The organism is Mumia sp. zg.B21, assembly GCF_019550855.1.
Classification (GTDB): Bacteria; Actinomycetota; Actinomycetes; order Propionibacteriales; family Nocardioidaceae; genus Mumia.
On record NZ_JAHWCJ010000001.1, the window covers coordinates 499,966 to 557,122 of the forward strand.

General features: G+C 71.1%; 52 protein-coding genes (2 of these 52 running past the window's edge). 36 read left to right on the forward strand and 16 right to left on the reverse strand.

The genetic code is table 11. The annotated features are described in order from the left end of the window. The 3 genes from KV100_RS02540 to KV100_RS02550 all read left to right on the forward strand — a co-directional run. On the forward strand, positions 1 to 352 hold the 3' portion of the coding sequence (locus tag KV100_RS02540) for a phosphatidylserine/phosphatidylglycerophosphate/cardiolipin synthase family protein (RefSeq protein WP_220341332.1). Its footprint begins 884 nt before the window's first position; 352 of the gene's 1,236 nt are visible here — the last part of the coding sequence; its start codon lies beyond the left edge, outside the window; it ends in the stop codon at positions 350 to 352. An 86-nt stretch (positions 353 to 438) separates the two neighbouring features. Continuing rightward, complete coding sequence (locus KV100_RS02545; protein ID WP_308291321.1) at positions 439 to 1,395, forward strand: bifunctional riboflavin kinase/FAD synthetase; 957 nt, start codon at positions 439 to 441, stop codon at positions 1,393 to 1,395. 39 nt (positions 1,396 to 1,434) lie between these two features. Continuing rightward, positions 1,435 to 2,034, forward strand: coding sequence for a GNAT family N-acetyltransferase (locus KV100_RS02550; protein WP_220341333.1), 600 nt, complete (start codon positions 1,435 to 1,437; stop codon positions 2,032 to 2,034). A gap of 27 nt (positions 2,035 to 2,061) precedes the next feature. Here the strand turns inward: KV100_RS02550 and KV100_RS02555 are convergent, their stop codons facing one another. Both KV100_RS02555 and KV100_RS02560 read right to left on the reverse strand, forming a co-directional pair. Further along, a complete protein-coding gene (locus KV100_RS02555; protein ID WP_220341334.1) occupies positions 2,062 to 3,672 on the reverse strand; it encodes a multicopper oxidase family protein in 1,611 nt (536 codons plus the stop codon). A 98-nt stretch (positions 3,673 to 3,770) separates the two neighbouring features. Beyond that, positions 3,771 to 6,512 carry an AAA family ATPase gene (locus tag KV100_RS02560; RefSeq protein ID WP_308291391.1) on the reverse strand — a complete coding sequence of 914 codons (2,742 nt, stop codon included), beginning with the start codon at positions 6,510 to 6,512 and terminating at the stop codon, positions 3,771 to 3,773. Between the two features lie 213 nt (positions 6,513 to 6,725). Between KV100_RS02560 and KV100_RS02565 the strand changes: the two genes are divergently transcribed. From KV100_RS02565 to KV100_RS02585, 5 genes are read left to right on the forward strand one after another with little or no spacing between them, the layout of a single operon-like run. Continuing rightward, positions 6,726 to 7,655 carry an ABC transporter ATP-binding protein gene (locus KV100_RS02565; protein ID WP_220341336.1) on the forward strand — a complete coding sequence of 310 codons (930 nt, stop codon included), beginning with the start codon at positions 6,726 to 6,728 and terminating at the stop codon, positions 7,653 to 7,655. Then, positions 7,636 to 8,355, forward strand: coding sequence for an ABC transporter permease (locus KV100_RS02570; protein ID WP_220341337.1), 720 nt, complete (start codon positions 7,636 to 7,638; stop codon positions 8,353 to 8,355). Before KV100_RS02565 ends, KV100_RS02570 begins: the two co-directional genes overlap by 20 nt. Further along, on the forward strand, positions 8,352 to 9,329 hold the full coding sequence (locus KV100_RS02575) for a protein kinase (protein ID WP_220341338.1): 978 nt from the start codon (positions 8,352 to 8,354) through the stop codon (positions 9,327 to 9,329). The genes KV100_RS02570 and KV100_RS02575 overlap by 4 nt, the downstream gene beginning before the upstream one ends. Beyond that, on the forward strand, positions 9,224 to 10,063 hold the full coding sequence (locus KV100_RS02580) for an alpha/beta fold hydrolase (protein ID WP_220341339.1): 840 nt from the start codon (positions 9,224 to 9,226) through the stop codon (positions 10,061 to 10,063). Before KV100_RS02575 ends, KV100_RS02580 begins: the two co-directional genes overlap by 106 nt. A gap of 6 nt (positions 10,064 to 10,069) precedes the next feature. Continuing rightward, entirely contained in the window at positions 10,070 to 11,359 is a 1,290-nt protein-coding gene (locus tag KV100_RS02585; protein WP_220341340.1) for a glutaminase, read from the forward strand. A 9-nt stretch (positions 11,360 to 11,368) separates the two neighbouring features. On the opposite strand, the gene KV100_RS02590 is transcribed toward KV100_RS02585, so the two are convergent. Continuing rightward, positions 11,369 to 11,575 carry a hypothetical protein gene (locus KV100_RS02590; RefSeq protein ID WP_220341341.1) on the reverse strand — a complete coding sequence of 69 codons (207 nt, stop codon included), beginning with the start codon at positions 11,573 to 11,575 and terminating at the stop codon, positions 11,369 to 11,371. Positions 11,576 to 11,799: 224 nt separating this feature from the next. On the opposite strand from KV100_RS02590, the gene rpsO reads away from it, so the two are divergent. From rpsO to KV100_RS02605, 3 genes are all read left to right on the forward strand, one after another. Further along, the gene (gene rpsO / locus KV100_RS02595) at positions 11,800 to 12,063 is read left to right on the forward strand and encodes a 30S ribosomal protein S15 (protein ID WP_220342470.1); all 264 of its coding nucleotides are present in this window, start codon (positions 11,800 to 11,802) and stop codon (positions 12,061 to 12,063) included. 291 nt (positions 12,064 to 12,354) lie between these two features. After that, positions 12,355 to 14,598, forward strand: a complete 2,244-nt coding sequence (locus KV100_RS02600) for a polyribonucleotide nucleotidyltransferase (RefSeq protein WP_220341342.1) — start codon at positions 12,355 to 12,357, stop codon at positions 14,596 to 14,598. After that, positions 14,595 to 15,917, forward strand: coding sequence for a pitrilysin family protein (locus tag KV100_RS02605; RefSeq protein WP_220341343.1), 1,323 nt, complete (start codon positions 14,595 to 14,597; stop codon positions 15,915 to 15,917). The genes KV100_RS02600 and KV100_RS02605 overlap by 4 nt, the downstream gene beginning before the upstream one ends. Before the next feature lie 35 nt (positions 15,918 to 15,952). On the opposite strand, the gene KV100_RS02610 is transcribed toward KV100_RS02605, so the two are convergent. Continuing rightward, entirely contained in the window at positions 15,953 to 16,363 is a 411-nt protein-coding gene (locus KV100_RS02610) for a TIGR03667 family PPOX class F420-dependent oxidoreductase (RefSeq protein WP_220341344.1), read from the reverse strand. Between the two features lie 65 nt (positions 16,364 to 16,428). On the opposite strand from KV100_RS02610, the gene KV100_RS02615 reads away from it, so the two are divergent. The 3 genes from KV100_RS02615 to KV100_RS02625 all read left to right on the forward strand — a co-directional run bounded on the left by KV100_RS02615 (position 16,429) and on the right by KV100_RS02625 (position 20,767). Continuing rightward, a complete protein-coding gene (locus tag KV100_RS02615; RefSeq protein ID WP_220341345.1) occupies positions 16,429 to 19,137 on the forward strand; it encodes an HAD-IC family P-type ATPase in 2,709 nt (902 codons plus the stop codon). Further along, on the forward strand, positions 19,134 to 20,351 hold the full coding sequence (gene kynU / locus KV100_RS02620; RefSeq protein WP_220341346.1) for a kynureninase: 1,218 nt from the start codon (positions 19,134 to 19,136) through the stop codon (positions 20,349 to 20,351). The genes KV100_RS02615 and kynU overlap by 4 nt, the downstream gene beginning before the upstream one ends. A 98-nt stretch (positions 20,352 to 20,449) precedes the next feature. Further along, positions 20,450 to 20,767 (forward strand): hypothetical protein, encoded by a 318-nt coding sequence (locus KV100_RS02625; RefSeq protein WP_220341347.1) that lies wholly within the window; start codon positions 20,450 to 20,452, stop codon positions 20,765 to 20,767. A gap of 96 nt (positions 20,768 to 20,863) precedes the next feature. Here KV100_RS02625 and KV100_RS02630 read toward each other — a convergent pair whose 3' ends face one another. Then, complete coding sequence (locus KV100_RS02630; RefSeq protein ID WP_220341348.1) at positions 20,864 to 21,067, reverse strand: cold-shock protein; 204 nt, start codon at positions 21,065 to 21,067, stop codon at positions 20,864 to 20,866. 166 nt (positions 21,068 to 21,233) lie between these two features. Continuing rightward, a complete protein-coding gene (locus tag KV100_RS02635) occupies positions 21,234 to 22,265 on the reverse strand; it encodes an NYN domain-containing protein (protein WP_220341349.1) in 1,032 nt (343 codons plus the stop codon). An 87-nt stretch (positions 22,266 to 22,352) separates the two neighbouring features. Here KV100_RS02635 and dapB point away from each other — a divergent pair, with 87 nt between their 5' ends. Beyond that, a complete protein-coding gene (dapB, locus tag KV100_RS02640) occupies positions 22,353 to 23,105 on the forward strand; it encodes a 4-hydroxy-tetrahydrodipicolinate reductase (protein WP_220341350.1) in 753 nt (250 codons plus the stop codon). Positions 23,106 to 23,115: 10 nt separating this feature from the next. On the opposite strand, the gene KV100_RS02645 is transcribed toward dapB, so the two are convergent. The 4 genes from KV100_RS02645 to KV100_RS02660 are packed head-to-tail and all read right to left on the reverse strand — an operon-like array spanning position 23,116 to position 25,366. Then, positions 23,116 to 23,415 carry an AzlD domain-containing protein gene (locus tag KV100_RS02645; protein ID WP_220341351.1) on the reverse strand — a complete coding sequence of 100 codons (300 nt, stop codon included), beginning with the start codon at positions 23,413 to 23,415 and terminating at the stop codon, positions 23,116 to 23,118. Next, positions 23,412 to 24,185 carry an AzlC family ABC transporter permease gene (locus tag KV100_RS02650; protein ID WP_220341352.1) on the reverse strand — a complete coding sequence of 258 codons (774 nt, stop codon included), beginning with the start codon at positions 24,183 to 24,185 and terminating at the stop codon, positions 23,412 to 23,414. The genes KV100_RS02645 and KV100_RS02650 overlap by 4 nt, the downstream gene beginning before the upstream one ends. Continuing rightward, entirely contained in the window at positions 24,175 to 24,819 is a 645-nt protein-coding gene (locus KV100_RS02655) for a DUF2461 domain-containing protein (protein ID WP_220341353.1), read from the reverse strand. The genes KV100_RS02650 and KV100_RS02655 overlap by 11 nt, the downstream gene beginning before the upstream one ends. Further along, positions 24,812 to 25,366 carry a GNAT family N-acetyltransferase gene (locus KV100_RS02660; protein ID WP_220341354.1) on the reverse strand — a complete coding sequence of 185 codons (555 nt, stop codon included), beginning with the start codon at positions 25,364 to 25,366 and terminating at the stop codon, positions 24,812 to 24,814. Before KV100_RS02660 ends, KV100_RS02655 begins: the two co-directional genes overlap by 8 nt. 39 nt (positions 25,367 to 25,405) lie before the next feature. Here KV100_RS02660 and KV100_RS02665 point away from each other — a divergent pair, with 39 nt between their 5' ends. From KV100_RS02665 to KV100_RS02680, 4 genes are all read left to right on the forward strand, one after another. Continuing rightward, positions 25,406 to 26,218, forward strand: a complete 813-nt coding sequence (locus KV100_RS02665) for a thymidylate synthase (protein WP_220341355.1) — start codon at positions 25,406 to 25,408, stop codon at positions 26,216 to 26,218. Further along, positions 26,215 to 26,736 carry a dihydrofolate reductase gene (locus KV100_RS02670; protein ID WP_220341356.1) on the forward strand — a complete coding sequence of 174 codons (522 nt, stop codon included), beginning with the start codon at positions 26,215 to 26,217 and terminating at the stop codon, positions 26,734 to 26,736. The genes KV100_RS02665 and KV100_RS02670 overlap by 4 nt, the downstream gene beginning before the upstream one ends. A 201-nt stretch (positions 26,737 to 26,937) precedes the next feature. Further along, on the forward strand, positions 26,938 to 27,855 hold the full coding sequence (dapA, locus tag KV100_RS02675) for a 4-hydroxy-tetrahydrodipicolinate synthase (RefSeq protein WP_220341357.1): 918 nt from the start codon (positions 26,938 to 26,940) through the stop codon (positions 27,853 to 27,855). A 3-nt stretch (positions 27,856 to 27,858) separates the two neighbouring features. Beyond that, entirely contained in the window at positions 27,859 to 29,550 is a 1,692-nt protein-coding gene (locus KV100_RS02680; RefSeq protein WP_220341358.1) for a ribonuclease J, read from the forward strand. 142 nt (positions 29,551 to 29,692) lie between these two features. Here the strand turns inward: KV100_RS02680 and KV100_RS02685 are convergent, their stop codons facing one another. Further along, positions 29,693 to 31,300, reverse strand: coding sequence for a hypothetical protein (locus tag KV100_RS02685; RefSeq protein WP_220341359.1), 1,608 nt, complete (start codon positions 31,298 to 31,300; stop codon positions 29,693 to 29,695). A 96-nt stretch (positions 31,301 to 31,396) separates the two neighbouring features. Then, positions 31,397 to 31,696 (reverse strand): MerR family transcriptional regulator, encoded by a 300-nt coding sequence (locus KV100_RS02690; protein ID WP_220341360.1) that lies wholly within the window; start codon positions 31,694 to 31,696, stop codon positions 31,397 to 31,399. 104 nt (positions 31,697 to 31,800) lie between these two features. Here KV100_RS02690 and KV100_RS02695 point away from each other — a divergent pair, with 104 nt between their 5' ends. The 6 genes from KV100_RS02695 to KV100_RS02720 all read left to right on the forward strand — a co-directional run bounded on the left by KV100_RS02695 (position 31,801) and on the right by KV100_RS02720 (position 38,199). Beyond that, complete coding sequence (locus tag KV100_RS02695; RefSeq protein ID WP_220342471.1) at positions 31,801 to 32,223, forward strand: Hsp20/alpha crystallin family protein; 423 nt, start codon at positions 31,801 to 31,803, stop codon at positions 32,221 to 32,223. A gap of 139 nt (positions 32,224 to 32,362) precedes the next feature. Continuing rightward, positions 32,363 to 34,888 carry a DNA translocase FtsK gene (locus KV100_RS02700; RefSeq protein WP_220341361.1) on the forward strand — a complete coding sequence of 842 codons (2,526 nt, stop codon included), beginning with the start codon at positions 32,363 to 32,365 and terminating at the stop codon, positions 34,886 to 34,888. Between the two features lies 1 nt (position 34,889). Beyond that, positions 34,890 to 36,572, forward strand: coding sequence for a helix-turn-helix domain-containing protein (locus KV100_RS02705; protein WP_220341362.1), 1,683 nt, complete (start codon positions 34,890 to 34,892; stop codon positions 36,570 to 36,572). 85 nt (positions 36,573 to 36,657) lie between these two features. Further along, positions 36,658 to 37,296, forward strand: coding sequence for a CDP-diacylglycerol--glycerol-3-phosphate 3-phosphatidyltransferase (pgsA, locus tag KV100_RS02710; RefSeq protein WP_220341363.1), 639 nt, complete (start codon positions 36,658 to 36,660; stop codon positions 37,294 to 37,296). 7 nt (positions 37,297 to 37,303) lie between these two features. Next, entirely contained in the window at positions 37,304 to 37,783 is a 480-nt protein-coding gene (locus KV100_RS02715) for a CinA family protein (protein ID WP_220341364.1), read from the forward strand. A 119-nt stretch (positions 37,784 to 37,902) separates the two neighbouring features. After that, a complete protein-coding gene (locus KV100_RS02720) occupies positions 37,903 to 38,199 on the forward strand; it encodes a helix-turn-helix domain-containing protein (protein ID WP_220341365.1) in 297 nt (98 codons plus the stop codon). 12 nt (positions 38,200 to 38,211) lie between these two features. Here KV100_RS02720 and KV100_RS02725 read toward each other — a convergent pair whose 3' ends face one another. Beyond that, complete coding sequence (locus KV100_RS02725) at positions 38,212 to 39,030, reverse strand: DNA-formamidopyrimidine glycosylase family protein (RefSeq protein ID WP_220341366.1); 819 nt, start codon at positions 39,028 to 39,030, stop codon at positions 38,212 to 38,214. Positions 39,031 to 39,032: 2 nt separating this feature from the next. Then, complete coding sequence (locus KV100_RS02730) at positions 39,033 to 43,625, reverse strand: ATP-dependent helicase (protein ID WP_220341367.1); 4,593 nt, start codon at positions 43,623 to 43,625, stop codon at positions 39,033 to 39,035. Positions 43,626 to 43,730: 105 nt separating this feature from the next. On the opposite strand from KV100_RS02730, the gene KV100_RS02735 reads away from it, so the two are divergent. The 3 genes from KV100_RS02735 to KV100_RS02745 are packed head-to-tail and all read left to right on the forward strand — an operon-like array spanning position 43,731 to position 46,305. Further along, positions 43,731 to 44,645: an ABC transporter ATP-binding protein gene (locus KV100_RS02735; RefSeq protein WP_255559289.1), complete on the forward strand. Its 915-nt coding sequence runs from the start codon at positions 43,731 to 43,733 to the stop codon at positions 44,643 to 44,645. Beyond that, positions 44,642 to 45,496 (forward strand): ABC transporter permease, encoded by an 855-nt coding sequence (locus KV100_RS02740; RefSeq protein ID WP_220341369.1) that lies wholly within the window; start codon positions 44,642 to 44,644, stop codon positions 45,494 to 45,496. Before KV100_RS02735 ends, KV100_RS02740 begins: the two co-directional genes overlap by 4 nt. Then, the gene (locus tag KV100_RS02745) at positions 45,496 to 46,305 is read left to right on the forward strand and encodes an ABC transporter permease (protein ID WP_220341370.1); all 810 of its coding nucleotides are present in this window, start codon (positions 45,496 to 45,498) and stop codon (positions 46,303 to 46,305) included. The genes KV100_RS02740 and KV100_RS02745 overlap by 1 nt, the downstream gene beginning before the upstream one ends. Positions 46,306 to 46,308: 3 nt before the next feature. Here KV100_RS02745 and KV100_RS02750 read toward each other — a convergent pair whose 3' ends face one another. Then, a complete protein-coding gene (locus KV100_RS02750) occupies positions 46,309 to 47,130 on the reverse strand; it encodes a TetR/AcrR family transcriptional regulator (RefSeq protein ID WP_220341371.1) in 822 nt (273 codons plus the stop codon). 142 nt (positions 47,131 to 47,272) lie between these two features. Here KV100_RS02750 and KV100_RS02755 point away from each other — a divergent pair, with 142 nt between their 5' ends. The 4 genes from KV100_RS02755 to KV100_RS02770 are packed head-to-tail and all read left to right on the forward strand — an operon-like array spanning position 47,273 to position 51,546. Further along, positions 47,273 to 49,459: an MMPL family transporter gene (locus KV100_RS02755; protein WP_220341372.1), complete on the forward strand. Its 2,187-nt coding sequence runs from the start codon at positions 47,273 to 47,275 to the stop codon at positions 49,457 to 49,459. After that, a complete protein-coding gene (locus tag KV100_RS02760; protein WP_220341373.1) occupies positions 49,456 to 49,650 on the forward strand; it encodes a DUF3046 domain-containing protein in 195 nt (64 codons plus the stop codon). Before KV100_RS02755 ends, KV100_RS02760 begins: the two co-directional genes overlap by 4 nt. 22 nt (positions 49,651 to 49,672) lie before the next feature. Next, positions 49,673 to 50,506, forward strand: a complete 834-nt coding sequence (locus KV100_RS02765; RefSeq protein WP_308290356.1) for an S-methyl-5'-thioadenosine phosphorylase — start codon at positions 49,673 to 49,675, stop codon at positions 50,504 to 50,506. Further along, positions 50,503 to 51,546, forward strand: coding sequence for an NAD-dependent epimerase/dehydratase family protein (locus KV100_RS02770; protein ID WP_220341374.1), 1,044 nt, complete (start codon positions 50,503 to 50,505; stop codon positions 51,544 to 51,546). Before KV100_RS02765 ends, KV100_RS02770 begins: the two co-directional genes overlap by 4 nt. Positions 51,547 to 51,570: 24 nt before the next feature. Here the strand turns inward: KV100_RS02770 and KV100_RS02775 are convergent, their stop codons facing one another. Further along, a complete protein-coding gene (locus KV100_RS02775; protein WP_220341375.1) occupies positions 51,571 to 52,920 on the reverse strand; it encodes a hypothetical protein in 1,350 nt (449 codons plus the stop codon). Between the two features lie 104 nt (positions 52,921 to 53,024). On the opposite strand from KV100_RS02775, the gene KV100_RS02780 reads away from it, so the two are divergent. The 4 genes from KV100_RS02780 to KV100_RS02795 all read left to right on the forward strand — a co-directional run. Continuing rightward, a complete protein-coding gene (locus KV100_RS02780; RefSeq protein WP_220341376.1) occupies positions 53,025 to 53,690 on the forward strand; it encodes a glycosyltransferase family 2 protein in 666 nt (221 codons plus the stop codon). Next, positions 53,687 to 54,349, forward strand: a complete 663-nt coding sequence (locus tag KV100_RS02785) for a DUF2064 domain-containing protein (RefSeq protein ID WP_220341377.1) — start codon at positions 53,687 to 53,689, stop codon at positions 54,347 to 54,349. The genes KV100_RS02780 and KV100_RS02785 overlap by 4 nt, the downstream gene beginning before the upstream one ends. A 20-nt stretch (positions 54,350 to 54,369) precedes the next feature. Continuing rightward, a complete protein-coding gene (locus tag KV100_RS02790; RefSeq protein WP_220341378.1) occupies positions 54,370 to 55,017 on the forward strand; it encodes a class I SAM-dependent methyltransferase in 648 nt (215 codons plus the stop codon). Between the two features lie 110 nt (positions 55,018 to 55,127). Next, positions 55,128 to 57,157, forward strand: partial view of a catalase gene (locus tag KV100_RS02795; protein ID WP_220341379.1) — the 5' portion only. It continues 226 nt past the right edge of the window; the window shows 2,030 of its 2,256 coding nt (coding positions 1-2,030); it begins with the start codon at positions 55,128 to 55,130; its stop codon lies off the right edge, out of view.

Sequence of the window (57,157 nt, forward strand, 5' to 3'; positions counted from 1 at the left end):
GATCTCCAACCACGTGCTGTGCGACTGGCTGTCGCGCGGGTTCTACTCCCAGCTGCTGCGTGGTGGAGTCAAGATCCTCCTGTTCCAGGGTGCGATGGTGCACGCCAAGACCGCCACCGTGGACGGTCGCTGGTCGACGATCGGCACCGCCAACATCGACCGGCTCAGCCTGACCGGCAACTACGAGGTCAACGCGGAGATCATCGACGAGGCGATCGCGGCGATGATGGAGCGCATCTTCGAGAACGACACCTCCGCCACGCGCGAGCTCACCGTCGACGAGTGGTCTCGCCGGCGCGCGATGGCGCGCTTCAGCGAAGCCGTCCTCGTGCCGCTCCGCCCGCTGCTCTAGCCGTCTCACCCCGAATCCGGACGGAAGGCGGCTCGGCCGGGGGGACAGGCGGGAGCCTCGACCGTGGTCCGTGGCACAGTTGCCCTGTGAACGTGTGGCGAGCGATCGACGGTGCGGCGACGGAGTCCCGCAGCACACCCAGTGTGGCCACCATCGGCGTGTTCGACGGCGTCCACGCGGGTCACCGGCGTGTGCTGGCGCGAGCCCGCACCCTGGCGGCGGAGATCGGGTCGTCGCGGGCCCCGGTCGTGGCCGTGACCTTCGATCCTCACCCCACCGCCGTCTTCGCCCCGGATCGAGCGCCCCGGATGCTCACCACCGTGCCGCAGCGGCTCGAGCTGCTGCGCGCTGCGGGAGCGGACGAGGTGCGGGTGCTGGCCTTCGGGCCCGAGATGGCGGCGTGGAGTCCCGAGGAGTTCGTCGAGCGCATCCTGGTGTCCGAGCTCCGGGCCGAGGGCGTCGTCGTGGGCGACAACTTCACGTACGGCACCAAGGCCGCGGGTGACGTCTCCACGCTCGTCGCCAGCGGCCACGAGCACGGTTTCGTCGCCGAGGGTGTCGACCTCGACGGCGCTCGTGACATCGTCTACTCCTCCACCTACGTGCGCGGGCTGATCGCGGACGGGGACGTCTCCGACGCCGCGCGCGTCCTCGAGCGGCCGCACAGCATCCGCGGCGTGGTCGTCGAGGGCGACAAGCGGGGCCGGGCGATGGGGTTCCCGACCGCGAACGTCCTCCCGCCGGTCGGCTACGCGGTGCCCGCCGACGGCGTCTACGCGGGGTGGCTCCGCCGCTGCGACGACGAGGGTGAGCCGCTGCCCGCCGCGATCAGCGTGGGCTCCAACCCCACGTTCGACGGGGTGCAGCGCCGCGTCGAGTCCTACGTCCTGGACCGGGACGACCTGGAGCTGTACGGCGTCGAGGTCGAGGTGTCGTTCGTGGCTCGGATCCGCGGCCAGGTGCGGTTCGACGGGATGGACGCGTTGGTCCAGCGGATGCACCGCGACGTCGCCGAGGTCCGCGACGCGCTGCAGCCGCACTGACCGGACCCGCGGGTCCAGACCCGGTTGTAGGTTGAACGTGTGCCCGACCTCGTCGAGCCGTCGCTGCCCCGCGGGACGCTGAGCGACCGGCCACAACCGATCTTCACGCTCACGGAGCTCACGATCCGGCCGTGGCGCCCGACCGATGCAGACGCGTTGGCCGCCGCGTACGAGGACGCGGAGATCCAGCGCTGGCACGTGCGCTCCCTGAGCACGACGGAGGCGACGAGGTGGATCGGTGCAGCGGCACGCCACTGGGCCACCGACGTCGGTGGGCAGTGGGCGGTCGTCGACACCGCCGACACTCTCCTCGGGCGGGTCGGCATCAGGGGCGTTGATCTGAGCGACGGGTGCGCCGAGCTGGGCTACTGGACCGTCGCCGCTGCCCGGGGCCGAGGGGTGGCCACCCTGGCGGTCGACCGCGTCGCGGCGTGGCTCCTCGACCTCGGGTTCCACCGCCTGGAGATCGAGCACGCGGTCAGCAACGTCTCGTCCTGCCGGGTCGCGCACAGAGCGCGGTTCAGTCTGGAAGGAACGAGGCACTCGGCAGCCCTGCACGCGGACGGGTGGCACGACATGCACGTGCACACCCGCTTCGCCGATCTCGGGCCTGGCCCGGCCCACGACTCGCCGCGTTGATCCGTACGGTGTGACTGGCGGCGGACCTCAGTGCGTGTGCGCGGTGGTCGGCGTCTGAGGCGCCGTCGCCGTGTCCGACCCCTGACCGGGCGGGACCACGACGAACTGCCCCATCGCTCCGGAGTCCTCGTGGCGCAGGAGGTGGCAGTGGAACATGTAGGGGGCGCCTCCGGGCGCGCCGCTCGCGCCGGGCGGCAGGTCGAACCGGACCGCGAGACGGACGGGATCCCCGGGTCGCACCGGGACGGTGTCCTTCCACCCACGCTCGTCGACGGGGGGCGTCCTCCCACCCACGCTGACCACGCGGAACTGCACGTCGTGGACGTGGAAGTTGTGGAGCCCGCCGTCGCCGGACGAGACGTCCCAGATCTCGGTGCTCCCGTCCTCGACCTGCGCGTCGATCCGGCCCATGTCCATGCGTCGACCGTTGATGGCGTTGCTGCTCACCTGGAACGTCCGCGTGCGTACGGCGTCCGAGGGATCGACGTCGGGAGGTGGCGCCAGCCGGCGGGGGAGCGGGGGCGACGGGTCGAGCCGGTCCGCCGCGCGGAGCTCGAGGACGTCGAGGCGGTCGTCGTCGCCGGTGAAGCGGCTCCCGCCGCCGAACCGGTCGGGGAGGGGCTCGCTGCGCAGCACGGTTCGGTCGCCCGGCTCCATCGTGACGACGATCTCGGCGCGCTCACCCGGCGTCAGGACGATCTGGTCGAGGGAGACGGGCCTCTCGACGAGACCGCCGTCGGTGCCGACGAGCGCGAACTCACGGCGGTCGGAGAACGCGAAGGTGTAGGTCCTCGCGGTCGACGCGTTGAGCAGGCGGTAGCGGGTCCGCTGCGCTGTCACCTCGTCGTACGGCCCTGGCGTCCCGTTGACGAGGACCCGGTCACCCAACGCTCCCACCGAGCTGAACAGCGATTCCTGGTCGTCGATGCGGCCGTCGTCGTCGAGGCGCACGTCCTGCACGACGAGCGGGACGTCGTCGACCCCGTAGCGGTGGGGAAGGGCCGCGCCGACACGCCCGCCCGCGCTGTCGGCCGGGTCGTCCAGGAGGAACATCCCCGCGAGCCCGCGTCGTACGTGCGACGCCGTCGCCCCGTGGGGGTGGGGGTGGTACCACAGCGTCGTCGCCGGCTGGTCGATCACCCAGTGCGGTGACCAGGTCGTGCCGGGCTCGACCATCTGGTGCGGGCCGCCGTCCATCTCCGGGGGAAGGTGCATCCCGTGCCAGTGGACGGTGCTCGGCTCGCTGAGGCCGTTCGTGACCTCCACGCGCACCTTCTCGCCCCGCGTGGCGCGCAGCGTCGGGCCGAGGTAGGCGCCGGCGAAGCCCCAGGTCGGTGTCGGGCGCTCTCCACCGAGGTCGGACTCGCCCTCCTGCATCCGCAGGCTGAACACGCGCGTGCCGTCCGGCTCGACCCGCGACTCGGCCAACCGGGGGACCGCGAGGACACGGTCGAAGTCGACCTCGCCCACCGTGTCGACGCGGGCGTTCGCGAAGCTCACGGCGATCCACGTGCCGAGGCCACCGACGGCGAGCACCACGAGCAGCAGGAGGGAGCCGACGACGAGCAGCAACGTCCGGCGCACCGGACGGCGCCGGCGCGGCGTGGTGCTCGAGAGCGAGTCCTGCGTTGCGTCCATACCGACAGGTTCGGCCCTCCCGCGCCCCGGTCCCAAGCCTTTTGGCGAATGTCAGGGGCCGCTCCGGGTGGTCCCTGACGCCGTCCGCGACGCCCAGCTCAGGGCAGCGGGAACTCTCTGAGCTGCCGGCGCGAGGTGATGTCCAGCTTGCGGAAGATGCTGCGCAGGTGGGCTTCGATCGTGCGCGGGCTCAGGAAGAGCTGCACGGCGACTTCGCGGGAGGTCGCCCCCGTGGCTACGAGGCGCGCGATGTGCAGCTCCTGGTCGGTGAGGGAGTCGGCCGTCTGGACGGTGCGCTTGCGCGGATGCTCACCGGTGGCAAGCAGCTCGCGGGCGGCACGCTCCGCGAACGCCTCGATCCCCATGTCCGTGAGCTGCTGATGGGCGATCCGTAGTTGCTCCCGCGCCTCCTGGCGGCGGCCCTCCCGCCGCAACCACTCGCCGTAGACGAGATGGGTACGAGCGAGGTAGCCGCCCATGCGGCTGCGCCGGAGCTGTTCGATCGCCTCGCGGTACTCGTCCTCGGCGGTCGATCCGGTGCTCGTGAGGGCCTGGGAGCGCGCTGCCATCCCGAGCGCCCAGCTCGTGCCGCTGGCACGCGCCCGGCACTGAAGCTGCTCCAGCGCAGAGGCGGCGTGCTCGGGATGACCGGCACGGACGGATGCTTCGATGAGCTCAGGGAGACTGGCGCTGCTGAGTGCGAGCTCAGGTGACTCGCACGCCCGTGACGCAGCCTCCCGCGCAGCCGAGTAGTTGCCGAGACCGTTGTGAAGTACTGCCAGCGCGTACTGCGCCTGGGAGGCGTCCGTACTTCCTTCGGGGTAGGCGGCGTCCTCGGCGGTGACGGCACTGAGCGCGATGGTCTCGGCCTCGTCGCCTCGCCAACCACCCAGAATGACCGGGGCGTGCCGGAGCTGGAGGCCGCCGGTGGCCTGAGTGATGGCCGTCGCCTCGGCGGCGAGCTCGCCCGCTCGGGTGAGCTCGCCCATCAGGACGGAGGCGATGGACATGAGATTCAGCGCGGCGGGCAGCGCTGCCAACGCACCGGCTTCTCGCGCCAGTGCGACGTTGCGGCTGGCCAGTGCGTGAAGCAGCTCGTCGTCGAGGATGGCCACCGCGTTGCGGCCGGCCAGCCACAACCAGCCGGCGTTCTGACGGTTCTGATCAGGATCGGTGTGCGGGCTGTCGCGAAACGACTCGAGGGCGCCCCGCAGCAGGGGCGCCCCTTCTGCGTACCCCTTCGTCAACGTCGTCGCGAGGCTGTCGAGAAGCAGATCCACCGGTCGCGGCGGTACCTCGGAGCGGGGAGCGGCCGAAGCCGCTGCAGCGATCTGCACGGCGTCGCCGCTCCCTGTGAGGACCGCCGCATCGAGCGCGTGCAGGTAGGTCTCGCGAGAGAGCGCGGGGTCGAGCGGGGCGAGCATCTCAGCCGCGTTCAGCAGCATCCCCGGCACGCCGTGGTCTCGCGTCAGGTGGAACGCGATCTGAGCACGCAGCAGGTCGAGGCGGGCGCGGGACAGGTCGCCCAGCGGCCCCGCCGCCGCGACCGCCAGCAGTGCCAGAGCAGCTTCGGTCGCACCAGCCTCGTGCTGCGCGTGGGCGCCCTCCAGCGCCCGCCGCGCGCGAGCGGCAGGCTCCGGCGTCAGCTCGGCTGCGCGCTGAAAGAAGGCGGCGGCAGCAGCCACGCCTCCGCGGTCGCGTGCTCGGTCGGCCGAGCGCTCCAGCTCCGCAGCCGCCTGCTCGTCGGTGCCCAGGACCGCCTGAGCCTGGTGCCAGGCGCGCCGGTCGGGGTCGGACAACGGGTCGGTGGCGGCCGCCAACGCTCCGTGGACGCGGCGGTGGTCAGGCGGAGTGGCGGACCGGTAGACCGCTGATCGCACCAGGGGATGACGAAAGCGCACCTGACCGTCGATCTCCAGCAAACCTGCGGTCTCGGCCGGTGCGGCCGCCTCGCGATCGAGCCCGAGCCGCGCCGCGGCGCGCCAGAGGAGCTCGACGTCACCGGTCGGATCGGCCGATGCGACCAACAGCAACCGCTGGGTGGCGACCGGCAACCCTGCGGAGCGCCGCTGGAAGCTGTCTTCGACACGGCGTGGAACGCCCCGCGCATCGGGCACCGCGAACCCGCCGGCCAGATGCGCGGCGTGGATGCCGTGGGGGAGCTCCAGCAGGGCGAGCGGGTTGCCGCGCGCCTCCGCGAAGATCCGCTCGGACACCGCATCGTCCAGCGGCGTGTGGACCGCGGCGGCCAACAACGACCGGGCTTCCATCTCGGACAGCCCTGCCAGGCGCAGCTCGGGCAGTCCGGCGAACCGATGATCGCTGTCCACGTCGGTGTCGCGCACCGCGAAGAGCACCGCCACCCTGTCAGCGTCGACCCGGCGCGCAGCGAAGGCAAGGACCTGCGCGGATGCCTGGTCGAGCCACTGTGCATCGTCGATCAGGCACAGCAGCGGCGCCTTCTCGGCGGCTTCGGCCAGAAGGTTGAGGACGGCGAGCCCGACCAAGAACAGGTCCGGTGCGGCACCGGCCTGCTGTCCGAACGCCACGCAGAGTGCCGTCTGCTGCGGCTCGGGCAGCGCATCCACGCCGTCCAGCAGCGGCCCGCACAGCTGGTGCAGACCAGCGAAGGCGAACTGGGTCTCGGACTCCGCCCCCACACAGCACTCCACGCGGAACCCCAAGGGGACCGCGCGGTCGCGGGCATGCTGGACGAGCGCCGTCTTGCCGATGCCTGCTTCGCCACGCAGTACGAGTACGCCGCTGCGACCGGACAGGGCTTGGTCGAGCAGCTGTGTGACCGTTTCGCACTCCTCGCGCCGGCCCAGAAGCGTCGTCAGTGTGCACTCCCAGCGTCGTCACCTAGGTGGAGGTCTAGGTAATCCTTACCGATGCGAACGGGGCGCACCAGACCGGGTCGTCCTCCGTGGACGCGGAAAGGGCGAGCGGGTCGCCGCACGCGCGAGGACATCAGGGGCTTTCACTGACGCGAAGTGCCACCGGCCGCTGCGAGTCTGATGACCCGGCAAGAACCCCGAAATGAAAGATCCGCCATGTCCATCAGCCCCGTCATCGAGGTCGACAAACTGAGCATCACGTACGGCGACTTCACCGCCGTGCGGGATCTCTCGTTCCATGTCCAACACGGTGAGCTCTACGCCCTCCTCGGCACCAACGGAGCCGGCAAGACGTCCACCCTCGAAGTCGTCGAAGGCCACCGCCAGGCCACCGCCGGCAGCGTACGGATCTTCGGCGAACCCCCCACGAACCGTCGTGCAGTACGGCCTCGGATGGGGATCATGCTGCAGGAGAGCGGCTTCTCCCCGGATCTCACGGTGCGGGAGTCGGTGGGTCTCCTCGGCACGCTGAGCGGGAGGCACGACGACGTCGAGCGCGTCCTCGCCATCTCCGGCCTCACCCACAAGGCGGGCACCCAGGTCGCGCAGCTCTCCGGTGGGGAGAAGCGACGCCTCGACTTCGCTACCACCGTCTACGGCGGGCCCGAGCTCGTCATCCTCGACGAGCCGACGACCGGACTGGACATCCAGTCCCGTGATGCACTGTGGGCCGCGGTGGACCGCCTGCGCGAAGAGGGCTCCACGATCGTGCTCACCACCCACTACCTGGAGGAGGCGCAGCAGCGGGCGGACCGCATCGGCGTCATGCACCAGGGGACGTTGCGCAAGGAGGGAACGCTCGTCGAGCTGACCCGGAGTCTCCCGTCGGTCATCAGCTTCATCCTTCCTGCGGGCGCACCCGAGCCGCCGCTCTCCCTCGCCCACGCCGACGGGACGGTGCGCGTCGAGACGTTCGGGCTCCAGGAGGACCTCTATCGGTTGCTGGACTGGGCGCACGACGCCGGGGTGGAGCTGCAGGAGCTGCAGGCTGGTGCCACCCGCCTCGACGACGTCTTCCGTGCCGTCAGCAGCGAAACCACGACACCGACTCTCGAAAGGCCGCAGCATGTTGGCGATCGCGCGTAGTGAGCTGATCCAGATCTTCCGGAACCGGCTGGTCATGGTCACGGGCCTGATCATCCCGTTGGCCGTCGGTGGGCTCTTCGTCTACCGGCACGAGGCATTCGCCGACGGGGCCAGCCTCGGTTACATCGCGGCGATCGTGCTCTTCACGGTGATGGCCTTCGGCCTCTACACCACCGCGGTGACCACCCTGGCTTCGCGGCGACAGAACCTGTTCCTCAAACGGCTGCGTTCCACCGCAGCGAGCGACGCCGAGATCCTGACAGGGCTCGTGCTGCCGATCACCGTCATCGCGCTCGGGCAGACGGTCGCGATCCTGGTCGTCCTCGGGGTGGTGGCCACCGCGCCGGTCGACATCCCGATCCTCGTCGTGGCGATCCTCGCCATCGCCGCCATGATGGTCGGCCTGGCGCTGGCCACGACCGGACTCACGAACTCTCCGGAGCACGCCCAGGTGACGACCCTGCCGGTGAGCCTGGTCGTGATCGCCGTCGCGAGCTGGGTGGGGATCACCGGCCTCGAGGACCTTGCCGTGCTCAAGCGTCTGCTCCCCGGGGGCTCGGCCACCCAGCTGGTCGTCAACGCCTGGGACGGCGGTGTCCCGGTTGTCGAGTCGCTGCCGCTCCTGGCGCCCACGCTGGGCTGGGTCGTCGCTGCCTTCGCGCTGGCATCGCGGTACTTCCGATGGGAGCCGCGCCGATGAGCACACCTCGGGTGCTCGGTGCCCGCTACGTGCTGGGCGAGGTCGTCGGACGCGGCGGGACGGCCGACGTCCACCGAGGACACGATCTCCGCTCGGGCGGCCAGGTCGCCGTAAAGGTGTTCCGTACGCATCTCGCACACGATCCCCTGGTGCTCTCCAGGCTCCGGCGTGAAGCGCGCCTGGTGGCAGGGCTCTGCCACCCCGCGATCGTCGCTCTCCTCGACACCGGATGCGAGGAGGTCGTCGGTGGCGGGGAGGGCAACGTACGCGTCCCGTTCCTCGTCATGGAGTACGTCCCCGGCTGGTCGCTGCGGGATCTGCTCAAGCGCGGTGGCGTCTCGCTCGAGCGGGCGACCCGGTATCAGCTCGGGGTGCTCTCGGCACTGGAGTCCAGCCATCGGGCGGGCGTCGTCCACCGCGACATCAAGCCGGCCAACGTGATGATCACGCCGTCCGGCGCCGTCAAGGTCGTCGACTTCGGGATCGCGCGCGACAGTGGTGATCCGACCGCGACGATCACCCACGACCGGGCGTTCATGGGGACTCCCGTCTACCTCTCGCCGGAGCAGGCCCGCGGCGAGGTCGCGGACGTCCGCAGCGATCTGTACTCGGCGGGTTGCCTGTTCTACGAGATGCTGACCGGGCGGCCGCCCTTCGTCGCGGACGACCCGGTCTCTGTCGCCTACCAGCACGTCCACGAAGAACCACCGCGAATCACCGCCTACGACCACTCGCCGGCGCTCGGCGCCGTACTCGTCAAAGCACTCGCCAAAGCGCGAGAGGACCGTTTCCAGAGCGCCCGGGCGTTCGCGGATGCGCTCCAGTCAGCAGCGAAGGGCCTCATCGGCCACAAGGAAGGGAACGCATCATGGGCTTCATCACCGTCGGCAACGAGAACAGCACCCCGATCGAGCTGCACTACCAGGATCAGGGCACGGGACAGCCTGTCGTCCTCATCCACGGCTATCCGCTGAACGGCGACAGCTGGGAGAAGCAGACCCGCGAGCTGCTCGACCTCGGCTACCGCGTCATCACCTACGACCGTCGTGGGTTCGGCCGGTCCTCCAAGGTCGCCACCGGCTACGACTACGACACCTTCGCTGCCGACCTGAACGCCGTGCTCGAGACGCTCGACCTGCACGAGGTCATCCTGGTCGGGTTCTCGATGGGCACCGGTGAGCTCGCCCGCTACGTGGCGACGTACGGGACCGACCGCGTCGCGAGGCTTGCGTTCCTCGCCTCCCTCGAACCGTTTCTCGTGCAACGCGACGACAACCCCGAAGGCGTCCCGCAGGCGGTGTTCGACCGCATCATGGACGCGGCGAAGGCCGACCGGTACGCCTGGTTCACCCAGTTCTACGGAGACTTCTACAACCTCGACGAGAACCTTGGGTCGCGGATCAGCGAGGAAGTCGTCCGGGCGAGCTGGAACATCGCGGTCGGCAGTGCCCCCGTCGCGGCGTACGCGGTGGTCCCCAGCTGGATCGAGGACTTCCGAGGTGACGTCGCCGCGGTCCGCGACGCTGCTCTGCCGACGTTGATCCTCCACGGCACCGCCGACAACATCCTGCCGATCGATGCCACGGGTCGGCGATTCCGAGACCTTGTTCCGGACGCCGAGTACGTCGAGGTGGAAGGTGCGCCGCACGGTCTGTTGTGGACACATGCCGACGAGGTCAACGCCGCCCTTCGTACCTTCCTCGGCTGAGCGCTCGTGCGGTCACCGATCCCCGACTACCTCGCTGAGGCGCTCTCTCACGTCGTCTCGAACACGTCCGGCGCGCCGGCCGGGTACATCCCCGAGCTCGCCACGGCGGACCCTCGGTGTCTCGCCGCGGTCTTCGCCACCGTCGACGGCGAGGTCTACGGCGCCGGTGATGTCGACGCACCGTTCACCATCCAATCGATCTCCAAGCCGTTCGTCTACGCGCTGGCCCTCGCCGATCGAGGGTTCGACGCGGTCCTGGACAAGGTCGGCGTCGAGCCATCCGGGGAGGCATTCAACGAGATCTCCCTCGAACCCGACTCCGGGCGTCCGCTCAACCCCATGATCAATGCCGGCGCGATCACCGCTCACTCGCTGACCGGAGCCGAAGGAATCGACCCGGCGGGGCGTATGGCGCGCGTGGTCGGCGGACTCTCGGCGTTCGCCGGCCGCCGGCTGGAGACCGACGAGTCGGTATGGGCGTCGGAGATGGAGCACGCGCACCGCAACCTGGCCATCGGGCACATGCTCCGCAGCCACGACATCCTCACCGATGATCCGCACACCGTCGTCGAGGGCTACACCCGCCAGTGCTCCCTGCTGGTCTCTGCCCGCGATCTCGCCGTGATGGCCGCGACGTTGGCCAACGGCGGAGTCAACCCCTGCTCGGGGGAGCGGGTCGTGCCCTCGCCGGTGGTCCGTCAGGTCCTGAGCGTCATGTCCACCTGCGGGATGTACGACGCCGCCGGTGACTGGGCCACCCAGGTCGGCATCCCGGCGAAGAGCGGGGTGGCGGGCGGGCTCATCGGTGCCCTTCCCGGTCAGATCGGCATCGCGACGTTCTCACCCCGGTTGGACCCGCACGGGAACAGCGTGCGCGGGGTGTCGCTGTTCGAACGGTTCTCGTCCGACATGGGCCTGCATCTGATGGAGGTTCCGCCCGCTGCTCGCGCGGTCGTACGGTCCAACCACGTCGTCGGTGCCGGGCAGGATGCGGTCCGGGTTCTCCAGCTTCAGGGCGGGATCCGCTTCGCCGGGGGCGAGAGGGTCGTACGAGAAGCCGTCGAAACCGTACGTGCCGAGTCGAGGGTCGCACTGGACCTCACCATGGTCTCGTCGATCGACGACGTGGCCCGGCGCATGCTGCTGGAGGTTGCGCGGCGGCTCACGCTCGAGGGTCGTCATGTATACCTCGTCGACCCGGACTCGATCCTTCCCGACCCAGACCCTGGAGACGGCGGCCAGGTCGTCGTCGTCGCCGACCTCGACGAGGTCGCCGGGGTCGGCGACGATCGCTGACGCGACCGGTCAGCCCCGGTCGAAGTCGTCGTCGAGAGCGACCTCCCAGGCCTGCTCCACCTGGTCGGCCTCGGCGGCATCCGCGTCGGGGTCGACCTCGTCGACGTCCACCCGGGGCGTGGGATCCAGCTCCGGGTCCGGTGTCAGACGCTCCTCCGGCCCGTCGTCGTCGAGCGGGGCTTCGGTATCGTAGGACTCGCTCTCGAAGTCAGACATGCGCCACCTCCGTCGTCGGATACCTCCGATGGTGCGTCAGCCCCGCCGACAGCACAACTGCCGGCAGGCGTCCGGATTGGGGATGGGTCGCGGCCGCTGATACGCTGGACGTTGCCGTCAGATCGGCCACGGATCCAGAGTGCCCGGGTGAACATGCCCCGGCGCGCCGTGCAACGACCAAAGGAGACCGCGTGAGCGCGACCAAGACGTACACCCCTGCCGAGATCAAGGACGTCGACCGCAAGGACATCATCGCGGAGTTCGCGACGACCGAGGGCGACACCGGTTCTCCGGAGGTCCAGGTCGCTCTCCTGACGGCGCGCATCGCGCACCTGACGGAGCACCTCAAGACGCACAAGCACGACCACCACAGCCGGCGCGGCCTGCTGCTGATGGTCGGCCAGCGTCGCCGCCTCCTGAACTACCTCCAGAAGAACGACATCGCCCGCTACCGAAGCCTCATCGAGCGCCTCGGCCTGCGCCGTTGATCATGAGACGAGCGGCCCCTCCGCCAAGGACGGGCCGCTCGTCTCATCGTTCCTGACCACAACTCCACATCGCACGACCGCAAGCAGACGGAGCAGCACACGGGGCGACGCTCGGTCCTCGGTAGTGGCCCGCGGATGGCGCTGTACGACACCTCGTACGCCGCACTTCGCGGACCTCGATCGAAGACCGGCGCCCCCGGGGCCGATGGCGCACCCAGACGGTGCGCACGCCCGCTCGCGTGACTGCTCCGCGAGACGCACGCGCAGGATGCGCGTGAGAAAGGGGTACCCATGACGGGACCCGAGATCCACTCCACCACTGCTGTCATCGACAACGGCCGCTTCGGCAAGCGGGAGATCCGCTTCGAGACCGGTGTGCTGGCTCGCCAGGCCGGCGGTGCTGTCACCGCCTTCCTCGACGACGACACGATGCTGCTGTCGACGACGACCGCTGGGAAGCACCCGAAGGACCACTTCGACTTCTTCCCGCTCACGGTCGACGTCGAGGAGCGCATGTACGCCGCTGGTCGCATCCCCGGCTCGTTCTTCCGGCGTGAGGGACGGCCGAGCGAGGACGCGATCCTCACCTGCCGCCTCATCGACCGCCCGCTGCGCCCGACCTTCAAGAAGGGTCTGCGCAACGAGGTGCAGGTCGTCATCACCGTGATGGCACTCAACCCCGACGTCGCCTACGACGTCCTCGCGATCAACGCCGCGTCGGCTTCGACGCAGATCTCGGGCCTGCCGTTCTCCGGCCCCATCGGTGGCGTGCGGGTCGCGCTCATCGACGGCCAGTGGGTCGCGTTCCCGAAGCACTCCGAGCTCGAGAACGCCGTGTTCGACATGGTCGTCGCGGGCCGCATCGCCGGTGACGACGTCGCGATCATGATGGTCGAGGCCGAGTCGACCGAGGTCACGTGGGAGCTCGTCCGCGGCGGCGCCACCGCGCCGACCGAGGAGATCGTGGCCGAGGGCCTCGAGGCTTCCAAGCCGTTCATCCGCACGCTGTGCGAGGCGCAGGCCGCGCTCGCCGCGTCGGCAGCCAAGCCGGTGCAGGAGTTCCCGGTCTTCCTCGACTACCAGGACGACGCCTACGACGCGGTCGAGGCGGCTGCCTCCGAGGACCTGCGTCAGGCGCTCACCATCGCCGGCAAGGCGGAGCGCGAGGAGCGTCTCGACGCCATCAAGGCCGACGTCCTCGACAAGCTCGGCGAGCAGTTCGAGGGTCGCGAGAAGGAGCTCGGCGCGGCTGTCCGTGCGGTCACCAAGAAGCTCGTCCGCCAGCGCGTGCTCACCGACAAGATCCGCATCGACGGTCGCGGACTCGCCGACATCCGTACGCTGCACGCCGAGGTCGGCACGATCCCGCGCGTCCACGGCTCGGCGCTGTTCGAGCGCGGCGAGACGCAGATCCTCGGCGTCACGACGCTCAACATGCTGACGATGGAGCAGAAGCTCGACACGCTCTCGCCCGAGCGCGCCCGTCGCTACCTGCACAACTACAACTTCCCGCCGTACTCGACCGGTGAGACCGGTCGTGTCGGTTCGCCGAAGCGGCGCGAGGTCGGTCACGGCGCCCTCGCCGGCCGTGCGCTCATGCCGGTGCTGCCGGCTCGCGAGGAGTTCCCCTACGCGATCCGTCAGGTCTCCGAGGCGCTCAGCTCCAACGGCTCCACCTCGATGGGCTCGGTCTGCGCCTCGACGATGGCGCTGCTCAACGCCGGTGTGCCGCTGCGCGCCCCGGTCGCGGGCATCGCGATGGGTCTGATCTCGGGCGAGGTCGACGGCAAGACGGAGTTCGTCACGCTGACCGACATCCTCGGCGCCGAGGATGCCTACGGCGACATGGACTTCAAGGTCGCCGGCACGCGCGAGTTCGTCACCGCCCTGCAGCTCGACACCAAGCTCGACGGGATCCCGGCGTCGGTGCTCGCAGGTGCGCTGACCCAGGCTCGCGACGCGCGGTTCACGATCCTCGACGTCATGAACGAGGCCATCTCGACTCCGGACGAGATGTCGCTCTACGCGCCGCGGATCATCACGATCCACATCCCGGTCGACAAGATCGGTGAGGTGATCGGCCCCAAGGGCAAGGTCATCAACCAGATCCAGGACGACACGGGTGCGCAGATCACGCTCGAGGACGACGGCACCGTCTACGTCGGCGCAGAGTCGGGCGAGGCAGCAGAGGCCGCCCGTGCGGCGATCAACGCCATCGCCAACCCGACGATGCCCGAGATCGGCGAGCGCTACCTCGGCACGGTCGTCAAGACGACCAACTTCGGCGCGTTCGTCTCGCTGATGCCGGGCAAGGACGGCCTGCTGCACATCAGCAAGCTGCGTGACCTCAACGACGGCAAGCGTGTCGAGAACGTCGACGACGTCGTCAAGGTCGGCCAGAAGGTCATGGTCTCCATCGCCGAGATCGACGACCGCGGCAAGCTGTCGCTGATCCCCGTCGTGGAGGGCTCGTCCGCGGACGAGGCTCCCGCCGAGGGCGCGGACACCGCCGCGAAGGCCGACAGCGCTTCGTGACCGTCCTGCTCGACCCGGACCAGAGCCCGGGCACCACACGCACCCTCCTGACCGAAGGCGGACTCGTCCGCCGGACGGTCCTCAAGGGTGGGCTGCGTGTGGTGACCGAGGCCATGCCGGGCGTGCGGACGGCCACCATCGGCATCTGGGTCGGGGTCGGGTCTCGCGACGAGGCCCCGACCCTGTCCGGTGCGTCGCACTTCCTGGAGCACCTGCTCTTCAAGGGGACGAGCACGCGCTCGGCCCTGGACATCTCCGCCGCCCTCGACGCGGTCGGTGGAGAGATGAACGCCTTCACCGGCAAGGAGTACACGTGCTACCACGCACGCGTCCTCGACGACGATCTGCCGCTGGCCGTCGACGTGCTCGCCGACATGGTGACCGACTCGCTCATCACCACCGAGGACGTCGAGGCTGAGCGCGACGTCATCCTCGAAGAGATCGCCATGAACGAGGACGACCCGGACGACGTCGTCCACAACCTGGCGACGTCGCTCGCCTGGGGACCCACGCCGCTCGGTCGCCCGGTCGCCGGTGACCCCGGCACGATCCGCGAGCTGACACGCCCGCAGATCCTGCGTTACTACCGCCGCCGCTACGTGCCGTCGGCGATGGTGGTCTCCGTCGCCGGCAACGTCGACCACGAGCGGGTCGTCGAGCAGGTCGCGCAGGCGTTCGGCCGGGTGCTCGCCATCGCCGGTGACGCCGGTCCCGCCGCCGTCCGCAGGGGCGGCGGCCGTACGCGGTTCCGGCGCGCTCGCGGCCTCGTGGCCCGGCCGACCGAGCAGGCCAACGTCGTCGCGGCGCTGCCCGGCGTGCAGCGCGGAGACGACCGCCGGCACGCTCTCGGCGTGGTCAACGCGGTGCTCGGAGGGGGCATGTCCTCCCGCCTGTTCCAAGAGATCCGCGAGAAGCGCGGCCTCGCGTACTCGGTCTACTCGTTCGGCGCCAGCTATGCCGACGCCGGCATGCTCGGCGTCTACGCGGGGTGCGCGCCGGGCAAGCTCGGCGACGTGCTCAAGGTCGTCCGCGACGAGCTCGGCACGTTCGCCGAGCGCGGACCGACCGCCGAGGAGCTCGGGCGCGGCAAGGGACAGCTCAAGGGGAGCGTGGTGCTCGGGCTCGAGGACCCCGCCTCGCGGATGAGCCGCATCGCCAAGGCCGACCTCCTCCACGGCGAGCTGGCCGGCATCGACGACCTGCTCGCCAGCATCGACGCCGTGACGCTCGACGACGCGCGCGAGGTGGCCCGGATGTTCGCCGGCAAACCCGCCCTCGCGGTGGTCGGCCCGTTCGAGTCGCTGGACGACCTGGACTGACCTGGCGTGGCCACCGCAGCGTCAGGCGTGCCCTGCTACCAGCTGCGTACCCGCCCGACCGCGACGCGCAGCGTGGTCGAGTAGGACTCCGCGAAGGACTCCGCCGTGGAGCCGAGCCCGGAGATCTGGTTGCCGTACTTGCCGGTGTAGGCGGCCCACGTCTCGTCCGGCATGGTCTCCTCGATGGTCGCCGTCCCGTTGAGGACGACGACGTCGTTGCCTGCGCGGTCGCTGTTGAGGTTGAGCGCGACGTGCGGATTGGCGGCGAGGTGCGCGATCTTGGCGCCCTCGGGCCGGCTCCGGATCCACAGCGCGCCGTCGTGCCAGACGAACCAGACGGGTGTGGGTGTCGGCTCCCCGGCCGCGTTCACGGTCGTCAGCCAGACGACGAGGTCCTCGGCCAGGCGTTCGGCGACCGCGGCGGGGATCGTGGGAGCGACGCTCATGGTTCACCGTAACGCGAAGGGGACCCGCGGGTGCGGCGCAAGACCAGCCACGGTTCGATGGACCCATGGACGAGGTCACCGATCAACCGCCGGTCTGGGCCACTCCCGTCGACGAGGTCCTGGAGCGCCTGGGGACGTCGCGTGACGGGCTGACCGACGCCGAGGCCGAACGCCGGCTCGCCGACGTGGGTCCCAACCGTCTGCCGCCGCCCGAGCCGACCCCGTGGTGGAAGCGGGTGGTCGCTCAGTTCGAGGACACGTTGATCTACATCCTCCTGGCGTCCGCGGCAGCGAAGGCCGTCCTGGAGGACTGGGTCGACTTCACGGTGATCCTGGCGGTCGCGGTCATCAACGCCGCGATCGGCCTGATCCAGGAAGGCCGGGCCGAGAAGGCATTGGCCGGCATCCGCACGATGCTGAGCGTGCAGGCCGACGTACGCCGTGACGGTGGCTGGCGTCGTGTGGACGCCGAAGCGCTCGCCCCCGGCGACGTCGTACGCCTCCGGGGCGGCGACAAGGTCCCCGCCGACCTGCGGCTCCTGGCGGCCTCGAACCTCCAGGTCGAGGAGTCCGCGCTCACCGGCGAGTCCGTGCCCTCCAGCAAGGACGTCGACGTCGTGGCCGCGGATGCAGGGGTGGGGGACCGCGCCGACATGGTCTTCTCCGGGACGCTCGTGACGCAGGGGAGCGGGCTCGGGGTCGTGACGGCGACCGGTCAGAGCACCGAGGTCGGCAGGATCCAGACCCTCGTCGACGAGGTCGAGCCGCTCGAGACCCCGCTGAGTCGCCAGCTCGACGCGTTCGGCAAGGCGTTGGCGCTCCTGATCGCCGTGATGGCGGTCGTGATGGTGCTCGTCGGCCGCCTCGTGCACGACTTCGACATCCCCGAGCTCGTGTCGGCGACGATCGGGTTCGCGGTCGCGGCCGTCCCGGAGGGTCTCCCCGCGCTGGTCACCATCATCCTCGCCCTCGGCGTCCAGCAGATGGCGCGGGAGCGGGCGATCACCCGCAAGCTTCCGGCCGTCGAGGCGCTCGGCTCGGTGACGACGATCTGCTCCGACAAGACCGGCACGCTCACCAAGAACGAGATGACGGCCCGCACCGTGGTGACGCGCGCGGCGGCGTACGAGGTCACCGGCATCGGGTACGCCCCGGACGGCGAGATCCGTGACGGCGGCGCGCCCGTGCGGTGCGAGGAACGCCCCGACCTCGCCGAGCTGGTGACCGTGATGGCGCGCTGCAACGACGCCGTCGTTCGCCGCGACGGGGACGACTGGACGCTCGTCGGGGTCCCGACGGACGGTGCGCTGCGGACGCTGGCTCTCAAGGCGTCCTTCGACGACCCGGGCGGCAGGCGCCTCGACGTGGTGCCCTTCGACTCCCAGACCAAGTACATGGCGACGCTCGACCGAGCGGCTGACGGCAGTCTGCAGGTGTCGGTCAAGGGTGCACCCGACCGCATCCTGGACCGCTGTGGCTCCCAGCGTGGCGCTGACGGGTCGACCGAGCCCCTGGACCGCGAGTGGTGGTCGGAGCGGATCGAGGACCTGGGCAGCCAAGGTCTGCGGGTCCTGGCTGCGGCGGTCGGCGCGCCTCGGCCCGGCGAGGAGGCCCTGAGCGACGAGGACGTCAGCCAGGGCTTGGAGATGGTCGGCCTGGTCGGGATCGTCGACCCGCCACGCCCGGAGGCCGTCGCCGCGATCGAGAAGTGCCACCGTGCCGGGATCCGGGTCAAGATGATCACCGGTGACCACGCGGGTACGGCGCTCGCCATCGGGCGCGAGATGGGCATCGTGGAGGGTGAGGGGGTCGGTGTCCTGACCGGCGCCGAGCTCGAGGCGATGAGCACCACGCAGCTGCGGGAGGCCGTGCTGGAGGTCGACATCTATGCGCGGACGAGCCCGGAGCACAAGATCCGGATCGTCTCCGCCCTCCAGCACCACCGCGAGGTCGTCGCCATGACCGGTGACGGTGTCAACGACGCCCCTGCGCTCACCCAGGCCGACGTCGGGGTGGCGATGGGGATCAAGGGGACGGAGGCGACGAAGGAGGCGGCCGACGTCGTCCTGGCCGACGACAACTTCGCGACCATCGAGAAGGCGGTCGAGGAGGGCCGGCGGATCTACGACAACGTCCGCAAGTCGGTGCTGTTCCTCCTGCCGACCAACGGGGCGCAGGCCCTCGTGATGCTGGTGGCCGTCGTCTTCGGCATGACCCTGCCTCTCGAGCCGGTGCAGGTCCTGTGGATCAACATGGTGACCGCCGTGACCCTGTCGTTGGCCCTCGCCTACGAGAAGGCGGAGCCCGGGATCATGGACCGGCGTCCGCGCGACCCGGGTGCCTCGGTCGTCGACCTCGCCTACGGCTGGCGGATCGCGGTCGTGTCGGTCCTCATCGGCGGAGCAGCGCTGCTCGTGTTCACCACCACCTACGACGCCGGGCTGTCGCTGGACGAGGCCAGGACGGCGGCCGTCACGATGTTGGCTCTCGGCCAGCTCGCGTACCTGTTCAACAGCCGCTACCTCGACGCCTCGAGCCTGACGACGAGGGCGCTGCGCGGAAACCCCGCGGTCTGGATCTCCTCCGCGGCGATGGTCCTCGCCCAGATCGGCTTCGTCTATCTGCCGTTCATGAACACCTGGTTCGAGTCGGCACCGATCGGTCTCGACGTGTGGGGCTACACCGCGGCGCTGGCGATCGCGGTGTTCCTCCTCGTGGAGGTCGGCAAGGCGGTGGACCGCTGGCGAGGCGTCCATGGTGAGATCGGCGGATGATCCCCTCCTACGACGACGCGGTCGCGCTGGACGCGGCCGACCCGCTGTCGCGCTTCCGTGAGGAGTTCCTCCTCGCCGAGGACCCGGTCGCCTACCTCGACGGCAACTCGCTCGGTCGACCACCGCGGCGGACCCTCCAGCGCGTGGAGGACGTCCTGCACCGCCAGTGGGGCGAGCGCCTGATCCGGAGCTGGGAGGAGGGGTGGCTGGAGCTTCCTGAGCAGGTCGGCGACCGCCTGGCGGCGGCGTGCCTCGGGGCCGCCCCCGGACAGACCGTGATCGCCGAGTCGACGTCGGTCAACCTCTTCAAGGTGCTCCACGCCGGCTGCGACCTGAGGCCGGACCGCGACGAGATCGTCGCCGCAGACGTGGACTTCCCCACCGACCGCTATCTCGTCGACTCCGTGGCGGCCTCGCGCGGGATGACCGTGCGATGGCTGTCCCCCGACGTGGTCGAGGGTGTCACCGAGGACGAGCTGCGAGCGGTGCTCTCCGACCGTACGGCGCTGGTGGTGCTGAGCCACGTCGACTACCGCTCGGGCGCGCTCCTCGACCTGCCGGCGACCACGGCGCTGGTCCACGAGGTCGGCGCGCTGGCGATCTGGGACCTGTGTCACTCCGCGGGCGTCGTCCCGATCGAGCTGGACGAGGCGGGGGTGGACCTGGCCGTCGGTTGCACGTACAAGTACCTCAATGCCGGACCGGGCGCGCCTGCCTTCCTCTACGTCGCGCAGCGGCACCTGGGGACCGTGCGGCAGCCGATCACCGGGTGGTGGAGCACCGCGGACCGCTTCGCGATGGGACCGACGTACGATCCCGACCGGTCGATCCGGGCGATGCTGTCCGGCACCGCGTACGTCCCTGGCATCGCCGCCGTCGACGCGTCGGTCTCGCTGGTCGCCGAGGCGGGGATCGACGCTCTCCGCACGAAGGCGGTCGCCCTCACGCAGATGTGCGTCGAGCTCGCCGACGCGTGGCTCGTCCCGCACGGCTTCGTCGTCGCGTCACCACGTGACCCGGCGCGGCGCGGGGCCCATGTCACGGTGCAGGGTCCCCAGGCTCGTGAGGTCGCTGCCTCGATGTACGCGGCCGCCGTCATCCCGGACTTCCGGAACCCCGACATGATCAGGCTCGGTCTCTCGCCGCTCACCACCTCCTACGCCGAGCTCTGGACGGCGATGGACATCACCCGCGAGATCGTCGAGGCCCTCTGAGCGGTCGGAGCCACCCCGCTCGGTGGCGTAGTCTGGAGTCACCGGTTCGACGAGCTCGCCCCCGAGCACGCCGCCGGCCGACCGAGAGCTGGTGCCTCGTGAGCGACCAACCCGAACCTGCTGCGACGACCACACCCGGACGCAGCCGCCGCCCCCAGCGAGACCTGAGCCGGATGGGCCTGAGCCACGACCGGCCCGAGCGTCCGCGCGTCTTCGCGTGGTGCCCCGGACCGGGCCGCACCTGTGCGCCGATCCTGGCCGCTCTGCGCGAGGCCGGGGTCGACTGCTGGATCGGCTCCCGTCGCGAGCCCGTCGGCAACTTCGAGGTCTCCCACCTCGAGGCCGACACCGATCAGGTCCGCAGCATCATCGCTTCGGTCGATCCCGACGCGGTCCCGCTGACCGTCGGACGCTGACGCGCCCCGGCCGCTTCGGCGGCCGGACGTGCAGAACCCCCGCACCCAGAGAGGGAGCGGGGGTTCTGCGGGTTCGAGACCCGATTCAGTCGGGTGTCAGAGCGGCCGGATGTTGGCGGCCTGCAGACCCTTGGGGCCCTGCTCGACGTCGAACTCGACCTTCTGGTTCTCCTCGAGCGAGCGGAAGCCCGAAGCAGCGATCGCGCTGAAGTGCGCGAACACGTCCTCGCCGCCGCCGTCGGGGGCGATGAAGCCGAAGCCCTTGTCGGCGTTGAACCACTTGACGGTACCTGTAGCCATGTTTCTCTCCTTCGGTCGTGCGCACGCTGTGTTAGCGAGCGACTGGTGTCGCGAGCACATCAACCTGGGAAAGAACGTTCCTCGCGAGCGAGGTCCAGATTCGAATCTGCGGCAATGACGTCATGCAACATCTCCGACGCTATCACCTCCTGGTTAACCGGTGGTGTCACCGCCCCGTCCTGGCCGGGTGAAGTCGGATGAGACGGGCGGTGCTGCTCTCGTCCATCTCGGCCACACCGTCGCGCGACTTGACGAAGTCGGAGAAGGAGCGGTAGCCCAGGGACTTCTCGTTGAAGGACGGATCCATCCGCTTCATCTGGCTCTTGACCGCGGAGCTGTGGAGCCAGTCAGCGTCGTCCTTCTCGTGGCCAAGACGCAGCGCGCGCTCGAGGAGACGTGTCGCCAGGTCCTGGGCGTCCTCGGGCTCGGTCTCGACGGCGTCGTCCGATCCCGGCTCGGCGAAGAGGGGCACCGTGGATCGTGCGGCCGCCTTGAGCGGGGCCTTCTTGGCGGCAGGCGCGCTGGGCTCCTCGGTGGCGGGCTCGGCCGATGCCGTCTGGGCGGACTTGGAGGTGCGCTTGCGGGTGGAGCCCCGCGCAGGCTTGTCCGGCGCCGGGGGAGGGGCCTCGACACCGGGAAGTGAGTCGTACGTCACCATCTCGTCGCACGCCGCGGCGAGCGACTTGCTCGTCGAGCCGGCCACCCCGACACCGACGACGTAGCGGCCCAGCCGCTTGCACCGCTGCGCGAGCGCGATGTAGTCGGAGTCGCCGGCGACGATCACGACGTGCGTGAGGTCGGGCAGACGGAACATGTCCTCCACGGCGTCGACCGCCAGGCGGATGTCAGCACCGTTCTTGCCGTAGGCCGCTGCCGGGAAGAGCTGGACCAGGTCCACGGCGCGGCTCACGAGCTGCCCGCGGTACTCCGCGTTGACCGGCGCCGACCAGTCGGCGTAGGCCCGTGTGAGGACCAGCGTGCCGAACGACGACGCGAAGTCGATGATGGCGCCGACGTCGACGGTCGCCCGTGCCAGCTTCTCGGTGACCTCACTGTCGGCGGCGGTCTCGTTGGTCGAGAACGCCCGCGCCTTGTCGCGCTGGAACTGGTTGCGTCCGTTCACCTGGTCGTACCGGGAGATGACGATGTTGTCGAAGTCGATGTAGACGGCGACGCGGGTTGCGCCCGGTTCAGGCATGCCTGCTCTTTCTGTCGGTGACGCGGGTGCGTCTCGTACACAGTCTGCCGGACGCTGCCGCCGTGCGGACGATGAGAGGATCGGCACATGAGTGAGATCACGGTCGGGGTGCTGGGCGCGCAGGGGCGGATGGGGTCGGAGTCGGTGCATGCACTCGAGGCGGCGGACGGCATCTCGGTGGTGGCGAGGATCGACGCCGACGAGCCCCTCGAGCAGCTCGTCGAGGCCGGTGCGACCGTCGCGGTGGACTTCACCAGCCCCGACGTCGTGATGGACAACCTGCGGTTCTGCGTCGGCCACGGGATTCACGCGGTCGTCGGCACGTCGGGCTTCGACGACGCCCGGATCGCCGAGGTCCGCGACCTTGTCGAGGCGTCACCCGGAGTCGGCGTGCTCATCGTGCCCAACTTCTCGATCGGTGCGGTGCTGATGATGCGGTTCGCCCGCGTCGCCGCGCCCTACTTCGAGTCGGTCGAGATCGTCGAGCTGCACCACCCGGACAAGGTCGACGCACCTTCTGGCACCGCGACCAGGACGGCGGAGCTGATCGCCGCGGCGCGGGCGGAGGCCGGGACGCCCCCGGTGCCGGACGCGACGACCTCCGACCCCCTCGGAGCCCGGGGAGCCGTCGTCGACGGGATCCACGTCCACGCCGTCCGTGCCCGTGGCCTGGTCGCGCACCAGGAGGTCGTGCTCGGTGACGCCGGCGAGACGTTGACGATCCGGCACGACTCCGTCCACCGTGAGTCGTTCATGCCCGGCGTGGTGGCGGGAGTGCGTGGCGTGGTGGACCGCCCGGGGCTGACGGTCGGTCTGGACGGAGTGCTCGGACTCGAGTGAGCGCTGCTGCTCAGATCAGCCTGACGAGAGCGGCGGTGAGCGCCGCACCGGCGACGACGACGAGGAACGGCGCCCGGAGCAGGAGCAGCCCCACCGCGACGCCGACACCGGCGACGCGGGCGTCGAGCACGAGGGCCTGACCGTCGGCGAACGCCTGGACCGCGACGAGGGCGCCGAGGAGCCCCACGGGGATCAGCGCCGCGACCCGCACCGTCAGCGGCCGCTCGAGGACACGGTCGGGCACCGACAGGCCGGCCAGCTTGAGCGCGTAGCAGGCGAGCGACGCGACGATCACGGCCCACCAGATCACGACGTGCCCTCCTCGGGCTCGTCACGGTGGTGACGGTGCTCGTGCGGGTCGTCCGCGTGCTCGAGAGCGTCGGCGACCTCGGCCTCGCTGGTGCGGCGGGTGAGCCACAGACCGACGAGCACGGCGACTGCACCGCCGACGATGATCGGCGCCCCCGCCGGCGTCAGCGGCACCGTCCCGATCGCCACCAGCGCTCCCACCGCCGCGACCAGCCGTTGGGGCCAGGCGGTGAGCCGGGGCCACAGCAGCGCCAGGAACGCAGCGGCGACCGCGGCGTCGAGCCCGTACGTGCGGGGGTCGCCGAGCGCGTTGCCGGCCAGGGCCCCGAGGAACGTCATGAGGTTCCACAGCACGAAGATCGACGTGCCCGTGACGTAGAACCCGATGCGGGCGTGCCGGTCGGTCTCGCGCGCGACCCCCATCGCGGTCGACTCGTCGATGACCAGCTGTGCGGTCACCAGCCGCCGCCAGCCGCGCACGCGCAGCCGCGGTGCGAGACCCAGCCCGTAGAACGTGTTGCGGCTGCCGAGGAGGAAGGCGGTGACCCCTCCCGTGACCGGGTTCCCGCCGGCGGCGACCACGCCGGCGAACGCGAACTGGGAGGCTCCGCTGAACATCAGCAGCGACAGCACGCAGGTCTGGGCCACGGTCAGCCCTGATGCGGTGCCGATGGCGCCGAAGGAGATGCCGTACACACCGGTGGCGAGGCCGACACCGAGGGAGTCGACGACGACGCTGCGGTCGCTGGGAGCGGGGACCTCAGCCGACATGCTGCGCGTGCCAGTCGAGGAGAGGGGTGAGCGTGCGCCAGTCGTCGGCCACCCGGGTGGCGAGCCCGGGAGTCTCCATCCAGCCCGGTGTGCCGTACCAGCGCATGAGCGTCAGCGTGTTGTGGCGCAGGAGATCGATGCGCGGATGGTCCGCCGGCCAGCCTCGCGGCCGGGTCTTGACCCGGTCACCACCGACCTCGAAACCCTTCGCGACCAGCGAGTCGATCAGCCGCTCGAGCGCGGAGCCCTTGCGTGGGTCGTCCACCGCCTGGCGGAACCGGTGCTTGCGGTCCGCCGTGGCGTCGTACCAGCCGGCGCCCACCCTGACGCCGGAGGCGTCGATCTGGACGTAGTAGCCGGTGGCCGGCGACGTCGAGACGAACGCGCCCTGGTGGGTCTTGTACGGCGTCTTGTCGGCACTGAAGCGGACGTCGCGATAGGGGCGGAACACCTTCGCGGGGCCGAACTCGTCGGCCAGCACCGCCGTGAGGGCCAGCATGGGACGCCGTAGGAGCGTCTCGTAGTCGTCCTTGCGGGCGGTCCAGAAGGTGCGCGAGTTGTCGTTCTCGAGGTCTTCGTAGAAGTCGGCCGCCGCGACGGAGAACCCGACCGGGCCGTGGTCGCCGTCAGTCACCGTCACCCCCGAGGGTGGTGTGGAGCCTCACCTGCTTGAGCCGGACGCTGCCGTCGCCGACGGGGTCGACCTCACGGTGAGCGCCGTCGGGAGCCCACCCCGTGCTCGCGACGAAGGCGCGCAGGGCGTCGTCGCGGGCGTCGAGCCACATGGTCGCCCGGGTGAACCGGTCGGCCCGAAGGGTGTCGGCCGCCGCCTGGAGGAGCCGGGAGGCGTGACCGGTACGCCGGTGGTCGGGCGAGACCGTCAGCTCGCTCACCTCGCCGTCGGCGACCGGGTCGGCGTCGTCGTCGGTCGAAGGGCCCGTCACGGTGAACCCGCGGACGGTGCTGTGCTCCAGGGCGACGAGGGCCCGGTTGCGTGCGTCGCCGGGACGGTCCAGGGAGGCGGCCCACTTCTCGGCGAAGAGCTCGGGCACGACCTGCTCGAGGAGCTCGGGAGGCAGCACGTCGGCGTAGCGCTCGCGCCACGCCGCGGCCTGGAGCGTCGCGATGGCGTCGGCGTCGGCGCTCCACGCGATCCGGACGCTGGTGTCGGCAGTGGTCACGCCTGCGATTGTGTCAGGTCGGTGCCGTAGCGTGACCACGTGCGCGCCTACCTCGACCTCGTCCAGCGGATCCTCGACGACGGCGTCCGCAAGGACGACCGCACCGGCACCGGCACGCTCAGCGTGTTCGGTCACCAGATGCGGTTCGACCTGCGTGAGGGGTTCCCCCTGGTCACCACCAAGAAGGTGCACGTGAGGTCGGTGGTCGCCGAGCTGCTGTGGTTCATCGCCGGCAGCACCAACACCGCCTACCTCAAAGAGAACGGCGTCTCGATCTGGGACGAGTGGGCTGACGAGCAGGGTGAGCTGGGCCCGATCTACGGCTACCAGTGGCGGTCCTGGCCGACGCCCGACGGCCGCCACGTCGACCAGCTCCAGGGCGTGGTCGACGCCATCGTGGGCGACCCCGACTCGCGCCGCCACATCGTGAGCGCCTGGAACGTCTCCGACCTCCCCGACATGGCGCTGGCGCCGTGCCACACGATGTTCCAGTTCTACGTCGCGCCTGGGGCCGACGGGGGCCCGGGCCGTCTGTCGTGCCAGCTCTACCAGCGATCCGGTGACGTCTTCCTCGGAGTGCCCTTCAACATCGCCTCGTACGCGCTCCTCACGCACATGGTCGCCCAGGTGACCGGCCTCGAGGTGGGCGACTTCGTCCACACGCTGGGTGACGCGCACCTCTACGTCAACCACCTCGACCAGGCGCGTGAGCAGCTCACGCGCGAGCCGCGCCCGCTGCCGCAGCTCGAGCTCGACCCGGGCGTCACCTCGATCGACGGCTTCACCCTCGACGCGGTCACGGTCACCGGCTACGACCCCCACCCGGCCATCAAGGCCCCCATCGCCGTATGACGCTCGATCCGGGCAGCGACGACGACACAGGGCGCGGCGGCCACCGTGCCCGCATCACGCTCGTCGCCGCCGTCGGGACCAACGGCGTGATCGGTCGAGACGGTGGTCTGCCGTGGCCCCCGACCGGTGATCTCGCTCAGTTCAAGGCGCTCACCACCGGCCACGTCCTGGTGATGGGTCGCAAGACGTGGGACTCGATCGGGCGGCCCCTCCCGCATCGCACCTCCGTCGTGGTGACGCGGCGCACGGGCTGGAAGGGACCGGACGAGGTCGTCGTCAGCCACGACGTGGACGGCGCACTCGACCTGGCATCCGAGCTGGACGACGAGGTCTTCGTCATCGGAGGGGAGCAGCTCTACGCGCAGTCCCTCTCGAGAGCAGATCGCATGGTCCTCACGCACGTCGACGCCGCCCCGCCTGGCGATGCCTGGTTCCCCGAGGTCGACTGGTCGCAGTGGCGCGAGGCCCAGACCGTGCCCTACGAGGGCTACCGGATCGTGACGTACGAGCGGGTGTGACCCAGATCACACGAGACAGTTCCCGATCAGGTGTAACACCGACGAGGGCTTCGACGATCTCCCCAGTGTCCCGGTCCTGTCCGGGCCCCCGAACGGACAGGATCGGGACATTCCATGTCCGCTTCCGGAGCCGGCGGCCGGTGCGGCGCTCGGTGTGTGGCGCCGGGAGCACAGCGCCACCCAGGCGGTAGCGTGGTCCACATGACCTCACCGCTCGCTTCTCCTGCGGCCCCGTTCGGCCGGGTGCTGACGGCCATGGTGACTCCGTTCGCCCCCGACGGCGCCCTCGACCTCGACGCCGCCGCCAAGCTGGCCTCGTACCTCGTCGACCAGGGCTCCGACGGTCTCGTGGTCAGCGGCACCACCGGCGAGTCACCCACGACCAACCCGGAAGAGGACGGTCAGCTCCTGACGGCGGTCCTCGAGGCCGTAGGAGACCGTGCGTCGGTCGTCGCCGGCGTGGGCAACAACGACACCCGCGCGTCGGCCCGCCTCGCCCGCCAGGCCGCGGCCGCAGGTGCTCACGGGATGCTTCTCGTCTCGCCGTACTACAACAAGCCGCCGCAGGCCGGGCTCGTCCGCCACTTCACGACCGTCGCCGACGCCGGCGGCGGCGTGCCTGTGATGCTGTACGACATCCCCAGCCGCTCGGTCGTCCGCATCTCCACCGAGACCTACGCCGAGGTCGCCCAGCACGAGGCGATCGTGGCCGTGAAGGACGCCGTCGGCGACCTCGCCGGCGGTGCTGCCGTGATGCGTGACACCGGGCTCGCGCTCTATTCGGGCGACGACGCCCTCAACCTCGCATGGCTCGTCACCGGCGCCGCCGGCGTGGTGTCGGTGGTCAGCCACGTCGCCGCGGCGGAGTACGCCGCGATGGTGCGCGCGGTCGACGACGGCCGCCTCCGTGACGCCCGTGCGATCAACGAGCAGCTGCTCGACGTGGTGGCCGCTGTCATGCCGCCAAGCTCCCAAGGCGCGATCATGTCCAAGGCAGCGTTGCAGCTGCTGGGTGTGATCGACGACCGGACTACGCGTTCGCCCTACGTGGACGCGACTGACGAGCAGGTGGCCGAGCTGGCACGCGTGCTGCGTGACGCCTCCCTGCTGAAGGACTGATAAATGAGCCATCCTCATCCCGAGCTCGGCGCACCGCCGGAGCTCCCCGCCGACGGGCTGCGCATCATCGCGCTCGGCGGTCTCGGCGAGATCGGTCGCAACATGACCGTCTTCGAGCACGCCGGCAAGCTCCTCATCGTGGACTGCGGCGTCCTCTTCCCCGAGGACCACCAGCCAGGTGTCGACCTGATCCTGCCCGACTTCTCGCCGATCCGGCACCGTCTCGACGACATCGTCGCGATCGTCTTGACCCACGGTCACGAGGACCACATCGGTGGCGTCCCGTACCTCCTGCGCGAGCGCGGCGACATCCCGCTCGTCGGATCGCGGCTGACGCTCGCCCTGGTCGACTCCAAGCTCCGCGAGCACCGTCTCAAGGACGTGCCGAAGTACGTCGTGGCCGAGGACGACACCCTGTCGCTGGCGCCGTTCGACCTGGAGTTCATCGCGGTCAACCACTCGATCCCAGACGCTCTCGCCGTCGCGATCCGTACCGAGGCCGGCCTGGTCATCCACACCGGCGACTTCAAGATGGACCAGCTTCCGCTCGACGGCCGCATCACCGACCTGCGGGCGTTCGCGCGGCTGGGGGAGGCCGGGGTCGACCTCTTCCTCACCGACTCGACCAACGCCGACGTCCCGGGCTTCACGACGACCGAGCGTGACATCTCGCCGGTGCTCGACCGCGTCTTCGCGCAGAGCCAGCAGCGCATCATCACGGCCTGCTTCGCCTCGCACGTGCACCGCGTCCAGCAGATCCTCGACGCCGCGGTCAAGCACGGCCGCAAGGTCGCCTACATCGGCCGCTCGATGATCCGCAACATGCAGATCGCGCGCGACCTCGGCTATCTCCACGTCCCCGACGGCGTGATCGTCGACGGCCGCAAGATCTCCGACTACCGGCCCGAGGAGCTCGTCCTCGTGTCGACCGGGTCGCAGGGCGAGCCGATGGCGGCGCTGTCGCGGATCGCGGCCAACTCGCACGACTCCGTCCGCATCGAGCCCGGTGACACGGTGGTGCTGGCGAGCTCGCTGATCCCCGGCAACGAGAACGCCGTCTACCGCGTCATCGACGGCCTCATCCGGCTAGGCGCTCGCGTGGTGCACAAGGGCAACGCCCTGGTGCACGTCTCCGGCCACGCGTCGGCGGGCGAGCTCCTCTACTGCTACAACATCGTCAAGCCGAGCAACGTCATGCCGGTCCACGGCGAGATGCGTCACCTGCACGCCAACGCAGCGCTGGCGCGGGCGACGGGGGTCGAGCACGACCGCGTCGTCATCGCCGAGGACGGGTTCGTGGTGGACCTCGTTGACGGTCGCGCCAAGGTCACCGGGAAGGTCGACTGCGGCTACGTCTACGTCGACGGCTCGTCGGTCGGAGACATCACCGAGTCCGAGCTCAAGGACCGGCGGATCCTCGGCGAGGAGGGCTTCGTCTCGGTCATCGTGGTCATCGACTCCTCGAGCGGCAAGGTCGTCAGCGGTCCGGAGATCCAGGCTCGCGGCTTCGCCGAGGACGATTCGATCTTCACCGAGATCGTGCCCCGGATCGAGCAGGCGCTGGCCGACGCCGTCAGCGACGGCACGTACGACACGCACCAGCTCCAGCAGATCATCCGCCGTACGGTGGGCCGCTGGGTCTCGGGAGCGCACCGCCGGCGCCCGATGATCGTGCCCGTCGTCCTCGAGGCCTGAGAGACGTCTCGGCGGCCTCTCGTGGCGGCGGCGGTTGTCCGCCGCCCGTGAGGTCGTCCGAGCCGTCCGGTCGGACCCTGGGGCCACCCAGGGGGTGAGTTCTCCCCGCTTCGCACTGGCCGGCCGCAGGCTCGCCAGGCGGTCAGTCGGCCGGACCTGCCTGTTCGCGACGTTGGAGCTCGGCGGTGATGTCGGCGAGGTCCTTGAGCAGCTCCGCGTCGCTGCGATCAGCGAGGGCACCACCGCTCGGGTCGGCGCCGTCCGACGGAGCGAGGACCGGCCCGGCTCCGTTGCCGTCGACCCCGGCCTGCGCGCCGCACTGGATGGTGCGGCCGTCGAGCGCCTTCAGGCACGCTTCACCCTCGCTGGGGATCTCGATCCGATACGCGGGAGAGATCACGTCGGCCGCCTCCATCCCGAGCGTGGCCACCCACATGTCGGCGCTCGTGGGGACGACCTCGAGCATCGTGGCCTTGCGGGTCGCGAGGACGGAGACGTTCTGGAAGTTGGTCAGCGTCTTCGAGATCCGGCCGCGCAGTCCCGACTCCGCCGGGACCTTGTGGACGGTCAGCGTGGCAAGTCTGCCCGGCTCGGTCCTGTCCGCCGCGATCGTGGAGACTCCGACGATCGACTGGGACCCGGAACGGTCGCTCGATGCACGGGTCAACGGCGTCACGTAGTCCATCCCGCCCTTGGCGCGGACGAGGGCGAACTCACCGGTGTTGGCGGCCCCCGCCTCGCCGACGGCGTCGCTGTCGGCGTACCCGGAGCGGTGCCTGACGTAGTCCCAGAACGACCCAGCGGCTCGTGTCGACTCGCGCTGCTCGGCAGCGAGCGAGATCGGATAGACCGGCCCGTCGATCCCCTTCGCGGTCTTGTCGACACGGACGCTCCCGTCGGTCTCGACGATCGCGACGCCGGCGGGGACCTGGTGCGACGCCCAGTGACCGCTCCACCGCGTGAGGGGCACGACGATCCTGGCTCCGTCGCCGTCGCACAGCCCGAACATGTCGGACTCGTCCCACACGACGGGGGCGAAACGGCCCCAGGTGTCGACGACCTGCCCGGTGATCGCGCGGCCGAGGTTGTGGCTGAACTTCCCGCCGAACTTGACCCCCGAGTGCTCGTCGTCGAAGGCGCACGACGTGTACTCGCCGTCGGTGTCGCGGGAGACGACCTTCGCGTACCCCTTGTTCCATCCCTTGCGGGGGACGATCGCCGTCCACTCACCGTCGACGTGCTTGATCGCGGTGGCGCGGTCGGACGCGATCACGTCACCGATGCCTTGTGAGACGTTCGACCTCGCCACCTCGTACGGCTCACGAACCTCGTACCCGCCCTGAGGGTCGTCGGTCTCCACGACGGACGCCTCGTACACGCCCTTCGCTGCGTGCCATCCGACGGTCAGCGTCGAGTAGACCCCGAAGGCCACCCATCCGACCGTCAACGCGATCACGAGCACGACCATCCGCCTCCCGCGCAGGTCGGCGACGAGCGCAAGCAGGACCAGGAGCACCGCGGTGAGCGTCACCGGCGCGGCGGCGTTGTAGGCGACGCCGCGCAGGAACCCGAACCAGTACGGGGCGATGAACAGCAGCGCGAGGCCGATCAGCGCGAGAACCGCGTAGACGATCAGCAGCGCCGTGGTCACCGGAAGGCGGAGGCCGGCCTCCTTGCCTCTGCGCTTGTCGAGACGTGCACGCGCATACGCTCGCGGGCCATTCTTCTTGTCGGCGTCGCGACGACTCACGTGTGCCTCTTCCGCTGCGGGACGATTCGCCGGTCATCTTCGCAGCAGCGGATGGACGGACGGAGACCGCCACCGTCCCGAGATGATCTGGCCCGCTCAGCCGTCGCGACCGGCATCCTGCTCGACGTCGCGGTCGGCGCGCAGGCGGGCGTTCTCGTCCTCCAGCTCGAGGACCATGGTGATGCCCGCGAGGTTGAGCCCCGAGTCGAGCAGCGCCACGATCCGCCGGAGCCGTACGACGTCGTCGTCGCTGTAGCGACGCGTGCCGCCGCTGGTCCGGGCCGGTGCGACCAGACCTTCGCGCTCGTAGACGCGGAGGTTCTGGGCGGCTGTGCCCGCGAGCTCGGCGGCGACCGAGATCGCGTAGACCGCGCGGTCCCGCGCTCGACCAGTCATCTGTCGACCCCTCTTGCATCATCTTCAACTCTGCGGTATATAAAAAGTGTAACAGCCAATATAGGTCATGCGTAGGCATGAAAGGTTCTGTGGAGGTGATGATCATGCTCATGCGCACCGATCCGTTCCGTGAGCTCGACCGTCTGACTCAGCAGGTCTTCGGGACCGCCGCTCGTCCGGCCGGGATGCCGATGGATGCGTGGCGCGAGGGCGACTCGTTCGTCGTCGAGCTCGACCTGCCGGGCGTCGACCCGGGCTCGATCGACATCGACGTCGAGCGCAACGTCCTGACGGTCCGCGCCGACCGTCCGGCCCGCGAGGGCGTCGAGGAGCTGATCGCGGCCGAGCGTCCGCGCGGTGTGTTCAGCCGGCAGCTCATCCTCGGCGACACGCTCGACACCGAGCGCGTCGAGGCGCGCTATGCCGACGGGGTGCTGCGGGTGACGATCCCTGTCGCGGAGAAGGCGAAGCCGCGCAAGGTCGAGATCCAGCACGGCGAGGACACCAGCCGCGCGATCAGCGCCTGACCGACGGCGGGGGCGGGGGCCCACTGCGGGCCCTCGCCCCCGCGCGTCCGCACGACGACGAGGTGGGCCCGCGACGAGCAGCCCGTCGCACGGCGTGGGCTACCGGACGGGTGCGGCTCTCAGGCTTAGAGTCGCCCCCATGGCGAGCCGTACGTCTTCCCCACCGCGAGGGTCGTCCAAAAAGAACTCGCGGTCGTCCGGTGGCCAGGGCCGTCGTCCGCAGCAGCGTGGGCAGGGTACGACCAGGCGTCGTCCCGCTCCGCCGCCGCGTTCGGGTCCTGGTCCGGTCCTGCATGCCCTCAGCGCGCTCGGGAGGGGGATCGCGGCGCTCTGGATGGGCCTGGCCCGCATGCTCGGCGCGATCGTGCGGAGCGTCGGGCACGCTGCTCGTGACCTCGAGCCGGAGCACCGTCGTGACGGTGTCGGGCTCGTCCTCATCGGCGCCGGCGTCGTCGTCGTCGGCGCTGTGTGGTTCCAGGTCGACAGCCCGTTGACCAAGGCGGTCGGCGAGGCGGTCTCCAACAGCGTCGGCCTGCTCGCCTGGACCGTGCCGCTGGCGCTGTTCGTCGCCGGTGGACGCACGATGCGCAACCCGGAGGCCAACGGGCCGCCCGGACGTCAGATCATCGGGTGGGCGTCGTTGTCGGGTGGAATCCTCGGCATCGTCTCCATCGCCAACGGCATCCCTGCGCCGTCGGAAGGCGACGGGGCGGGGATCCGCGATGCCGGCGGCGCGATCGGCTACGGCGTCTCCAAGCTCCTCGACGACCTGCTGCGCACGCCGTACGTGACCGTCCCGCTGCTGGTCCTCCTCACGTTCTTCGGCCTGCTGGTCATCACCGGCACCCCGGTCTACCGGATCCCCGAGCGCCTCCGCTCGGCGCGCGACCTCCTCATCGGTGCCAAGCACGACCCGGCCGGCGAGGACGAGGACGCGGCCGCTCCCCAGTCGGGTCGCAGGCGACCCTCGAGGGGTGGCCCCGGCAGCGACGTCCCGTACGACAACCCGCTGGTCGGCGGGCCCGGCGACGAGCCGACGGTCGCGACGCCGACCCGCAAGGGCAAGGTGCAGAAGTCGCCCGAGGACGACGACACCGTCTCCGTCACCCCGGCGGCCGCCGCCAAGGACGACGAGCCTGTCGAGCTCCCGCCCATGACGCCGCTGCCGGCGCGCGCTGAGCAGCTCGCGCTCTCGGGCGACATCGTCTACACGCTCCCCGCCAACGACATGCTGCGCGAGGGCACCCCGCACAAGGCGCGCACCGCCGCCTCCGACGCTGTGGTGGCACGGCTGACCACCGTGCTCGAAGAGTTCAGTGTCGATGCGGAGGTCACCGGCTACACGCGTGGTCCGACCGTCACGCGCTACGAGATCGAGCTCGGCCAGGGCGTCAAGGTCGAGAAGATCACGGCGCTCGCCAAGAACATCTCCTATGCCGTCGCCTCCAACGAGGTGCGGATCCTCTCGCCGATCCCGGGCAAGTCCGCGATCGGCATCGAGATCCCCAACACCGACAAGGAGACCGTCTCCCTCGGAGACGTGCTGCGCTCCAACCGGGCGCGCAGCGACCATCACCCGATGGTCGTCGGGCTCGGCAAGGACGTCGAGGGTGGCTTCGTCGTCGCCAACATGGCCAAGATGCCGCACCTCCTGGTGGCCGGTGCCACAGGCTCGGGCAAGTCGAGCTTCATCAACTCGATGATCTCCTCGGTGCTGATGCGGGCGACCCCCGACGAGGTCCGGATGATCCTCGTCGACCCCAAGCGCGTCGAGCTCACCGCGTACGAGGGCATCCCGCACCTCATCACGCAGATCATCACCAACCCGAAGAAGGCGGCGGAGGCGCTGCAGTGGGTCGTGCGCGAGATGGACATGCGCTACGACGACCTCGCCAACTTCGGGTTCCGGCACATCGACGACTTCAACAAGGCCGTCCGCGCCGGCACGGTCAAGGTGCCGCCGGGCAGCGAGCGCAAGCTGGCTCCCTATCCGTACCTCCTCGTCGTCGTCGACGAGCTCGCCGACCTAATGATGGTCGCCCCGCGCGACGTCGAGGACTCGATCGTCCGCATCACCCAGCTCGCCCGCGCCGCCGGCATCCACCTCGTGCTCGCCACCCAGCGGCCCTCGGTCGACGTCGTCACCGGTCTGATCAAGGCCAACGTGCCCAGCAGACTGGCGTTCGCGACCTCCTCGCTCGGTGACAGCCGTGTGATCCTCGACCAGCCCGGCGCGGAGAAGCTGGTCGGCGGCGGTGACGGGCTGTTCCTCCCGATGGGCGCCAACAAGGCGGTCCGCATGCAGGGCGCCTGGATCACCGAGAAGGAGATCCACGAGGTCGTCCAGCACTGCAAGGAGCAGCTCCAGCCGGTCTACCGCGAGGACGTGACCGCGCCCCAGGCCAGCAAGCGCGAGATCGACGACGACATCGGTGACGACCTGGAGCTCGTGCTGCAGGCTGTCGAGCTGGTCGTCAACACCCAGTTCGGGTCGACGTCGATGCTCCAGCGCAAGCTGCGCGTCGGATTCGCGAAGGCGGGTCGCCTGATGGACATCCTCGAGTCCCGCGGCGTCGTCGGGCCGAGCGAAGGATCGAAGGCACGTGACGTGCTGATCAAGCCCGACGACCTCGACGAGGTCCTGGAGACGTTGCGAGGGGAGTGACATGACGGATCACCTGGAGGAGGAACGTGCCGCGGCGGAGCCGATCGGCGGTGCGGTGATGCGTGAGGAGGTCCTCGAGGTGCGCCGCAGCGCGGGCGCGCTCGCGATGGTCGCCGTCGGCGCGGCCGCACTCGCCATCCTGTACGGCGTGCGAGCGGTCGGCGGCTCGCCGGTCCTGGCACTGATCGTGCTCGTGCTCGCTGCCATCGCGGTGGTGGCGGGGGCAGCGTGGTGGGACGCACGCAGCCCGCTGCTGGTCGCCGACGGACTGGGCGTCCGGTTCCGGCACGACCGTGAGTGGCGTGGTCTCCCGTGGGGTGAGGTCGACCATGTCGTGCTCGTCGAGCCGAGCGGACTGCTCCGCGACGGCGCCCTCGAGGTCGTGGCCCGCGACGGGACGGCGTACGTCGTACCCCTGGGTCTCGCCGTCCGCGTGAGCGACGCCGACATCGCGCAGGCACTCATTGCGCTCTCCGGCGACGAGCATCTCCTCGTGCGCCAGGCGCCGCAACCAGAACCCGACGCCCGTGAAGGGGAGGTCGCGCCGGCCGAGCCCGAGCCGGATGAGCCCTCGGCGCGCGAGGCGGAAGCCGCCCCGCGGCCAGCGCCCGTCCCGCAGTCTGACGTCCACCGGGAGCCGCCCGAGGTCGCTGGTCACGACGTGCCACGGACAGCCTCGTCGAGTCCTCTCGATGGCGGTCCCTCCGCGCCGGCGCGGATCGATCTCGGTCTGGTCCAGAGCGCCGGTTCGTCGGCCTTGGCGCCTGGGTTCCGCGTGGTGACCGCCCTGCGGGCCAGCGGCGGCCGTCCCGAGCTCGTGATCGACCGTCCGATCGAGGAGTCGGCGCGAGCCGACACGGCAGGGCGGGCAGATCCCGTCACCGAGGTCGCACCCGCCACTGAGCGTGTCCCGGAGACCGACGCCCCTGCGCCGCCCGGGCCTGGCGCCGAGCCGGCCGAGCCCGTCCTGGGCACGATGCTGCGCGAGGCTCGCGGGCGTGCCGGCGTGAGCATCGACGACCTCGCCGCCCGCACCCAGATCCGCCCGCACGTCATCGAGGCCCTCGAGGACGGCGACACCGGGGTCTGCGGGGGCGACTTCTACGCCCGCGGGCACCTGCGCGCGATCGCCCGCGTGCTCGGCACCGACGCCACACCCCTGGTTGGGGCCTACGACGCGTCGTACGCCCAGGGGCCGGTCCCGGCCCGCGCGGTGTTCGAGGCGGAGCGTTCGACCGGCGGGCAGACGATCCGTGTGGCGCGCGGTGGCCGCAGCTGGGTTGCCCTCACCGTGGTCGTCCTCGTGCTCGCGATCATCTGGGGGATCGGCCAGCTCGTCGTCGGGGGCGAGGGGGACGCGCCTCCGGCCGCCGTCCCGACCGACGCCGCACCCGCTCCGGCGGACCCGTCGGCGCTCGCCGGCCTCGGAGCGCCGACGACGAACCACCTGGTCATCCGTGGCAAGGAGCGCAAGCCCACGAAGGTCACGGTCACCGACGCACGAGGCACCACGGTGTGGTCCGGTGAGCTGGCGAAGTCCGAGTTCCGGCGGGTCAGCGTGGTCGGGCCGGCGAAGGTGAGCCTCGGGCGCGCAGACGCGGCCACGGTGGCCGTCAACGGAGGCAAGGCCCGCCACCTGGAGGAGGGCTCCGGCAAGGTCAGCGCCACCCTCGGGAGGTCTTGAGGCGTGCCGCTAGGCTGGGCAGAGGCCCGCGGCCGCCGGGTCACCGACGGACCGGCCGCCCCTGTGAGCCGCCCGAGGAGACACGATGAACGGCACGCCGACGTCCGCCGCCGCGCAGACGCCGAGCATCTACAACATCGCCAACGCGCTGACCGTTCTCCGGATCGCGTTCGTCCCGGTGTTCGGTTGGCTGCTGCTGATCGACGGTGGCGAGAGCACCGGCACCCGGCTCGTCGCCTGGGCGGTGTTCGTGGTCGCGATGGCCACCGACCGCATCGACGGCAACCTGGCGCGGAGCCGTGGTCTGATCACCGACTTCGGCAAGATCGCCGACCCGATCGCCGACAAGGCGCTGACCGGGATGGCGTTCGTCGGTCTGTCGATCATCGGTGCGCTCCCGTGGTGGGTCACCATCATGGTGCTCGTGCGCGAGTGGGGCATCACGGTGATGCGGTTCGCCGTGCTCCGCTACGGGGTCATGCCGGCCTCCCGTGGTGGCAAGCTCAAGACTGTCCTCCAGGCGGTCGCCCTCGGCATGTACCTGTTCCCGATCGAGGCGCTGCTGCCCGACTGGACGATGTGGCTCGCGTACCTCACGATGGCGGCTGCCGTCGTCGTCACCATGGTCACCGCCGTCGACTACATCGGGCAGGCCGTCCGCATGGTCCGCGGCTCCCGGTCCGCGAGACGCTCTGCGGATCAGGTGCCCGGCGAGCCGCGCTGAGGCTGCCGTGACGTCGTCGGTTGACGTGCCGGCCCTGGTCGATGCGCTGCGACAGACGGGCGCGACCGTCGCTGCGGCAGAGTCCCTGACCGGTGGTGCAGTGTGCGCGCGGCTGGTCGACGTCCCAGGGGCGTCCGACGTCGTCCGCGGCGGAGTGGTGGCGTACGCCACGGAGCTCAAGGCGACGCTCCTCGGGGTCGACGAGCTCCTTCTCGCCACCCGCGGACCGGTGGATTCAGCCGTCGCCGAGGCGATGGCTGCCGGCGTCCGCGAGCGGCTCGACGCGGTGTACGGCCTCGCGACGACGGGGGTCGCGGGGCCTGGCCCGAGCGACGGCCAGCCGGCGGGCACCGTCTATGTCGCCGTCGCCGGGCCACAGGGCTCGAGGTGGGAGCGGCTCGCGGTCGAAGGTGACCGAGCGGTCGTCCGGAGCACCACGGTGGACGCGGTGCTGGCGTTGCTGGCCGACGTCCTCGGTGTCGACTGAGCGACCATGAGGCAGTCACTCGGCGGTCCGTTCCCCCTAGGGAACCTGGTGCGCCTAGAGTGGTGGGAAGAACACGGCTCGACGAGGAGTTGTACCAAGTCCGAGAGCGGAGGTGTGAGATGACGGTGCTGCGACGTCTGATCGGTGAGGTCTTGCGGGCCCGGCGGATGGCCAGAGGGCTGACGCTGCGCGACGTCTCCGCCGCCGCGCGGGTCTCCTTGGGATATATCTCCGAGGTCGAACGCGGTCAGAAGGAGCCGAGCTCCGAGCTGCTCGCTGCCCTCTGCGACGCTCTCGACGTCCCGATGTCACAGGTCCTGCGCGACGTCAGCGCCCTCCTGGAGATCCAGGAGCAGTCGACCCTGGAGGCGTCGATCGCCCTGTCTCCGGAGTCCGACTCCATCGGCGTGCGCTGATCCTCCCACCGCTTATCGGCGTTCAGGGGCCGGGCGGTCGGGCGCCGGCTGGCAGCGCGGGCACCAGTACGTGACGCGCTCCTCCACGCCCCCGGTCTGCGTGACCACAGGCGCGCGCCGCTCGACGCGGGCGCCGCAGCGGCGGCACGGCTCACCACCTCGGCCGTAGACCCACGTGCGCTCACCCCGACGGCGTACGCCGGTGGTCACGATCTCGGGGAAGTCGCGGTTGACGAGCAGCATCCGGCGCACCGTCCGGACCGTACGGCCGAGATCGGGGTCGTCGGCCACCGTGAGGTCGGGATGGAGACCGCGCACGAACATGACCTCGTTGCGATAGACGTTGCCGATCCCGGCGAGGTTGCCCTGGTCGAGCAAAGCGTCGGCAAGAGGGCGGTCGGGGTCCGACCGCAGCCGCCGCAGAGCCTCGGCCGCGTCGAGCTCCGGGTCGAGCAGATCGGGTCCGAGTCGTGCGACGACCTGGTCCTCCTCGTCGCGAGTCAGCACCGCCACGACGCCGAGCGCGAACCCGACGGCCTGGACCGACGCCGTCTCGAGCACCAGCCGAGCCTCGTGGGCAGGGCGACGCCATCGCGCGCCGCGGGCGTACACGTCCCACCTGCCCTCCATCTTGAGGTGCGTGTGGATGCTGAGGTCACCTACGTGCGCGAAGAGGTGCTTGCCCCGGCTCACAACCTCGTGAACGGTCTCGCCCGAGAGGTCCACGGTCGCGAAGTCGGGCACCCGGAAGTCGCTGCGGACGAGCGTCCGGCCGCCGAGCGCCTCGTCGAGCCGTCGGGCCGTCCGCCAGACCGCGTCTCCCTCGGGCACGCTCAGCCCCGGATGCGCAGGCCGCGCGGGGTCGCGTGGAAGCCGGCCTGGGCGAGCGCGTCGCCGAGCGGGGTCCCGAGCACGGCCTCGCCGTCGGCCCGCTCCACCATCAGGCGACCGAGCGCCCCGTCGCGCACCGCGGTGGCGAGCGCGTCGATGGCGGGCTGGAGCCTTGCCGCACCCTCGGGGTCGCCGAGGTCGTCGAACGTCAGGAGGGTGCGGCCGCCCCGCTCGACGTACAGCGACAGCGCGCCGTCGACGAGCACGACCAAGGCCCCCGCCTTGCGCCCGGGGCGATGACCTCCCTCGGTCTCGGGCCACCCGAGCGCGGCACCGTACGGGTTGGCAGGATCGGTCGCCGCGAGGGTGACGGCGCGCCGCTCGGGGTCCTGGCCCGGCTCGCGCGAGTAGGAGCGGAGGCGGTCCACGGAGCCCGGCGTCGCGAACTGGGCTGCGCCGAGGCCCTCCACAAAGTAGCCGCGCCGAGCCCGGCCGGCCTCCTCGAACCCGCTCAGCACCTTGTAGACGGCGGCGAACCCGCCCGGCACGCCCTCGGCGACGGCGGTGCCGCGCGTGACCAGACCATGACGCTCCAGGAGCTGCTCGGCCTGCGCGTGCGCGCGGACGGTCGGGTTGTCCTCGGTCCGGGGCACCAGCGCCCAGCGGCCGCCGACGGTCGGCGGGGCCGTACGGGAGGGCATGGTCGGGCGGACGAAGGACGGCGCGCGGCGCCCGCGCAGGCGGGGGGTGGTGCGGGCCTGCCGATGGCTGGTCCGCCCCACCCCGACGAGCGCCCGCAGCGGAGCGAGGGTGTCGTTGGTGAGGTAGCCCGCCCAGACGAGGTCCCAGACCGCGTCGGCCAGCTCGCTGTCGAGCACCGTCGGTAGGCCCTCGCCGGAGCCGGTCGCGAACGCCTTCACGGCCTCGGCCAGCTGTCGGAAGAAGTAGGCACCGCCTGACTGGACAACACCGAGGACAGCCTCCTGGAGCGACGTCAGCTCGAGCTCGACCGGCGGCGCCAGGGTGAGCGGGGCGGTGTCGGCCAGGTGGAGCGAGACCCAGCCGTCGTTGCCCGGCAGCCCTCCGGCACCGGACCAGAGCACCTCGCCCGCCGCCGTCAGCTCGTCGAGCATGGCGGGGGAGTAGTCGAGGACTCGCGAGCCCAGCACCAGCGGCTCGAGCGCGGAGGCCGGGACGGAAGCGCCGGCGAGCTGCTCGACGGCCGTCACGAGACCGTCGATGCCACGCAATCTGCCGCCGACGTGCTGCCACGCGGGCAGGAACCGGCCGAGCGTCTCGGGCGAGACCGGCTCGACCTCCTTGCGCAGGGCCGCGAGCGAACGCCGCCGGAGCCGTCGGAGCACCTCGGCGTCACACCACTCAGAGCCACCCGCCCCCGGGGTGAACTCTCCCTCGCTGACCCGACCGCGGCCGGCGAGCCGGCGCAGCGTCTCCGAGACCACCGCGACGCCCAGGCCGAGACGCTCGGCCACGTCGCCGGCGACGAAGGGAGCGTGGGTGCGCGCATAACGAGCCACGAGGTCGCCGAGCGGGTCGTCGACGGGCGCCAGGAACGCGTCGGGCACCCCCATCGGCACCGGGACACCGAGCGCGTCGCGCAGCCGGGCGGCATCCTCGACCGCGACCCACCACTGACGGCCGGCGAAGCTCACCCGCAGGATCCGGCGGGCCTCGGCGAGCTCGACCAGCCACGCCGCGGAGGCGGACGGCTCGGTGCTCCGCTCCGCGACCTCCTCCGACGTGAGGGGACCGAGCAGTCGCAGGAGGTCGGCCACGCCCTCTGCGCCCCGGGCTCGACGGTCGGGCACCAGGCGCTGGAGCTCTGCCTCGGTCTGGGCCAGCACGCCCGCGTCGAGGAGGTCGCGCAGCTCGGCCCTCCCGAGGAGCTCCGACAGCAGGGACGAGTCGAGCGACAACGCTGCCGCACGCCGCTCGGCGAGCGGAGAGTCGCCCTCGTACAGGAAGGCCGCGACGTAGCCGAACAGCAGCGACTTGGCGAAGGGTGAGGGCTCCTGCGTCTCCACGTCGACGACGCGCAGGCGCCGGCTCTCGAGGTCGCGCATCATCTGCACCAGCGACGGCACGTCGTACACGTCCTGGAGCACCTCGCGGACGGTCTCCAGCACGATCGGGAACGTCGGGTAGCGGCGGGCGACCTCGAGGAGCTGGGCGGCGCGCTGGCGCTGCTGCCACAGCGGGCTGCGCCGACCGGGATCGCGGCGGGGGAGCAGCAGCGCTCGGGCGGCACACTCGCGGAACCGGGCCGCGAACAGCGCCGAGCCCCCGACCTCCTCCGTGACCAGGTCCTCGATCTCCTCCGGGGTGAACGCGAAGAGCTCCCCGCCCGGAGGCTCGGCGTCGGTCTCCGGGAGGCGTACGACGATGCCGTCGTCGCTGGCCATGCTGGCCGAGTCCAGGCCGTAGCGGTCACGCACACGCGCGCCGACGGCCAACGCCCACGGCGCGTGCACGGCGAGTCCGAGTGGTGAGTGGAGCACGAGCCGCCAGTCGCCGAGCTCGTCGCGGAACCGCTCGACGACCAGCAGCGTGTCGTCGGGGACCCTCCCGGTCGCCGCGCGCTGCTCGTCGACCAGCGCGAAGAGGTTGTCGATGGCGTAGGCGTCGAGGCCCGCCGCCTCGCACCGGGCGCGCGCCTGCGGCCGGTCGCCGGTGGCCATCACGCGGGTGAACGCGCCGAGCGCACGCCCCAGCTCGATCGGGCGCCCGGGGTTGTCTCCGCGCCAGAACGGCAGCCGGCCGGGCTGGCCGTACGCGGGGGAGACCAGCACACGGTCGTGCGTGATGTCCTCGATCCGCCAGCTCGTGGCACCGAGCGCGAACACGTCGCCGACCCGCGACTCGTAGACCATCTCCTCGTCGAGCTCACCGACGCGCGCGCTGCCTTGGGCGGTCGACTGCGCGCCGACCAGGTAGACCCCGAAGAGACCGCGGTCGGGGATGGTCCCGCCCGAGGTGACGGCGAGACGCTGGGCGCCGGGGCGGCCGGTGATCGTGCCGGCGACGCGGTCCCACACGATCCGCGGGCGGAGCTCGGCGAACTCGTCGGACGGATAGCGGCCGGCGAGCAGGTCGAGGGTCGCGTCGTAGGCGGACCGGGGGAGGGTCGCGTACGGGGCGGCGCGGCGCACCGTCTCGTACAGGTCGTCGACGTCCCAGCTCTCCAAGGCGCACGTGGCCACCACCTGCTGGGCGAGCACGTCGAGCGGGTTGGTGGGGACCGACAGCTCCTCGATCGCCCCGGCCACCATGCGTTCGATCGTCACGGTCGCCTCGAGGAGGTCGATGCGGTGCTTGGGGAAGACGACGCCGCGCGAGACCTCTCCCACCTGGTGACCCGCCCGTCCCACCCGCTGGAGCCCGCTGGCGACCGACGGTGGTGACTCGACGTGGACGACGAGATCGACGGCACCCATGTCGATGCCGAGCTCGAGGCTCGAGGTGGCCACCACGCACGGGAGCCGCCCGGACTTGAGGTCGTCCTCGATCAGCGCCCGCTGCTCCTTGCTGACCGAGCCGTGGTGGGCCCGGGCCAGCAGCGGTGAGGCGCCCGCCGCCGTGCCCGACTGCGCCGGTGTCGCGGCGGCCGGGGAGCCCGTGTCGGGGAGCTCGACGCCCAGCCTCTCGGCGTGGATCTCGTTGAGTCGTGCAGTGAGGCGCTCGGCCAGGCGGCGCGAGTTGGCGAAGACGATCGACGACCGCGCCTGCTCGACCAGGTCGACGACGCGCTCCTCGACGTGGGGCCAGATCGACGCCTGGTCGCGGACGTCGGGCTCGCCCTCCTCGGCCTCTCGCACCGGGGGCGCCGTCATGTCCTCGACCGGGACGACGACCGAGAGGTCCCAGCGCTTCTCCGACTCGGGTGCGACGACCCGCACCGGGGCGGACCCCGCGAGGAAGCGAGCCACCTCCGCGTGCGGGCGTACGGTCGCCGACAGGCCGATCCGCTGGGCCGGCTGCTCGAGGAGCGCGTCGAGCCGCTCCAGGGTGAGAGCGAGGTGGGCGCCTCGCTTGGTGCCCGCGACGGCGTGGACCTCGTCCACGATCACGGCCTCGACGTCTCGCAACGTCTCGCGGGCGGCCGAGGTCAGGACGAGGAAGAGCGACTCGGGCGTCGTGATGAGGACGTCCGGGGGACGGGTGGCGAGTGCTCGGCGCTCGGACGGTGTGGTGTCGCCGGAGCGGACTCCGACGGTGATGTCGCGTGGCGCGGGGGACTCCCCGGCGGCGGCCAGCCTCGTGGCGGTCTGCGTGATCCCGACCAACGGGGCACGCAGGTTGCGCTCGACGTCGACGGCGAGCGCCTTGAGAGGGGACACGTAGAGGACCCGGGTGCGTCGCTTGGGGTCGTCGGGCGGCGGACCGGTGATCAGCCGGTCGAGTGCCCACAGGAAGGCGGACAGGGTCTTGCCGGACCCCGTGGGGGCGACGACGAGCGCGTTGCGGCCGTCGGCGATCGCGTCCCAGGCGCCGGTCTGCGCGGTCGTCGGCGCGGGGAAGGCGCCGCGGAACCACGCCGCGGTGGCAGGGGAGAAGCGGTCGAGCACATCGGGCACCCGTCCATCATCGCGCGCAGGGGTGACAGTTGCGGGGCGCGTGGGGCCGATATGGACAAGACAGCCTCCGTGCGAATCCTTAGGGTCGGACGGGTGACCGAGGCGATGCTCGAGGCTCGAGGACTGCGCAAGGCGTACGGCGACTTCGAGGCCGTACGCGGGATCGACGTGACCGTGCAGCGGGGTGAGGCGTTCGGGTTCCTCGGTCCCAACGGTGCGGGCAAGTCGTCGACGATGCGCATGGTGGCGGCGGTGTCGCCGATCAGCGGCGGCTCCCTGCGGATCCTCGGGATGGACCCCGCGACCGACGGGCCTGCCATCCGCGCACGGATCGGGGTGTGCCCGCAGGAGGACTCGCTCGACGGCGACCTGACCGTCCGCGACAATCTCGTGGTCTATGCCCGCTACTTCGGGATCAGCCGTCGCGACGCGGCCCGCAAGGCCGACGAGCTGCTGGAGTTCGTCCACCTCACCGAGAAGGCCGACGGCATGGTCGAAGACCTGTCGGGTGGCATGAAGCGGCGCCTGACGATCGCCCGCTCGCTCGTGAACGAGCCCGAGGTGCTCCTCCTCGACGAGCCCACCACCGGTCTCGACCCGCAGGCGCGACACGTGGTCTGGGACCAGCTCCACCGTCTCAAGCAGACCGGGGTGACCATCGTCTTGACGACGCACTACATGGACGAGGCCGAGCAGCTGTGCGACCGGCTCGTCGTCATGGACAACGGCGTGATCGCCGCAGAGGGCTCGCCGTTGTCGCTGATCGCCCGCTACGCGACCCGGGAGGTCGTCGAGCTGCGCATGGGCGTGGGCGAGAACGACGACGCCGCTGCCCAGGTCGGTGATCTCGCCGAGCGCGTCGAGGTGCTCCCGGACCGGGTTCTGCTCTACGTCGCCGACGGCGAGAAGGTCCTCGAGGAGGCGGTGGCGCGCGGGCTGGAGCCGCTGAGCACGCTCGTGCGCCGCTCGTCCCTGGAGGACGTGTTCCTGCGCCTGACCGGACGGGCGCTGGACGAGTGAGCACCACCGGCACACGCCCGACCGCAGGTGTCCGTACGCCCACGGGGACGCCGACCGCCTGGCAGGCGTTGGTGCGTCAGGTGCCGTACTACACGACCGTGGTCCGACGGACATGGCGCGGCTCGGCCTTCTCGTACACGGTCCTCCCCGCGCTGGTGCTGGCGTCCCTCGGCCTCGGGCTCGGCGGCTTCGTCGATGACGGGACCCAGGGCGGTGGCGAGGGTACGGCGGCACTCGGTGGCCTGTCGTACCTCGCCTACATCGCTCCCGGCATGGTCGCGGTCACCGCCGTGATGGCCGGCGCCGGGGAGAGCACGTTCCCGGTCTATGCGGGCTTCACCTGGAACAAGATCTACTTCGCGATGCGCTCCACCTCGTTGCAGGTGAGGGACATCGTCAACGGCGTGGTCGTCTACGTCGCGGTTCGCGTGCTGATCGCGGTCGGGCTGATCACGGTGGTCGTCGCGCTCTTCCAGGTGATCGGCAGCGTGCTGGGCGCTGCGGCGCTCGTGGGCGCGGCCGTCCTCGTCGGCGCCGCCCACGCGGCACCGATCATCGCCTACGCCGGATGGGCGCACGAGGACACCGCGCTCGGGCTGGTGTACCGCGTGGGGGTGATCCCGATGACCCTCTTCTCCGGTGCGTACTTCCCGGTCGAGCAGCTCCCCGCCGTCGTCGAGGCCGTCGCGAAGGCGCTCCCGGTGTGGCACGGGGTCGAGCTGTGCCGGATGGCGACCACCGGCGACGTCACGTCCGCCGCGTGGGTCCATGTCCTCTACCTGCTGGTGGTCACAGGCGTCGGCTGGGCGCTGGCACAACGGCAGTTCGACCGACGGCTGGGGAGGGTCTGATGGTCTCGACGACAGCGCTGCGGCGTACGGGGCCGTCCCGCACGCCACGGCCGAGCCCGTACCCGCTGCTCGAACGCCACGTCCGCGTCTATCGTCGCGCGCCGGTGGCGTTCGCCTCGGGATTCCTGGAGCCGCTGTTCTACCTGCTCTCGATCGGTGTCGGGATCGCGGCGCTCGTGGGCGAGGTGACCCTCGACGACGGGCGCACCATCGGCTACACCGCCTTCCTCGCACCGGCGATGCTCGCGACGCAGGCCATGAACGGCGCGATCTTCGACGCGACCTTCGGGTTCTTCTTCCGGCTCAAGTACGAGAAGCTCTACGACGCCGTGCTCGCGACCCCGCTGCGACCGGTGGACGCCGCGGTCGGCGAGGTGCTGTGGGCGACGACCCGGGGATCGGCGTACGCCGCCGTGTTCGTGGTCATCATGGTGGCGCTCGACCTGACCTCCTCGTGGTGGACGGTGCTGGCCCTGCCGGCCGCACTGCTGGTCGCGTTTGGGTTCGCGTCCGCGGGGCTCGCTCTGACCACGTGGATGCGGTCGTGGCAGGACTTCGAGTTCATCCAGGTGGCGATCATGCCGATGTTCTTCCTGTCGGCGACGTTCTATCCGCTGTCTGCCTATCCCGAGGGCATGCAGCTGCTCGTGCAGGTCACGCCGCTCTATCAGGCCGTCGACCTGATCCGGTCCTTGACGACCGGCGACGTGGGCCCGGGGCTCCTGCTGCCGGTGGCCTACTTCGTGGTCATGGGCGTGCTCGGCCTGCGCGTCGCCGGGCGCCGGGTCGGGCTGCTGATCCTGCGGTGAGCGTCAGGTCGCGAGGACCTCGGTGACGACGCGCTGGAGCTCGGCACGTCGATGCTGCAGACCGAGCACCTCGCCGCAGTCGTTCATGGTGTCGCGGAAGAGCGCTCCGGAGGTGACGATGTCGCTGTCGATGTGGCCGAAGACCTCCAGGGCCGTCGTGCCGTAGAGGCGCGCCCATGCGCGGACGAAGGACCAGGAGGCCTCGGTGGGGACCTCGGGGGCGAGCCCGGCCCACCGGGAGGCCGAGAGGCCTCCGTCGGACGGTGCGGGCACCTGCCCGGTCTCGGGATAGCCCTGGACGTCCCAGAGCGCGACGACGAGCCGACCGAAGAAGCTGCCGAAGCGGTGGGCCGCGGCGGTGCACTCGGCACCGATGGGTGGAGCGCCGGGCGGAGGCTCGACGTGTCCTCCGAGGAGGTCGGCGCCGAGGTCGACGGACTTGGCGCTGCTCGTGATCGGGTTCGCGAAGGTGAGCCCGAACTCCTGGCGGTGGCGCAGCGACCACTGGCGGAAGGCCGTGGAGCCGGCCACCACCTGCGCGGCGGGGTCTCCCTCGTACGGGGCCGCAGCATCCTCGAGCGTGGCGAGGAGGTCGTCGTAGACCTGCGCGGCGACACGGAGGGTGAGGTCCTCGAGGTTGCTGACGTAGCGGTAGAGCGCCGGTGCGGTCATCCCCATCGTCTGCGCCACCGCCCGGAGCGAGATGTCGTGCGTCTCGACGAGAAGCGTGCGCGCCGTCCGCACGATCTCGTCGAGCGTCGCCTGACGCTGCTGGTCTCGCCGTGTCGGTGGCTTGACGGTCACGTTCTCACCCTGCGTCGTCATGGCCCCCACCTTGGCAGGCCGGTCGGCTGTGTCGTTGACCCCTTGACATCGATGATCATGCTTCAGCATAGTGAACACCGTTAGCAGTGAATCATGTTAACAAACGTGAACACTATTCATCGCGTGATGCAGGGGGAGTCCGATGGAACGGTGGGGGCGCTTCGTCGCACGACGAGCCGGATGGGTGGTCGGCCTGGGGCTGCTCGTGCTGGCGGCAGCCGGCGCATACGGGACAGGGGTGTTCGCCGCCCTCAGCTACGGCGGCTTCGACGACCCCGGGAGCGAGTCCTACCGGGCCTCGGAGCTGATCGACGACTCGGTCGGTCGTCACGGAGCCGACGTCGTCGCGGTCTACGAGAGCGACGAGATGACGGTGGATGCGGCGCCCTTCCGTGCGGCGGTCGCCGAGGTCGTCGAGGGTCTGCCGGACGAGGCCGTCGAGCAGGTGATGGTCTACGGCGCCCCGGGGACCGACGCCCTCGTCTCGGCGGACCGGCACGCCACGAGCGTCGTCATCACGCTCGCCGGCGACGACGAGGACGCCGTGCTCGAGGCGTACGACGAGGTCCGGCCGGCGCTCGACGGGGCTGCGGTCGAGAACGGCACGCTCGACCTCGCCGTCGCGGGGCAGTCGGCGGTCTTCGACGACGTCAGCACGACCGTCTCGCAGGACATCGCCCGGGCGGAGATGCTGTCGATGCCTCTCGTGCTGCTGCTGAGCCTGGTCGTCTTCGGCTCCGTGGTCGCGGCCCTCATGCCGGTCGGGGTCGGCGCCGTCGCGGTGCTCGGTGCGTTCGCCGTGGTCCGGCTGCTCACCACCGTGACCGACGTGTCGGTCTTCGCCCTCAACATCATCACGCTGCTCGGGCTGGGGCTGGCCATCGACTACGCCCTCTTCGTGGTGAGCCGTTTCCGCGAGGAGCTCGCCGTCCGGGACGCGGGCGATCGCGGTCAGGTGCAGGACGCCGTGGGGGCGACGATGCGTACCGCCGGCCGTACGGTGCTCTTCTCCGGCCTCACCGTCGCCGTCGCGATGTCCGCGCTCCTCGTCTTCCCGCAGACCTTCCTGCGCTCGATGGCCTACGGCGGGATGGCGGCCGTCGTGGTCGCGATGGTTGCGGCGCTGACTCTCCTGCCGGCGACCCTCGCGCTGCTCGGTCGGCGGATCGAGGCCGGCGCGATGCCGTGGCGGCGTCGGGCGCGGCGTACCTCCCAGGGGTGGGCACGCTTCGCGCACGCCGTCATGCGGCGACCGGTGGTGAGCCTGGCGCTCGTGACCGGATTCCTCCTCCTGCTCGCGAGCCCGTTCCTCTCGGCGACCTGGGGCGGGGTCGACTACCGAGCGCTGCCGTCGGACGCGCCGTCGAGGATCGCCACCGAGAAGCTCGACACCGACTTCGGGGGACCGAGCAGCAGTGCTGATGTCTTCCTCGCCAGCACCGAGCGGACGGAGGTGGCCTCGTACGCCGCCGACCTGCGCGCCGTGGACGGCGTCACCCAGGTGCGGCCGGTCGCCGAGGGTGGGGGAGGCACGCTCATCGACGTCGACTGGACCGGGACGTCACAGAGTGCTGCCTCGCAGGAGCTTGTCCGCAGCCTCCGGGCCGTCGACGCTCCCGCCGATGCGTACGTCGGAGGGAGGAGCGCGGAGACCGTCGACATGCTCGACGGGATCGCCGACCGCTTGCCGCTGATGGGGAGCCTCATCGTCGTCGCGATGCTCGTGCTGCTGTTCCTCGCCTTCGGGTCGGTGGTGCTGCCCGTCAAGGCGGTGCTGGTCAACATCGTCTCGATCACGGCGGCATTCGGCGTCGTGACGTGGGTGTTCGCCGACGGCAACCTCGAGGGCCTGCTCGGCTACAGCTCGACCGGCTACCTCGACGGGACCCAGCCGATCCTCATGGTCGCGATCCTCTTCGGGCTGTCGATGGACTACGAGATCTTCCTGCTGTCGCGGATCCGCGAGGAGTGGGACGCCACCGGAGACAACGAGGTCGCGGTGACGAGGGGTGTCCAGAAGACGGGCCGCATCATCACCAGCGCCGCGCTGCTGCTCGCGGTGGTGACCGGAGCGTTCGCGACGTCGGGCATCGTGTTCATCAAGATGGTCGGCGTCGGCATGCTCGTGGCGCTGATCGTCGACGCCACCCTGGTCCGCCTTCTGATGGTCCCCGCGACGATGAAGCTCCTCGGCCGGGCGAACTGGTGGGCGCCGGGCCCGTTGCGCCGGTGGTGGGAGCGGCACGGCCTGCGTGAGGGCGGCACGGTCCCCGTGGCGGGAGGCGCCACGGACGACCGTGTGGGCCGTGCCCGCATACTGGCCGAGTGAGGCACAGTGAGCTCTGGGAACGCATGGAGAGGCACCTCGGGGGCGGCTACGCCCAGGTGTGGGCCGACCAGCAGGTGCTGGCCGAGCTCGGAGGGCGGACGGTGTCCGAGGCGCTCGATGCAGGCGACGCACCCAAGACGGTGTGGCGCGCCGTCTGGTCCTCCCTCGGGCTCCCGCCGGCGGAGCGCTGACGCACCGAGACAGAGTCGGGACGTGCTGGCAGACTCGGCAGGCATGGATGCCCCGCTGACTCCCGAGGTCGCCGTCATCGGCGGCACCGGCTTCTACACCTTCCTCGACGACGTCCACGAGGTCGACGTCGACACCCCGTACGGCCTGCCGTCGGGGCCGATCGCCCTCGGCACGGTGCCGACCGAGGACGGCCCGCGCGCGGTCGCGTTCCTCCCGCGGCACGGCCCCGGCCACCGCTACCCGGCGCACGCTGTGCCGTACCGGGCGAACCTCTGGGCGCTGCGCAGCCTCGGCGTGCGCCAGGTGCTGGCGCCGTGCGCGGTCGGCGGGCTGCAGCCCGAGCTGGGGCCGGGCACTCTGGTGGTCCCGGACCAGCTCGTGGACCGGACGACCAACCGCAACCAGACGTTCTACCACTCGGGTGCCGTGCACATCGGGTTCGCCGACCCGTACTGTCCGCGGCTCCGTACGGCGCTCGTCGACGGAGCGCCGGGTGGTGCCGTCGACGGGGGCGCGCTGGTCGTGATCGAGGGTCCGCGGTTCTCGACCCGGGCCGAGTCGCAGTGGTACTCCCGCGAGGGCTGGTCGATCATCGGCATGACCGGGCACCCCGAGGCGGTCCTGGCCCGCGAGCTCGCGCTCTGCTACGCCACGGTCGCGCTCGTCACCGACCTCGACGCCGGGGTGGAGGCGGCGGAGGCGGTGAGCCACCAGGAGGTGCTGCGTGTCTTCGGCGAGCACCTCGACACGCTCCGCGACGCGTTGCGCGGGGTGGTCGGCGCGGTCGGGTCGGACCGTACGTGCGACTGCGCGAGCGCCCTCGACGGTCTCGACCTGCCGATCACGCTGCCGTGAGGGTCCTCGTCACCGGGTCGGCCGGCTTCGTCGGCGGCCACGTGGTGACGGCGCTCGAGCGGGCAGGGCACGACGTCGTCGGCCTCGACCTCCTGCTTCCGCTCGCTCACGGACCGGACGCGAAGGTGCCCGAAGGCACGCGGCTCGGCGACGTACGATCGGCCGCCGACGTCGATGCCGCGCTCGCCGGCGTCGACGTCGTGTGCCACCAGGCCGCGATGGTCGGCAACGGCGTGGATGCCCAGGACATGCCGGGGTACGCCGACCACAACGACCACGGCACCGCGGTCCTGCTCGCGGCGATGGCCCGCGCCGGCGTCGGGCGGCTGGTCTTCGCGTCGTCGATGGTCGTCTACGGAGACGGTCGCTACACGTGTCCCGAGCACGGAGACGTCACGCCGGCGGCACGACGCGCGGTGGACCTCTCCGAGGGCCGGTACGACCCCGGCTGCGGCATCTGCGGGCGCGAGGTGTCGTGGCGGGAGGTCGACGAGTCCGTGCCCTTCGCCCCGCGCAGCACCTACGCCGCCTCGAAGGTCGCGCAGGAGCACTACGTGCAGGCGTGGTGCCTGCTGGCGGGGGCGTCGGCGGTGGCGCTGCGCTACCACAACGTGTACGGGCCAGGGATGCCCGCGGACACGCCGTACGCCGGGGTGGCGGCGATCTTCCGCTCGTCGCTTGCCCGTGGGGAGGCGCCGAGGGTCTTCGAGGACGGAGGCCAGCTCCGCGACTTCGTGCACGTGCGCGACGTGGCCCGCGCCAACGTCGCGGCCGTCGAGCGCGTGGTCGAGCAGGGCCCGGGGCTGCGCGCGTACAACGTGGCGTCAGGGCATCCGACGACGCTCGGCGTGATGGCGCAGGTCCTTGCCGCCGCCGCCGGAGGGCCCGCGCCCGAGCTCACCGGTGACTTCCGCCCGTACGACGTCCGCCACGTCGTCGCCTCGCCGCGGCGAGCGCGCGAGGAGCTGGGGTTCGTGGCGGAGACCAGCCCGGAGGACGGGCTCGCCGAGCTGGCGACCGCGCCGCTGCGAGAGCGCTGACGCCGCCGAGCCGCCCGCCAGACCTCACCACCGCGTCAGGAGCAGGTGCTGGACGGCGAGGGCGGCAACCACCTGAGCGATGACGAACGGCGTACGCAGACGAGGGCTGAGCAGGGCCGGGGCGACGAGCGCCCACAGGGCGAACGGAAGCCAGATCCGCTCGACCTCGGCCTTGCTCATCCCTGAGAGCGTCGCCAGCAGCACGCACGCGAGCCCGCTGATCGCGAGCACCGACACGGCCACCGTCCCGCGATCCGGCCGTGGTCGTGCCACCACCGATCGCCCAGCCTCCGCGAGGCCGGCCCAGCCCGCGAGCCCGATGGTGAAGGTCCAGGCCGCGAGGTTGGCCCACACCCAGTAGCCGTAGGGCCGGTCCGAGGCGACCCCGTCGTAGTAGCGCTCCCTCAGGACCGCGTACCCCTCCCACCAGGCGAAGCCCGCGAGCGTGAACCCGGCGGCGACCGCGACGGCCCCGAGCGCGGCCCAGAGCACGGGCCGCGGCCGGCGTGTGAGAAGGACGACCGCGAGGGCGAGCACGGCGAGGAGGACCAGGCCGTACGACAGGTAGACGCAGGCACCGAGGACGACGCCTGCGGCGACGCCCGACGCGATCTCGACGCCCGTGCGTCTCGTGGTGAGCGAGACCGCGAGCAGGGCGAGACCCCAGGCGGCGACGGCCATGAAGACGGCGTCGGCGCTCACCCCGACCCAGACCGCGGCCGGCGCCAGCACCCACCAGATGCCCGCCCGCCGGGCCCAGTCCTCACCCGCGACGCGGCGTACGACGACGGCCGCAGCGACGAAGGCCGTGCAGCCGAGCGTGAGGACCGTCATCGCGATGGTGACCGGATCGGTGATGCCGAGCCGGTCGATGCCGACGAACATCAGGAGCGCGCCGGGAGGGTGACCGGCGACGTGGATGCCCCAGTTGTCGGCGGCATCGACCGGGATGCGGTCGACGAACCCGGCGAGCATGGCGCTCACGTCCGTGACGGCCTGCGCGTCGGCGACGTACTCGCCGCGACGGGCGAAGACGGCGCCGAGGCCGTCCTCGCCGTCGACGAGGGCAAGGGCGACGGTCCAGCTCCAGGCCGCGACGAACAGCGCGCCGAGATAGACGGGCCAGCGCAGGGCCGACACGCGCGGCCACGCGAGGAGGACGACCAGTGCGACGGCGAGTGGGAGCCATGACGTCGCGGTGAGCCGTGGCATCCAGTTCGCGTGAAGGGGCGGGAAGCGGGGGAGACCCGAGATCCCGTTGTGCACGAACGTGCCCGTCACGGCCGGCCAGAGCATCGCTGCGGCGACGAGCACGAGCCCTGTCGCGGCGCCCGCGAGGGCGGTTCGGCTCCGGCTGTCGGGGCGACTGGTCATCTGGACACCGTAGGCGTTGGCGCAGGCCTCGGGCACGGTGCGCGGGCGCGGCTGACGCAGTCGTCGACCCGGACGGATCGGACATCTCGCCCTAGGGTCGGACCATGACGGATGCGCGCGTGTGCGACCTCGTGGTGCCGTGCCGCGACGAGGCGCGGGCGCTCCCGGAGGCGCTCGCCCACGTGCCGGAGCGGTTCTCGGTGATCGTCGTCGACAACGGCTCGCGTGACGGCACGGCAGAGGTGGCGCGGGAGCTGGGCGCTCGTGTCGTCCACGAGGCCGTCGCGGGGTACGGGGCCGCCGTCGACGCGGGGGTTCGCGCGTCGCGTGCGCCGTACGTCGCTGTGATGGACGGCGACGGCTCGATGGACGCCGCCGACCTGGACCCGCTGCTCGACGCGGTGCTCGCCGGGCGGGCGACGATGGCGCTCGGGCGACGTCGACCCGTCTCCTCAGGTGTCTGGCCGTGGCACGCGCGGGCCGGTACGACACTGCTCGCTGCCTGGATCCGCCGATCCACCGGGCTCGCGCTGCACGACCTGGCGCCGATGCGGGTGTGCCCCCGCGAGGACCTGGTGGCGCTCGACCTGCGGGACCGGCGGTTCGGCTACCCGCTGGAGCTCATGCTGGGGGCGGCTCGCGCCGGCTGGACGGTGGAGGAGCACGACATCGCCTACCGCGCGCGTGCGGCCGGGACGCGGTCGAAGGTCAGCGGGTCGGTGCGGGGGACGGTGCGGACCGCGCTCGACTTCGCGAAGGTCATGAGATGACCGCGCCGACGCTGCTGGTGGTCGCGAAGGCGCCGGAGCCAGGGCTCGCGAAGACCCGCCTGGCCGGACGGACCGGAGCCGACGTCGCGGCGCGGTTCGCGGCGGCCGCCTTCCTGGACACGCTGGAGACCGTGTCGGTGCTCGGCTGGCCGGTGGTGGTCGCCCTCACGGGCGACCTCACCCGTGCTGCCCGCGGTGACGACCTCCGTGCCGCGTGCGCGCCGCACCGGGTGGTCGCCCAGCGGGGGACCACCTTCGGCCAGCGCCTGGTCAACGCTCACGAGGACGCCGACGCAGGCGCCGGGGTCGTCCAGATCGGCACGGACACCCCGCAGGCGACGACCGCCGACCTCATCGCTGTCGCGGACGGTCTGCAGTCCCACGAGGCCGTGCTCGGCCCCGCCGCCGACGGGGGCTGGTGGGCGCTCGGGGTCCGGTCACCGCGCTGGGCTCGGCCCCTCAGCGACGTCGCGATGTCGCGATCCGACACCGGCGCCCGGACGTACGCGGCCCTGACGGCGGCAGGCGCGCGGGTCGGTGACGCGCCGGTCCTCGCAGACGTCGACACGTGGGAGGACGCGCTGGCCCTCGTACGCACCGCCCCGAGGAGCAGGGCCGGGCGCGTGATCGCCGAGCTCGTCGCTGGTGGGGTGTCATGACCCTCTCCGAGGAGCGCCCAGTGACGGTACGGCCGCCGATGTCGTCGGGGGCGGTCGTGGACGCCGCCTTCCGCGGGGCGGCGGTCGAGATGGTCACCGCTCGTGGGACGGTCCTCTCGCTCCCGGTCGCTCGGTGGCGGGGTGAGGCGACCGAGTCCGACCGGCAGCTGTTCGTCGACCGGTGTGACGGGCCGACCCTCGACGTGGGCTGCGGGCCCGGCCGGCTCGCCGGGGCGCTCACCGGACGCGGGGTGCACGCGCTGGGTCTCGACATCTCCGCGGAGGCGGTTCGCCAGGCACGCGGGCGTGGGGCGGCTGCGGTGCGCGGGGACGTGTTCGGCAGCGTCCCCGCGGCAGGGAGATGGCGGCACGCCCTGCTGGCCGACGGCAACATCGGCATCGGCGGGGACCCCGTCCGGCTGCTTCGGCGCGTGAGCGAGCTGGTCGGAGCCGGGGGCAGCGTGCTGGCCGAGGTCGAGTCACCCGGGGTCGGAGTCCGGAGCCACCACGTCCGTCTTCGTGCGGGTGGCCGCGAGAGCGCCCCGTTCGCCTGGGCGCGGGTCGGGGTCGACGGGATCGGCGCCGTGGCGCGCAGGGCGGGTCTGGTGTGGTGCGGTCTGCGCCTGCACGGGGGCCGGCGAGTCGCGGAGTTCGCGGTCGAGGAGTGAGCGGCCGCCGTCCCGCTGCTGCTGGTCAAGCTGGCCACCTGCGACGGCGATCGCCGCGGGAGATAGTGGGGACAAGGCCGCGACGCGGCTATCGACCACCGAGGAGTCACATGGATCTCAAGCAGCTGGCCAAGGAAACGTTCGACCGGATCGCGCACGGCGTCGCCGGAAGCACCGACCCCGCGATCCCCGGAGCACCGGGGCCGGAGCCCGCCAGTCTCGCTGAGCCCACAGAGCCGAGGCCACCGTTGCCGCCCAAGGCCGACCAGAGCGCCCCGGCGACCCGCACCGCCACCGGCGTGGAGACCGGCGCACCCGTGACCGCCCGGTCGCAGCAGGAGACCTACCTGACGACGTCGACCGGTGTCCGCCTTCGTGACACCGACCACTCCCTCAAGGCAGGGGAGCGGGGCCCGACGCTGCTCCAGGATCACCACCTGCGGGAGAAGATCACGCACTTCGACCACGAGCGCATCCCCGAGCGCGTGGTGCACGCCCGCGGTGCCGGCGCGCACGGCGTGTTCGTGGGCTACGGCACCGCCGACGCGGTGTGCAAGGCAGGGTTCCTGCGCGAGGGCGTCGAGACACCCACGTTCGTACGCTTCTCGACCGTGCTCGGCTCGCGCGGCTCGGCGGACACGGTCCGTGACACGCGAGGCTTCGCGACCAAGTTCTACACCGACGAGGGCAACTTCGACCTCGTCGGCAACAACATCCCGGTGTTCTTCATCCAGGACGGCATCAAGTTCCCCGACGTCATCCACGCCGGCAAGCCGCACCCCGACCGGGAGATCCCCCAGGCGCAGAGCGCCCACGACACCTTCTGGGACTTCGTCTCGCTGCACACCGAGGCGCAGCACCACACCATGTGGAACATGTCCGACCGTGGCATCCCGCGCTCCTACCGGATGATGGAGGGCTTCGGGATCCACACCTTCCGCGTGGAGAACGCGGCGGGGGAGACCTCGCTGGTGAAGTTCCACTGGAAGCCGCGTCTCGGCGTGCACTCGCTGACGTGGGAAGAGGCGCAGATGATCGGTGGCATCGACCCCGACTTCCACCGCCGTGACCTCTATGACGCGATCGAGGCCGGGGCGTATCCCGCCTGGGAGCTGGGCCTGCAGGTCTTCCCGGACAACCCCGAGCAGGTCTTCGAGGGGATCGACCTCCTCGATCCGACCAAGATCGTGCCCGAGGAGCTGGCGCCGGTGCAGCCGGTCGGCCTGATGGTGCTGACCGCGAACCCGACCAACTTCTTCGCCGAGACCGAGCAGGTCGCGTTCCACGTCGGCCACCTGGTGCCCGGCATCGACGCGACCGACGACCCGCTGGTGCAGGCGCGGCTGTTCTCGTACGTCGACACGCAGCTGACTCGGCTCGGTGGGCCGAACTTCAACCAGCTCCCCGTCAACCGGCCGCACACCGAGGTCAACGACATGTTCCGCGACGGCTTCCACCAGCACGCGGTGCACGCGGGCGTGGCGCCGTACAAGCCGAACTCGCTCGACGGCGGGTGTCCGTTCCACGCGGGTGCCGACGTCGAGGGCTCGTTCGAGCACCTCGCGGTGCGGGTGGCCGAGGGCACCAAGGTGCGCGCCCAGCCCGCGTCGTACGACGACCACTACAGCCAGGTGCGGCTGTTCTGGAAGAGCATGACGCCGGTGGAGCAGGAGCACATCATCCGTGCCTACACCTTCGAGCTCGGCAAGTGCTACGAGCAGGCGATCAAGGAACGCCAGCTGCAGTGCCTGGCCAACATCGACCCGGTGCTCTGCCAGGAGGTCGCGACCGGCCTCGGGCTGCCGGCGCCGTCGCCGACGGTCGAGCTGATCGAGCCCGTCACGAGTCCTGCGCTGTCGCAGGTGGGCGAGCCGTGGCCGGCCGACGGCCGGATGGTCGGCATCGTGGTCGATCCCCAGGGTGACCTCTCCGGTGTCGAGGAGGTTCGTACGGCGATCTTCACGGCCGGCATGGTGCCGCTGGTGATCGCGCCGCACGGCGGGATGATCGGTGACGGCATCGCCGTGCAGCGTACGTTCGCGACCGCTCGGTCCGTGGAGTTCGACGCCGTCCTGGTCGCCGGAGCCCCGGTGCCGGCCCCGGACGCCCTGCCGAACCGCGACGAGAAGGCGGGCGCGGC

What these genes read in the sequence shown, in the direction of transcription:
- KV100_RS02720 (WP_220341365.1), top strand. Translation starts at nt 37,903, where the DNA reads ATGACGGTGCTGCGACGTCTGATCGGTGAGGTCTTGCGGGCCCGGCGG.
- KV100_RS02750 (WP_220341371.1), bottom strand. Translation starts at nt 47,130, where the DNA reads ATGACGACGCAGGGTGAGAACGTGACCGTCAAGCCACCGACACGGCGA.
- KV100_RS02650 (WP_220341352.1), bottom strand. Translation starts at nt 24,185, where the DNA reads ATGTCGGCTGAGGTCCCCGCTCCCAGCGACCGCAGCGTCGTCGTCGAC.
- KV100_RS02555 (WP_220341334.1), bottom strand. Translation starts at nt 3,672, where the DNA reads ATGGACGCAACGCAGGACTCGCTCTCGAGCACCACGCCGCGCCGGCGC.
- KV100_RS02755 (WP_220341372.1), top strand. Translation starts at nt 47,273, where the DNA reads ATGGAACGGTGGGGGCGCTTCGTCGCACGACGAGCCGGATGGGTGGTC.
- KV100_RS02680 (WP_220341358.1), top strand. Translation starts at nt 27,859, where the DNA reads ATGAGCCATCCTCATCCCGAGCTCGGCGCACCGCCGGAGCTCCCCGCC.
- KV100_RS02745 (WP_220341370.1), top strand. Translation starts at nt 45,496, where the DNA reads ATGGTCTCGACGACAGCGCTGCGGCGTACGGGGCCGTCCCGCACGCCA.
- KV100_RS02565 (WP_220341336.1), top strand. Translation starts at nt 6,726, where the DNA reads ATGTCCATCAGCCCCGTCATCGAGGTCGACAAACTGAGCATCACGTAC.
- dapB (WP_220341350.1), top strand. Translation starts at nt 22,353, where the DNA reads ATGAGTGAGATCACGGTCGGGGTGCTGGGCGCGCAGGGGCGGATGGGG.
- KV100_RS02575 (WP_220341338.1), top strand. Translation starts at nt 8,352, where the DNA reads ATGAGCACACCTCGGGTGCTCGGTGCCCGCTACGTGCTGGGCGAGGTC.
- KV100_RS02635 (WP_220341349.1), bottom strand. Translation starts at nt 22,265, where the DNA reads ATGCCTGAACCGGGCGCAACCCGCGTCGCCGTCTACATCGACTTCGAC.
- KV100_RS02785 (WP_220341377.1), top strand. Translation starts at nt 53,687, where the DNA reads ATGACCGCGCCGACGCTGCTGGTGGTCGCGAAGGCGCCGGAGCCAGGG.
- KV100_RS02775 (WP_220341375.1), bottom strand. Translation starts at nt 52,920, where the DNA reads ATGACCAGTCGCCCCGACAGCCGGAGCCGAACCGCCCTCGCGGGCGCC.
- KV100_RS02700 (WP_220341361.1), top strand. Translation starts at nt 32,363, where the DNA reads ATGGCGAGCCGTACGTCTTCCCCACCGCGAGGGTCGTCCAAAAAGAAC.
- KV100_RS02600 (WP_220341342.1), top strand. Translation starts at nt 12,355, where the DNA reads ATGACGGGACCCGAGATCCACTCCACCACTGCTGTCATCGACAACGGC.
- KV100_RS02630 (WP_220341348.1), bottom strand. Translation starts at nt 21,067, where the DNA reads ATGGCTACAGGTACCGTCAAGTGGTTCAACGCCGACAAGGGCTTCGGC.
- kynU (WP_220341346.1), top strand. Translation starts at nt 19,134, where the DNA reads ATGATCCCCTCCTACGACGACGCGGTCGCGCTGGACGCGGCCGACCCG.
- KV100_RS02735 (WP_255559289.1), top strand. Translation starts at nt 43,731, where the DNA reads ATGCTCGAGGCTCGAGGACTGCGCAAGGCGTACGGCGACTTCGAGGCC.
- KV100_RS02670 (WP_220341356.1), top strand. Translation starts at nt 26,215, where the DNA reads ATGACGCTCGATCCGGGCAGCGACGACGACACAGGGCGCGGCGGCCAC.
- pgsA (WP_220341363.1), top strand. Translation starts at nt 36,658, where the DNA reads ATGAACGGCACGCCGACGTCCGCCGCCGCGCAGACGCCGAGCATCTAC.
- KV100_RS02615 (WP_220341345.1), top strand. Translation starts at nt 16,429, where the DNA reads ATGGACGAGGTCACCGATCAACCGCCGGTCTGGGCCACTCCCGTCGAC.
- KV100_RS02705 (WP_220341362.1), top strand. Translation starts at nt 34,890, where the DNA reads ATGACGGATCACCTGGAGGAGGAACGTGCCGCGGCGGAGCCGATCGGC.
- KV100_RS02590 (WP_220341341.1), bottom strand. Translation starts at nt 11,575, where the DNA reads ATGTCTGACTTCGAGAGCGAGTCCTACGATACCGAAGCCCCGCTCGAC.
- KV100_RS02570 (WP_220341337.1), top strand. Translation starts at nt 7,636, where the DNA reads ATGTTGGCGATCGCGCGTAGTGAGCTGATCCAGATCTTCCGGAACCGG.
- KV100_RS02780 (WP_220341376.1), top strand. Translation starts at nt 53,025, where the DNA reads ATGACGGATGCGCGCGTGTGCGACCTCGTGGTGCCGTGCCGCGACGAG.
- dapA (WP_220341357.1), top strand. Translation starts at nt 26,938, where the DNA reads ATGACCTCACCGCTCGCTTCTCCTGCGGCCCCGTTCGGCCGGGTGCTG.
- KV100_RS02690 (WP_220341360.1), bottom strand. Translation starts at nt 31,696, where the DNA reads ATGACTGGTCGAGCGCGGGACCGCGCGGTCTACGCGATCTCGGTCGCC.
- KV100_RS02695 (WP_220342471.1), top strand. Translation starts at nt 31,801, where the DNA reads ATGCTCATGCGCACCGATCCGTTCCGTGAGCTCGACCGTCTGACTCAG.
- KV100_RS02580 (WP_220341339.1), top strand. Translation starts at nt 9,224, where the DNA reads ATGGGCTTCATCACCGTCGGCAACGAGAACAGCACCCCGATCGAGCTG.
- KV100_RS02610 (WP_220341344.1), bottom strand. Translation starts at nt 16,363, where the DNA reads ATGAGCGTCGCTCCCACGATCCCCGCCGCGGTCGCCGAACGCCTGGCC.